We start from the raw sequence: 56170 nt of genomic DNA, 5'->3' as shown, positions 1-56170 counted from the left end.
GCTACACCGTGGAGAACGTCGACGGCAGCGATCTCGGCAACCTCAGCCCGCCCACGCTGCGCGGGGTAACCGCGGACGGCGGGAGCACCAGGGTCTCGGCGGGCATCAGCGTGGACGGCTGCGAACGTAGCACCGCGCCGCGCGAGTTCGGCAATGTTGGCGACAGCTTCGAAACCTGCACCGTCGACGGCGGGCAGGAAGGCGCAGACCTAGGAGGCGCCGCCTTTAATCAGGATGACTACCGGGAGAATCCGATTATCTGGAAGGCATAGCCTCCTTGCCGCGGCGCGCCCAGGTCTCGTCCCGGCCTGGGCGCGCCCCTATATCTCGGACCCACCTTTCAGCTTGGTCGAGCGATGGTGATGATTTCCGGGCTGGTGTCCGTATACGGCCCGCCCGACCAGTCGCCATACTGTTCCGCAATCCGTAGCCCGGCTTTGGCAAGGTGTGCGGGCAACGCTTCCGCGGACAGGAATCGCAGCGTACTGGTGCTGATCTTCGGGTTCGTCCACACGGGACTCCGGTAGGTCGTGCTGAACCGCACGAGATCGCCGCGCACCCACTCGACCTGTTGTTCCTGCCGGACCAGCTCGCCCGTTTCGGCGCGCACCTCGACCGCATTCTCCGGCGTCCACCGGGTCCATGCTCGAACGAGCGGATTGCGGGTTTCGAAAGCGAACCGGCCGTGCTCGGTCAGCGCACGGCGGATCGCGGTAAGTGCGGTGTGCAGTTCCTCGTCGGTACACCACACTTGAAACGCGTGCCCGCTCATCACTACCAGGTCGAACTCGCGCACCCAGTGGGCATCGGTGAGATCACCGTGCACCCACTCGATATCGGTACGGCGGCGCGCGCGGGCGAGCATGCCCTCGGCGGGGTCCAGCCCGCACAGCCGCCCGGTATGCCCTGCCGCCCGAGCGGCATGCAGCAGGGTTCCAGTGCCACAGCCAACATCGAGTACCGCGCGAGCGGCATGCACCATCGGCAGGTAGAAGTCGAAATCCGGCGCCCATGGGTAGGTCACGTCGTACAACGCGGCCAGTTGCGGATCGATGAACTGGTAATCAACCATCCGGCGACCATGGCACCCCACGCTTGATGCCGCCACGGAATTACCGAATACCAGTGGAGATAAGTGCACCTTGACGGGCTGGGACGAGCGGCGCACTATCGGAACATGTCTTCCGAGAAGAATCGTTCCGAAGGAGTGGGTGCGGATCCTCGAGCGTTGCGCGCGCTTGCCCATCCGGTGCGCTTGGACCTGCTCTACCTGCTCCAGCGCGAGGGCCCGCTCACCGCGACGCGAGCCGCGGAACTCCTCGACCTCACGCCCAAAGTGTGCTCATATCACCTCGGGCTCCTCGGCAAACACGGGATCATTGAGGAAACCGGCGCCGGCAGCGGACGGGCTCGACCGTGGCGAGTGGCGGAGCGCGACATCAACTATCACCACCGCCCTGACGAGGAACCGGCGATGACCCACGCGCAGGACGCCTTTGCGAGCACCATGCTGGCCAGGGACAGGCAGGTCATCGAAACCTTTATCGTGCAGCGACACCAACTGCCGAACACCTGGCGCAATGTTGCGACGATGTCCAGTAATCCGTTGCGGTTGACCCCAGAACAGCTCCGTGAACTGCGCACCGAACTGCACGCGGTACTCGAGCGGTACCAGGCCATCAGCCAGACACCGGACCCGAATGCCCAGCCGGTACACGCCGCCCTCTACGCGGTACCCGCGCTGAATTCCGGAAAGGACTGAGCCGATGCCGGAAAGCACCATCGCATCCCCGGACCTGGTGCCACTGGACCGACTGACGCCACGCGAGCACGAAGTACTGGTGTTACTCGCGAGCGGCCGATCCAACGCGAGTATCGCGGCAACGCTCGTACTCAGTCCCAGTGCGGTTGCCAAGCACATCAACAGTATCTTCGGCAAACTGGATATCCCACCGACCGAAGTAGACAACCGGCGAGTACTCGCGGCGCTGAAGTACCTGCACGCTACGGCGCAGGGGTCAGTCCACCCGGACCATTAGCTCGCGCATGCCGTTCAGCAGCAGACTCGGCACCCGCTCCGGTTCCGCGGCAGGGTCGGCCAACCGCAACCGAGGAAAGCGTTCCAGCAACGCGCCGATCGCGACCCGGCCCTCGGCACGCGCGAGCGGAGCGCCAAGGCAATGGTGAATACCGTGCCCGAAGGCCACATGCGAGCCGTGCGCCGCGGCGATGTCCAGCCGCTCGGGCAAGTCGTATCGATTCGGGTCGCGGTTGGCCGCGAGCAGCGCGGGAACCACTACCTCGCCGGCCGGAATGGTGACCGCGCCAATCCGTACCGGCGCCGCGGTGACCGAAGGCAGCGTTACCTGTACCGGGGAATCAAAACGCAGCAACTCCTCCACCGCATCCGGCAGTCGCTCGGATTCGGCCCGCAACAACGCAAGCTGATCCGGATGGGTCAGCAGCGCATACACCCCGTTCGCGATCAGGTTCACCGTGGTCTCGTGCCCCGCGGAAAGGAGCAGGAAGGCCATCGAGGTGAGCTCGTCCTCGGTCAACGCGGCTTGCCCGTCGCGTACCGCGATGAGATCGGACAGCAGATCCGTGCTCGGCGCGGCTCGCTTGTCCGCCACCAGTTCCCGGAGGAAGTCGAGCAGTTCCCGCGCGGCGCCCAGATAGACCTCGGCAGGGTAGGCAGGTCCACTGGTCACGATCACCGACCAGCGCCGGAAATCCGCCCGGCGCTCCGGCGGCACTCCCAATAGCTCGGCAATCACCGTGATCGGCAACGGGTAACCGAACCCGGCAACCAGGTCCACTGTGGATCCATCGGCGCCAGCCTCGGCAAGCTCGTCGAGCAGTTCAGCGGCAAGGGCGCCGATCCGCGAGGTCAGCTTCGCTACCCCGCCCCTGCTGAACGCGGCGGCGACCAGCTTGCGCATCCTGGTGTGATCCGGCGGATTACTGGACAGAATATGTTGGTGCATCGCAGCAGCCAGCTCGGGTGGCGTCGCCTCCCGGTGCGGGATCTGCTCGGGCGAACGTCGGATATCCGGATGCGCGAGTGCTTCGCGAACTTCGGTCTGACCGGTGATCAGCCAGACATCCACGCCAGTGAACAGCCGAACCCGATGCACCGGCCCAGCCGCGGCCAGTTCCGCTAGTACCGCGTGCCGCGCACTACCGGTTGACTGGGTAAATGGCGATTCAGTCCCTTCCGTACTCACGGGCGCCGAGTCTACGCCGGACCGACCGCGCTAGTTATCAAGTTCGATCACGGCGCCTAGTACCACTCGCCGATCAAAGTTGGCATCGGTGATCTTTACCCGAAAACGGGTCCGGAATCCGACCGGCGCCGGATATCGAACACCAGCTGCTGAGCATCACCGACACCGCGTGAGCGTAGCAATCCGGGCCCGGCAAGAAGGTCGGTTAACCGAGCCCGAACGTGATCCGAACGTCGTCCACCCCGAGATGCGCGCCCTTGATTTCCGCCGTCTGCTCGGCGCCGAGCACCCCGACCTCCGGGGTGTACGCGGCACCACCCGCTGGGCCAAGGGGCAGCGCGATACTGGCCCCACCAGGCTGATAGATGTCAAGTTCGGTTCCACCAGCCAGCAGCGTGCGGATGTTCGCGGCGACGAGCCGCGCATGCTCCCCCGCCGCTTTGGCCAGCTTGGGCTCCTGGACCGCGGTCAGGTCGCCAACGGCGAATACCCGCTCCTGTCCGGACACGCGCAGTTCCGGGGTAACCCGCAGATGCCCGTTGGCCTGCCGGACAGCGGCCAGCTCGCCAGCCAGATACGCACTGTTCGGCACTACGCCATGGCAGCGAAACCAGATATCGGCAATGATCTCTTCGCCCGAGTCGGTCACCGCGGTGAAGGTCTTGGCCTCCCCTGGCTCGGCCGGCGGCTGCTCGCGTAGTGCACTGCCAAGCACCAACCGGATTCCGCGCGCTTCGAGTTGGCTGACCAGCTCCGCGCGCAACTCGGCAGGATAGTCACCGCGCAGAATCTCGGGCGCCTGGTCCACCAGCACAATGGACTTGTCCGGCCATCGCGCATTGATCTCGCCGGCCAGTTCGAGCCCGACTGGCCCAGCACCGAGGAGCAACACGTTTCGCGCATCGGCCAACGTCTCCCGCGTGGCGTGCAGCTTGGCCTTTGCCGTGGCGCTATTGACGACATCGGATTTGGCGGGGAACGGGTAGTCCGAGCCGGTTGCCAGCACGAGATAGTCCGCGCTGAGTTGTTCGCCGGAGCCGAGCGTGACGGTCGTGCCCGCCACCCGAACGGCGCGATCCTGAATCACCCTTCCCCGATCAAGAAGTTTCGTGTAGGGCAGGAAGATCCGATCAGTCCACTCTGGATTGACAAGACCGCGCAGCGCCCCGACGTTGTACAGGAAGGCGTCTCGCGGTTCGACGAGCACCACATCGGCAACCTCGTCAAGGTTCTTGGCGATCGCAGTACCCGCGTATCCACCGCCGACGACAACCACGTTCGGACTCATCAAGCCTCCTAGTTCGTATCACGAATCATACGTAGTACGAACTAATGTAGTTCTTAGTGCGAACTATCGTCAAGTAGACTTGTGGCGGAGGTATCGCATGACGCACACCGAAGCCGTGCCAACCGAGGCAGGCACCGCCGAACCGGAGTTCGGGCTCGCCGTCGGCCTCGTCCGGCTGGCCGGCGTGGTACAGCACGTTTTCGGTGAGATCAGCAGGGAGTACGACCTCACCAGCCAGCAGACCCAGCTGCTCTGCATGCTGGTGAACGGGCCGGTGCCGATGGCCACGCTGAGCCGCCTGCTGCATCTGGAGAAGTCCAGCCTGACCGGACTGGTGGACCGGGTAGAGCGCAGGGGCCTGGTCCGCAGGCAGCGGTGCGCGCAGGACCGGCGCGTCTGGCGAGTGTCGCTGACCGACGAAGGTGAGCGGCTGGGCAATGACACACACCGGGACACCATCGACCGGCTGGAAAAACTGGCCGGCGACATCCCTGCCAATGACCGGGATCAGCTCACCGCGCTGATCGCCAGGATGGTGCGCGGAACTGGTTAATCGGCGCGTTCGTCCGCGACGGCTTCCCGGACGGCCGGTGCGATTTCCTCGGCGAACGTGGTGATCTGGTTCAGGTCATCGCCCTCGGTGCCGAAGATGAACGTGTCCATTCCGTACTCCAGGACGAGCTCGGTCAGCTGGTCCACCCATTGCCGCGTTGGCCCTTGCAGGAATCCGTGCGACTGCGCGGTGATACTGCCGAAGATGTTGTAGATCCGCTTGATTCGCGCCGGCTCCCGGCCAGCGGCGAGCGCAGCTTCATCGATTCGCGCGTGCATATCGGCAAGGCGTTCGGGCGGCACGTAGCTCGACGACGGCACCCAACCATCCGCTGAGCGACCAAGCTCGGCAAGCAGGCGAGGCCCGAGCACACCAAGCCATAGGCCGATCGGATGCGCCGGCACCGGCCCAGGACGTACCCCGGAGAGCGCGTAATGCGTGCCAGCCACCCGAACCGAGCGTTCCTCCGACCACATCGCTCGGATCACCGCGATTGCCTCGGTCAGCGCTTGCGCGGCTTCGCGCGGTGTCCGCCGCGGACCGCCCATTGCTTCGATCGCGTCCCAGAAAGCACCGGCCCCGATGGCGAGCTCCACTCGCCCGCCGGAAAGCAGATCCAGGCTGGCAGCCGCCTTGGCCAGTACCGCCGGCTGGCGTAGCGGCAGGCTGGCCACATCCGGAAACACCCGGACTCGTGCGGTGCGCGCCGCGATGGTGGCCAGCAGCGACCAGGCATCCAGGTATCGCCGCTGATACGGATGGTCCTGGACGCCGAGCAGGTCCAGGCCGCGCTCGTCGGCCACCGTAGCCACCCGCAGTAGCCGCTCGACCTGCTCGGCATCCGGCGTGGCGAATACGCCGAACTCGAGCTTGCGCCCGTAATCACCCACCATGACTGCCTCCCGGTTTCGCCACCAGTATGCGGATAAAAAACTTGGTATGCTGTACGGAGTAAACCGATGGAAAGGGTGTTGGATGTCGGATCTTGGTTCGACCCCCCTCGGGGTCGCGGTGCGCGACACGACTCGGCAGGAGATCGCGGAGTGGTTCGCCCAGTACGACGCGCTGGTCCCGACTGCCGATGTCGAGCGGATGGCCGAGCTTGCGGTTTTTCCACTGAACGAGGTGACCGACAGCGCGGACGGCACGGGCAGCGCCAACCAGACAGACCGGGCAGACTATCTACAAGTGATGCGTGCACAACTGGGTAGCGCGCCCGCGGACCTGGATATGCGGGTGACCCGCACACCGATCTTCCTGAGCGAGAACATCGTGCTGGTCGTTTCCGATGGCACGATGACCGCAGCTGGGCAGACCGTGCCGATGCACTACGCCGATGTGCTGATCAGGGTCGCAGGGCAGTGGAGGTTCCAGACCCAGATCCAGGCCGGCTGGGGTTGACCCGCCCCTCCCGCCCACCGAGCCGCGATGTTTAGGGATCCTGCGGTTCAGGGCGGGGCTGCGCCCGCATCGACTCGAGGATCTCCAGGTAGTGCGGGTTGTACATCAGCCCGAGGATATTGCCGAACGGGTCGGTGACCGATGCGGTGATGAATCCGGCCTCTCTGGTGGTCGGCGCGTCGTGCTCCCGCGCGCCCATCGCCAGCACTTTCTCGTAGGTGGTCGCGACATCGTCCACATGCCAGTAGACGATCGCCCCAGCCGGCTGATCGGTAGCCGGATGTGGTGCCCATGCCCGGGAAAGCAGGCCGAACTCGTGCTGGTAGTCCCCGATCCGGAACTCGATATAGGCGGGCGGACCGGTTTCCGGTCGCACGAAGTAGGGCTGCACACCGAACAGCTCGGCGTACCACTTCGCGGCGGCGGCCATGTCATCGGCGAAGAAGTTGGTGGTAGTGAGTCCGCGCAACATGACGGAGTTCCCTTCACTGGTTTGGCTGATGTAACCGAACCTAGGCACAAAAGTGTGCATCTCATGAGCACTTTGTTTGGCAAACTCGCGATATGCGCGCTGACCGTCTGGTTGCCACCCTGCTGCTGATGCAGACCAAGGGCCGGGTAACCGCAGCCGAGCTGGCCGCCGAGCTGGAGATCTCGGTTGCCACCGCACGCAGGGATCTCGCGGCGCTGTCCACAGCCGGCGTACCGGTCTATCCTCAGCCGGGCCGAGGCGGTGGCTGGTCGCTCGTCGGCGGCGCGCGGACGGACCTGAGCGGTCTGACGGCATCCGAAGCAACGGCGTTGTTCCTGCTCGTCGGCCCCTCGTCGACGGTGGCGCCGGAACTACGCTCAGCATTACGCAAGCTGGCAGGTGCCCTGCCCCAACCGTTTCGTTCCGAGGCGAGCGCAGCCGCGAGCGCGGTGGTGTTCGACCCAGCCCGCTGGGGCGAGTCCACACCGGACAGGCCGGCGTTCGTCGAACTGTTGCAGGACGCGGTGGTACGCCGCCGTCAGGTTGAGATCAGCTACACCGGACGTACCGGCACGCGGCTCATCGATCCATGGGGCTTGGTGGACAAGGACAACGTCTGGTATCTGATCGCCGGTACGGAGCGAGGCCAGCGCACCTTTCGGGTGGATCGGATCAGCGAGGCGCGGTGCACCGAGCAGCCCGCGCACCGGCCGGCCGATTTCGAGCTCAACCAAGCCTGGCGAGCGGTCGTCGATGAGGTGGAGCAACGGCGGTCCTCGGTTACCGCGGTCGTACTGGTTCCCGCCAACCGGCTCGACGTGCTCCGCACCCAGTTCGGCCGGTATCTCGAAGTGGACGAAGAGTTGTCCGATGACCGGCTGCGCGTACGGATATCCGCGCATCTGCCGGTGGCCGTCGCCGAGCAACTGGCCGGCTGGGGCGCCGCGATCGACGTGCTCGAACCGGAATCGGTGCGCAGCGAACTCGCCCGTATCGGCACCGAACTCGCCGAGCGCTACAGCCCACCTCGCTGACCTCAAGGAACGCGATCACACGCGCGGGCCTAGTCGACCGTCACACCGAAAACCTCCAAGGCCGAGTAGCTACCGAGCGCGATGATCGCGATGCTGCTCAGCACCAGCGCACCGGTGATCAACCAGTTGGGGCGAAACCGCTTGTCCGGTTCCTGCCCGCGCAGGTACCACACGCCGATCACCACAGCCACCAGGAAGATACCCGAGCCAATGCCACCGATCTGCACCATCAATACCGGCGACTGTACAAACAGGAAGAACGATGCCCACAACGGCGGAAAGCACCAGGTGAGAATACGAATCATCCGGCGGCGCGTCGCGACGTCACGCCAATTCAGCACCCCGAGAACGCCGAGCGTATTCGTCCACAATCGAGGGACACTGGCAGTAGATCCGATATTGGTCGAGAACAGCACCGCGATCGCACCGACCAGGAACACTACCTCAGCCCATGGGCCGAGCGTATCGGTGTACATTCTGGACAGCGTGGCGATCATGTCGTTGCCTTCGGGAACCAACGACTGCACATGCAGGACGGCGGCACCGATCACGTAGAACGACAGCGTGCAGATCGTGCACACCAGCCAGGAAACGCCTACGTCGAGACGCATTACCTTCAGCCATCCCGCAGCCCGCCGGTCCCGCTCCTTGGTGCCGTCTGGCGGACCTGTCCAGCGCGCATAGCCCTTCTCCATGCACCAGTAGGTATAGGTGGTCATCTCGTCCGCGCCGACACCGGTCGACCCGAACACGGCGACGGCAAGCCCGAGCGCGCCTGCCGGCACAGCGAACTGCATACCGCTACCGATATCCGCGGCGCCCCAGCCGAACTCGGTGAGTGGCAAGGCGAGCGCCAGGGCCAGTGTCACCATCGTGAACACCGCGACGGCGCCGACCGAGATCTTTTCCACAATGGAGTACTTGCTGCTTTGCAGCAGTGCGATCGTCACCGCGACGATGACCAACGTCCACGCGGCGGTCGACTCCCAACTCAACGGTGCGCCGACGATCGGCCACAGCACCGAGCAGGCGGCGGCCGTGCCGCCGATGATCCCGCCGCGCTGGAACATCTTGGCGAAGTCCATGCCGATCCACAGGAAATTGATCCAACTACCGCGCCGCGTACGCGGTCGCACGTCGGCGAACGCCTCGAGCGCCGGCCGGCCATACAGCACGGTGAGCCGGCCCAGCTCGAGCTGTACCCAGACCTTGACCGAGGTTGCGACGATAATCAACCACAGCAGCACGAAGCCGGCTCGTGCACCGAGTGAGGTGGTAAGGATCAGCTCCCCCGAGCCGACTACCGCCGCCGAGAGGATCATGCCCGGACCTAGGTACCGCAGCCGGCCACGAAACGTGCTGGGTGGCTCCCGGACATCCTCGGCACGCAGCGCGTAGTGGTCTTCGCCCAGCGGCTCAGCCGGTCGGGACGGGGCTTCAGCCATAATGACGCTCCATTGGGTCGCAAAACAAGCTGGCTCGATGATCGGGTCAGCGAAACTCGACCGTCTCCACGGTGTGCGCCTCGATGACATCCCAGGCATAGCGCACGCCGAGACCATGCCCGGTCGGGACCGGGACGCAACCGTCCGCGTCGATGGCGGTCAGCCCGTCCCGGTAGTCATCCGCGTACACCAGCTGACTACGGCCGATCTCCGCCGATTTCGGGTGTACGAAAGACATCTCGTAATAGTTGGTGTTCCGCAATGCGGCCATCAGCTGGCGCTGGGCGGGCCCGGGCGTGTGTAGCTCCACGTCCAATCCCATGCCCTCGGCCGCGTGCGCGATCTTTACCGCACCGGTAATCCCGCCGTCGTACTCCGCGTCCGCTCGCAGTAAGTCGGTTCCGCCGCCGATCGCGAAATCCACGTGCTGTTCCAAGCCACGTACGTGTTCGGTTTGTAGCAGTGGCGTCCGGATCAACTCGCGCAGCCTGCGATGCCCGAATACCGATATACCGGTGTCCTTGTAAGGATCTTCCAACCAGAGGAAGTTCGCCTCATCGCAAGCTCGTCCTACTTGGACAGCATGTGCGAAGGTTTCCAGCTTGCAGCCAGGGTCGAGCATCAGGTCCATATCCGGGCCTACCGCCTCGCGGACACGGCGAATGGTAGCGACCACTTCGGAGACCTCGTACTCGTCCCACACGTGCAGTTTGTATGCCCGGTAGCCGAGTTCCTGGCAAGCCACGGCGAAGTCCGCGTACGCGGCAGGACTGTCCAAGCCACCATTGCGGTCCCCTGCCGCAGTCGACGCGTAAGCGGGAAGCCTGGTACGCCAACCACCGAGTAACGTGCTGATCGCGGCACCGTGCGCCTGGCCAGCGAGGTCCCACAGTGCGATATCGACGAACCCCATGCCCATCTTGTCGAACTTCCGCAGCTGACGCTTGACATCGTTGTAGATCAACTCGCGCTGCAACGGGTTCTTCCCGATCAGGTAGTCCCCGAACATCCGCAGTTGTGCCGCCGCGATCGAGTTACCGCCCACGTAACCACCGACGAGTCCGTCATCGGTGTAGATGCGGATCGCGTAGGCGCTCGTGGGCTTTCGACTCCCCGGTTGGTAAACCAACGAGAACCCGGTCGGATGCTTGGTGAAATCGACCATATCGAACTTGGCTCTGTCCAGCCGGATGCGGTCGATCTTCATGTGGACCTCCGAGGAGTAGTCGGTTCAGTTGGCCGGGTTCCGTGGTGCTTCGCGGCGCAGCACCCGGAGCACGTCTTCGACAACCGCGACGCCCATCACTCGATTGGCTTCCTGGCTGCACGCACCAATATGCGGGGTAAGCACCACGTTCGGAGCGGCGCGCAGCGAGCTTTCGGCAAGCGGTTCAACAGCGAAAGCATCGAGTCCGGCGCCAGCCAAGTGCCCGCTGTGCACCAGATCGGCGACGGCCGCCTCGTCAACCAGGCCGCCGCGAGCGGTGTTGAGCACGATCGCTCCGCGACGCATGGCGGCGAGCCGATCGCGGTCAAGGACCGCCGGTTGCCCGGCTGTCGCTGGCAGATGCAGGCTAACCACATCCACGTCAAGGGTCGCGTCATCCAGACTCACGCCGCGGACCTGACCAAACTCGTGCCCCGGTACGATCGGATCGTACGCACAGACGTCCATCCCGAAGGCCATTCCGAGCTCGGCAACCAACCGTCCTATCCGACCAAACCCGATGATGCCGAGTCGTCGCCCGGCCAGTTCGAAACCGAACGTCTTGGGCCAGCCGCCTTCCCTGATCGCCCCATCACTCGCCGAAATACCCCGCGCGACATCGAGCAACAGACCAAAGGTGAGTTCTGCTACCGCACGGGAATTGCTTCCCGGTGCATAGACAACACGCACATCGTGTTCGGTCGCCGCGTCGAGATCGATGTTGTCGTAGCCAACCCCATGCTTCGCGACCACCTTGAGCCGCGGCGCGGCTGCTTCGAACACGGTCCGATCGATGTCGTCCAACCCGACGATAAGCGCGTCCGCGGTACCCACTCTCGTCAATAGCTCAGCCCTCGGCAGCGCGGCCTCGGTGCTCGGCTGTTCCGTTTCGATGCCAGCATCCGCCAACAGGCGCCATGGTTCGATCGCATAACGCCCAAAGGTCGGCGTGCTGATCAGCATGCGGGTCATTCGGCTCCTCGAAATGCGCTGGACGGGCTTCTAGAAAAGTGCTGTGAAGATGCTGCCGACGAGCTCATAGGTCGCCCACAGCCCGACTGCCCCGATCAGACCGAGAATCGCGGTTTCCCACCACTTGTTGACATACCCGGTGGACATCAGATCCTTCCTGCTGGTCATGACGATCAGGCCGACGATGATCGCAGGCACGGTCAGCACGTTGAACGAGTTGCCAAGTAGGGTTACCACCACAATGCCTGGCATTCCCGGCATCGAGAAGATGATCGGCACCGTCATGATCACGGTCAGGATCGTCCAGAAAATCGGATCATAGGAGAATGTCTCCTTTTCGGACAGTCCGCTGACACCCCGCCTCGCCCTGATCCGTTCCGCACGCTCCGGACGTGACTTGTAGATCGATTCCACGAACATCCGCACGAACACGCGCGGCTGAGTCACGATGTTGTTGAAGACAGTGAAGAAGATCGCGCACCACATGATAGGCGGTCCCGCCGGCCCGATGGCTTCCTCCATCATGCGGGCAAGGCCAGCTTCCGAGTCCACACCCTGACCCGAACCGTGTAGCGTTTCCGCCGCTACGACCCATACCGCGAGCACCAGCCCGAACATCACCAGCGTGCCGAACTGCAGATCGGCACGCTGAAGTTTGCGATACTCCTTCCCGCGCCAGCCCTTCTCGTGCATCAGGTACGGGTAGAGCAGGTTCGCCGCGGAACCACCAACCGCGCCAATCAGCCCGACCGCGGTGCTGATCGCGGTGATGTAGCCGGCCTCACCAGGAGGCAGGTCAAAAGCGAGCCCGCCGAGTAGTTTGCTGAAGTCCAGCCCAGTACCGATGAGCGCGGTGAGGAAGCAGAGCACCAACACCGCCATGGTGATCTGCGCGACGATCTCCAGTCCGCGAAAGTGACCTCTTCGGCGCGAGGCAAGCCAGAATGCCGCCACGATAGTGACCACTGCCCAGAACGGGATCCCCCAGCCACCCAGGGAAATGACGTTGCGGAACAGCTGATCCAGCGCGGTTCCCGCGGCCAGCAGCAGGAACGAGACGTAGACGAACCCAAGGACACAGGTGGTGATCCCGAGATACATCGGGAAGCCTTTCCAAACCCGCCCGTATCCGTCCAGGATCGTCTCGTCGCCGACCGCGTTGCAGAGCTGGTACTTCGACATCGCGGAGACAATGAAGTATCGGGAGAAGACCGCGATCAGCAACGTCCAAAGCAGCGCGTAGCCGAAGGTCGAACCAGATACCGAAGCGCTGATGAAGTCACCGGTGCCCAGCCAGGACATCACGACGACGATTCCCGGCCCCATGCTCTTGATGTATCCGGCCAGGTTGTTCGGTGGGCCACTGGACGCCCCGGAACCAACTACCGGTGCGCCCTTTTCCTCTGGTGTGTTATGCATGCCAGCTCCAATGCGATGGCGATGATTACCAGCCAGCCCAATCCGGGAGAACGCGGACGTACTTGATGGCGCGCCGGAAGTAGGTGTAGGCGATATGCAGCGCGCCGTCCGCGCCCTGCGTGATCGAAGGGTAGGAAAGCTCGCGGTTCAATCCATCTCGCGAGTTGTTCGTGAGGCAGTACCCGTCCCCGGTCTCGAGGTTGCGACGGGGATACCAACTCTGCCCATGGTCCGCGGACAGCGCGAGCGTGATTGGTGCGCGTGGCGCACCCCAGAAGGCGGTTCCCGGCGGCTGCTCGACAGCCTCCGAACGATCGACCAGTCCTTCGTCGCTTATCTCGTCGTAAAGGGACGTCCGCCGCGCCGTGGCGTCTCGCGCGCTGCTGGCGTTGTAGACGAGCGCCAGCCTGCCGTCCCGAAGCACTGTCGCCTGGATCGACGAGTTGTTGTTCGGCAACTCGGTCGGTCTCGGCTCGCTCCATCGCACGCCGTCCGCGGACCAGCTCGCATGGATGGAGTCGGCCTGACGGCGCCGGAACAGTGCGAGCAGGGTGCTGTCGGCGAGCGCCAGGATGTTCATATGCACGCACCCGGTGCTGCTCGGTACTTCGTGGTGCTGCCAGGTGCTACCCCGGTCATCGGAGACGAGTACCGCGCTGGTGTCGTGGTCGCCGCGCCAGCTACCGGAACTCGGGCGTACACAGCGAAACACCGGCAACACCCAGCGACCGGTACCCAGCACTACCGGCGGCTGCCGGACGAAGACGCCACCGGTATCAGCGGCAGGCACCAGAGTGCGCGGCGCATCCCAGCTGTACCCGTTATCGATGGATACCCGTAGCCGCACTTGCGCGGTGTCCTGGTTACCCGCGTGTTGCGCGGTGTACAGCAACCACAGCTCGCCCGCTGGTGTGCGGAACAAGATCGGATTCTGTTCAGAGCGCGCTGGATCGGCCGACAAGGCCACCGGCTTGGACCAGGCACCCGCCGAACCGAGCCGAGCGAACCAGACGTTGATATCCGATAGCCCCTCCTGGGTACCGCCGAACCAGACACAGCCGAGATCGCCGCCGGGTAGCGACATCAGGTTCGCCGCATGTGCCTGATCCGTCGGCGCGGCGAGGAAGGCCTCCTGGCGCTGAGGGTCCCCTGGTGCGGCACGAAGCACTCCATCGGCGGCGATACCGTTCACGACGTAGCGTCCTTCAGGTGCGCCGTCGCGGTTTGCTCCAGATGCACGAGGTCCGAGGCGACCGTGGCGAACGTGTAGCCCTCGGCCAGCCGGCGAGCGGCGAGCTCACCGCTCGGATTGTGAATACCGGCGGCGATTCCCGCTTCGTCCGCCGCTTCACGGACGGTACGCACCGCTTCCTCGAAGCGCTCGGCGACCGCCGGGTCCCCCGGATACGCGCCGCCGATCGCCAGGCACAGGTCAGATGGTCCAACGTAGACACCATCGAGCCCTTCGGTCGCGCAGATCTCGCGCACGTTCGCCAGGCCCTGTGGCGTCTCGATCATCGCGATCACCACGGTCTGGTCGTCAGCCTCGGCTGGCCGGGGACCGATCCGCAGACCGGAACGCATTGGACCGTACGAGCGGCGTCCCATAGGTGGATAGCGCGTCGCGGATACCGCTGCTGCCGCGTCCGTGGCGGTGTCGATCAACGGCACGATCACACCCGTGGCACCGGCGTCCAGCGCCCGGCCAATCGCGCTAGCCTCGTTCGCTTCCACCCGGACGAGGCCCGCCGAGGTTCCCCCCGCGTCGATGGCCAGCATCGCGCCCAACATCCCGGAGTAGCCGAGCAGACCGTGCTGAACATCCACCGCGACGTAGTCGTAGCCGACCCGCGCGATGCGCTCGGTGGCGATCGGCGCATCCAGTACCACCCAATAGCCGACGAGCTTTTCTCGATCACGCAGTTTCCTTGCGAACTCGGCGCTGGCCACGGTGACTCCTTCGCCTCGATGTTGTTCAGCGGTTGTACGCGGGCATCGGCCCCCGCAAAGAATCGCCAACCGCATCGCAGGCCGTCACCACATCGACCGGCAGTGGCCCGGCGGCGAGGGCGGCGATGTTCGTCGACAGCTGCTCGATTCGCGAACCGCCAAGCAGGATCGCGCTCGTCGACTTGCGACTGAGCAGCCAGCGAAGCGACAGCTCCGCCAGTGGAATTCCCGCACCAGCTGCGATCTCGGTGAGCTCATCCACCGCCGCGAACAACCGCTCGTCCCAGTACCGCTTGCGATACATCTCGGCCACCCTGGAATCGGCGAACCGGCCCGACTCCGGTGTGCGCTGATAGCTGTGCCGACCGGTAAGCAACCCGCCGGCAAGCGGGTTGTAGACCATGGTCAACAGGCCGGTAGTCGTCGCGAACTCGCTGTACTCGTCCTCGATTCGGCGTGCGAGCAGATTGTGCAGCTGTTGTGCCACGACCGGGCGAGGCGCACCGGTTTCCCCGGCGATCCTGTTGATATCCGCGATCTGCCATGCGGCGAAGTTGGACACCCCGAGCGCGCCGATCTTTCCTTCGGTTACCAGCTCGGCAATCGTCCCAAGCGTCTCCGCAAGCGGTGTCGTTCGATCCGGCTGGTGCAGATAGAACAGATCGATCCGGTCCACGCCGAGACGCCGCAGGCTGCCAGTCACGCTGGCCCGTAAGCCTGGCGCGGAAAGCGGCGCGTGCTCGCCCGCGTCTGGATGCGGAATGCCTGCCTTGCTCGCGAGCACCATGCGGTCGCGGCGGCTGGGGAGCAGCGAACCAAGCATCTCCTCCGCGGCACCCCCGGCATAACCGTTCGCGGTGTCCACCGCGGTGATCCCGGCATCCAGCGCGGTATCGAGCATCTGGGCCGCGCCTTCGGCCGAAACCGTGTCACCGAAGGTCATCGTGCCGAGCACGAGGGGCGAAAGGCGATTGCCCACTCCGGGTAGCTCGTGTTCCGCGAGATTGGCCATGGTGACTCCTTCGACACGGGGCAGCGACGCTGACGTGAACGCCGGGACTTCGGCACAGGGGCTGCGACACGAGGGAGCTCCAGCGGCCGACCCAGCGCACGTTCGACAGCCACCCTGGCACTATTGCGCGTTTCGCGCAATAGCTATAGCGTGATTCGCGCAGTCAGTGGTTTCCAGAAAGGATCGTGTGTGCGCACCCAGTGTCCTACCGGGATCTTCGCGCTTGCCGATGATCTTTCTGGTGCGGCGGAAACAGCTGCCGCTCTGCTGCCGGCAGCGGACAGCTCGGACAGCGCACGGATTGACCTCGACTGGCGGTCCGGATACGACACTGCGCACAGCGCGCACAGCGTGCGAGTGGTAGATCTGAACTCACGCCACCTGTCGAGTACCGAAGCCGCCAACCGGACCAGTCGCGTGTTAGCAGCTGAGGCCGGCCGCTACGCCGCGGTATTCCTCAAGATCGATTCGCTCCTGCGTGGAAACATCGCGGCTATCGTGGACGCAGCTCGCGACCGGCCCACCATCCTGGCGCCAACGCTGCCAGTTGCCGGACGCACCGTTCGTACTGGCGTCCCCCTCGTCCATGGTGTGCCGCTGCACCAGACGGATTCCTGGCGTGCCGAAGCAAGCGCACCGCCAGCGACGATCACCGGGGTACTTGACGAGTTGCCGGTGACCGGAGTGCAACTGGAAACGATCCGGTCGGCCGGGCTGACCGGAGTACTCGCCGAACTCACCGGATCCGGCAGGATCGCGGTCTGCGACGGTGTGACCGATACCGATCTGGACCTGATCGCACGAGCAGCACGAGAGCTATCCGAGGTACGGCTGATCGGCTCGGGTGGCCTCGCGGCCGCGCTCGGCCGCGCGCTGCGCCGATCCAGTCGGGCCGGCGAACACCTGGCGAGTCCCAATCATCAGCTGCTCATCGTGGTCGGTACCGCCGATCCGGGCGCGGCCAAGCAAGTACGCGCGCTTGTCGCTACCGGAGTGCAACCGATCGCCTGCGCCGCGACGACCCTCATCACCGGGGAGTCCAGGACGCACGACGCCGACCGGATCCGCGCGGCACTGCTAGCCGGCCCGACGGTGCTGACGATTGACGCGCCCGGTCCGATCGATCCGTCGACGGCGAACGCGCTGGTACGCGGGCTTGCCACGACGGTCGCCACGGCCGTTCGCAGCGCCAGCCAACCGGTGGATCTCGTGCTGACCGGCGGCGAGACGGCCCGCCAGGTGTTGGACAGCCTGACGATCCGCAGTCTCACACCCATCACCCAGGTCCACCACGGGGCAGTACACAGCCGGGCACCGGACGGCACCTCCGTGATCACTCGCCCCGGCAGTTTCGGCGACGCCAACAGCCTGGTCCAGATCGTCGCGCACCTGAGGCCCACACCGAAGCAGACGGAAGGTTGACATAGTGAGCAGCACGCCCACCCCCCTGATCGCCCTGACAATGGGCGATGGCGCGGGCATTGGCCCCGAAGTCATCATCGGCGCGCTTGCCGATGAGGCGACGACGTCGCGGTGCCGGCCGATCGTGGTCGGCGACGCCGTCCGGCTGCGGCAGGCGGCGGAAATTCTCGGCGTGCACCCGAAGATCGAACCCATAGCTTCGGTTGAAGACGCCACATTCCTGCCGGACCGGATCAATGTGCTGGATCTGGACCTGCTGCCGGCGGATCTACCGTGGGGAGCGGTTTCCACGGTCGCAGGCGAGGCCGCGTACCAGTACGTGCGCACAGCCAGCGAACTCGCCAGCAGTGGAAGAGTGCACGGGATCTGCACCGCACCGCTGAACAAGGAAGCGTTGCATGCGGCAGGGCACACCTTTCCTGGGCACACCGAGCTGCTTGCACATCTCACCGGCACCGAAGAGGTGTCGATGATGCTGTCCACGCCAACGGTCAATGTCATCCACGTGACAACCCACATTGGACTGTTAGACGCGGTCGCCATGATCGAGCCCGGTCTCGTCGAGCGCACGGTGCGCCGTGGTGAACAGACCATCCGGGATTCGGGTATCGCGCGACCACGGATCGGCGTCTGCGGGATCAACCCGCACGCGGGGGAGAACGGCTTGTTCGGCTACGGCGAGGAGGACGAGAAGATCGTGCCGGCGGTGCGGAAGCTGTGCGCCGACGGGATTGACGCGCGGGGGCCACTACCTGCCGACACCGCGTTCTACCTGGCTAACCGGGGCGAGTACGACCTGATCGTGGCGATGTACCACGACCAGGGCCATGGACCGGTAAAGATGCTTGGCATCGAAACCGGTGTGAACGTCACCGTGGGCCTACCGGTCATCCGTACTTCAGTTGACCACGGCACGGCGTTCGATATCGCGGGTACCGGGCGCGCCACGGCGGCTAGCATGGTCGAGGCCATCCGCCAAGCGGCCAAGCTTTCGACTAACGCCTGACCAGCCGGAGGAGACGATGCCCCGTCCAGCGCGGGACCGCCGCGCCGACATCCTGCGGCTGGCCAATACATCCGGGCTAACCAGCGTGACGGAGCTGTCCCGCGCGTTCGGCGTCACCGCATCCACGATCCGCCGTGACCTCGCCCAGCTCGAATCGACCGGGCAACTGGCGCGCACCTACGGTGGCGCGATGGCTGTTGACGCACAGCAGGAGGCCTCGCTGCGGCAACGCAGCACCGAAGCCTTCGCGGCGAAGCGCGCGATCGGCGTATGGGCAGCAGCGCAGATCGGCGCGCGGGAGACGGTCCTGCTGGACGCCGGCACCACCACGGGCGCGGTCGCGCGTGAACTGGCTGGCCGGCGCGAACTGCGCGTCGTGACGACGGGGCTGACCGTCCTGCATGAGCTGGCCAACGCCTCCGAGGTACGAGTGGAATGCCTTGGCGGCACCCTGCGGCAGCTCAGCCAAGGCTTCGTCGGACCACTCACCGAGGCGGCGCTGGAGCGGATGACCTTCGATCGCGTGTTCCTCGGCGCGGACGGGGTAACCGCCGAACACGGCATCTGCGAGGCGGACTCGCAGCAGACCAGGCTCAAGGAACTCATGGCCAGCCGCGCCGACCAGGTTTACGTGCTGGTGCATGCGGCGAAACTAGGGCAACGCCCGTTTCACGCGCACGCGCCGTTCGGTCCGGGATGGAAGCTGGTGACAGACGCCGACGCCGATCCGGCGAGCACGGCTGACTTTCGGGATCGCGGTATCGAAGTGATCGTCGTCAATACGAATGGACACGCACAGTAACCGCAAGATCTCTCAACAACGCGGTTGCGGGGTTCAGCGACCGGCGGCGCGGCGGAGGGTGGCGATCAGCTGCTCCCTGGTGAACGGCTCAGGGCTGAGCAAGGACTGCAGCTGGAGACCGTCGGCCGCGGCGGTCAGCGCATCCGCTGTCGTGGCGTCCATGTGCTGGCGTAGCGAACTCCGCAGATGCCCGACCCAGGCCGTGCTCCGCGCGCGGTACTCCGGCCGGCGCAGGCCGAGCATGTACAGCTCGTAGGCCATAACGCTGCGCGCCCGCCCGCTGGTGGTCTGCTCGACGATCAGCTCGGCCAGTTGCTCGATCAGCGCCTCGGTGTCGGGTAAGGCTTCGTCCCACCCGCTGAATCTTTGCAAACTGTCCTCGGCTGCCTGGTCCACGACGGCCGCGATCAGATCATCGATCTGTGGGAAGTAGTACGTGGCCGAGCCAAGCGGGACCTCGGCTTCAGCTGCCACCGTGCGGTAACTGAGGCCGTCGAAGCCATCCCTGCTCAGCACGGCAAGCGCCGCACGTACCAGGCGGCTCCGCCGCCCAGGATCGGCCGGCCCGCGTTTCCTGCGTTCGGTCACTGTGGACTGCTGCTTCTCCGGTTCAACACGATGACCCCGAAGGTTACCAGCGCGATCCCGAACAAAGCCGGAATCGTGAGCTGCTGCGCGAAAAAGACCGCGGCCAAGATGACCACGAGCGCCGAGCCGGCCCCCGTCCAGACCGTGTACGCGACGCTGGTTGGCAACACGACGAGCACCCTGGCCAGCAACACCACCGCGGACAGGTAAGCCACCAGCGCGCCAACCGATGGCCAGAGCTGGCGGAGACCATCCGAGAACTTCAGCAGCAGGGTGCCCGCGACCTCAGCGACGACGGTGTAGCTGAGCAGCAACCACGCCCGCCTCCTGGACCGCTCGGTTACCCGGGGACTACTCATAGCCCGCCCCCGAAGTTGATCAGCGTGATCCCGGCGACGACAAGTCCAACACCTACGCCATGCCGCCAACCCAGCCGCTCGCCGAAGAACAACCGGTCCACCACGAGCAGCACGATCGCGGCGATCCCAGTCCACACCGCGTAAACCACACCGACCGGCAGCATCTCAACCAGGCGCGCCAACAGGACCGTCGCCCCCGCATAGGCGATGAGCGAACCCACCGAAGGCCACCACCGACGAAAGCCCGCGGACAGCTTGACCAGCAGGGTGCCACTCACCCCACAGCCAACCGCCGCGGCAAGCAAGAGAACCGACACCCCAGAATAATAGAACGACTGTACACATATTTCCAGAGCCAAAGACCGCGCCCCGTAACCGCGATCCCGAGGGATCCTGCGGTCACGGGGCGCGGCCAGTTCAGTGCATTAGCGCTGTTCGACGACCTCGAAGGTCAAGGTGTCGGTGTAGCTACGGCCATGCGAGTCGGTGGCGGTCACCTCCGCCTCGTGCTCACCGACCTCGAGGTCGGCCGGCAGCTGGTAACGCCACAGGTGCATGGCCCGGTCGGCGAGACTGCCGCCGTGCACCAACTGCTGCGAAACGGCATACGGGTCCGACCACTCGGCGCCCACCCGCTGGGCTTCGCCCTGCATCTGCTGCGTACGGGTCGCTTCCCTCGGTTCGCCGCCATCGATGCTTACCTCGACCGTCGATCCGGTCGCTCCCATCCAGAAGTTGGTGGTGAGCCAGGTTTCGTCGGCCAGGTCAGCACGATCCACCACCAGTGGCTGGTCCAGCTCGGGCGCATCGCCGCTCGGGCTCTCGTTCCATTCCTGCCGCTCGTTGTACCACGCCCGGTAGGTGGGGCTGTTCACGCCAAGCTGCGTCTGCACATTCTCATCGCCGCCGGTAACCGTGTAACGCTCCTGGAAGGAGTTTCCGTTCACGTCCAATGTGACCAGTCCGGGCCGGCCGCCGTCCCTGCCGATCGCGGTCGGGTAGCCGTTCTCGGTCACTTCACCGGAGTACCAGTCACCCGAGATCGCACCGGCCGTGATGTGCGGGAAGGGCAGCTTCTCGATACCGAAGAGTTCCTGCCAGCCGGCCGAGCTGTCCCCGGTCTTCATGTTCTCGATGGAGTGGCTGTGCCCGGACACCGCTACCGCCTTGCGGCCCTTCAACAGTTCGTGCACCTCACGCACCTGGTCGACCTGGTGCACCGGGCTGCTCTCGTCGGCGTAGTTCAACAGTCCAATGTGGCTAGCCACAACCACGAGCTTGTCCCTGTCGACGTTGTCCAGATCCCGCTTCAACCAGGCGAGTTGCTTGTCATCCAGCCGACCGTTGTAGCTCGGGTCGCCCTCGGGATCGTCACATTGCGAACCGAGCCCAGGCGCGTTGTCGTCTTCCTTGGTACACGGATACTGCACCGTGTTCAGCGCGACCACATGCACGTTTCCGACATCGTACGAGTAGTACGACGGCGCGAGCTCCGCCCGGAAGGTGTCGAACGAGTGCTCCGGCTTCGTGGCATCGAAGTCGAGATCGTGGTTGCCCGGCAGGAACCGCGCGGGTCCGTTGGTCATCGCGGTGAGGTCTTTCACGTCCGAGAACAGCGAAAGGTCATCGCCGACCACGTCACCGACGAAAAGCGTGCCGCAGCCCTGATAGTCGTTCCGGTTCGCGAGGTCGTTGATCGCGCCCTTACGCGCGTACTCCACCTCGGTGCGATCGTAGGTCTGCAGATCGCCGGCCATCACGCAGCTCTGCTCGGCACCCGCGGTCTGCTCGCTTTCCACCAGCGGGAAGTTGACGGCGGATGGCAACGGCCCGGTCGGCTCGATACCGCCGTACCGCAGTTCGGGCGAACCCTTCGGCAGGTGGTTGTAGTGGAACTGGGGGATATTGTGCTCGTCCATCGGGACCTGGTAACCGGCCGGCTGCGTGATGAACACCGTCATATTGTCGAATGCCGGCAACCGGTACCGGCCCTCGCTGTCGGTGGTGACGACGTCCCGCCCGTTCGACACCACGACACCCGGTACACCGCGTTCGCCATCGCTGGCGCTGTCCCGATTGTCGTCCTGGAAGACCCTGCCGGTCAGCACGTTCGCCTTGGTGGGGCCTGCCGGGGTGCGGACAACCTCAACCTCGCCCCGGTATGCGTCGTCGGTTGCTGGTTCCTGTTCCGCGGTCGCCGTCGGCGTGCTGACCGCGGCGGTGGTCATGGCAACCGCCGCCGCCGCGCACACCGCGAGCGCGGCGCGCAAGGTACTGCGTTCGCGTAATGCGGACCTCAACATACGTTTGTTCTCCGATGAGTCGGGGACCGTGCCCGGCCGCAACGGCCGGCGGTTAGCCAGCCTTCCGGACAAAGCTGAACAATCACCTGATCACTGGAGAACAGTGAAGAAACGACAAACGACCTTGGTACCGGAAACCCGTCAGGTCGGCTGCTCGCCAAGCCCGCGCAGGATTCCGGCGAGCAACGCGGTACGCGACGGAATGTGTTCGGTGCGTACATGCTCGTGCCTGGCGTGCGCGCCCGCGCCCACGGCACCGAGGCCGTCCAACACCGGACGCCCGAGTGCGGCGACAAAGTTGCCGTCGCTGGCGCCACCGACGGCCGCGTGTTCCAGTTGCCAGCCGTACTCCTTGGCGATCCGCTGTGCCATGGCGAGCAACGAATCGGACCCAGGATTCGGCACCATCGGCGGTCGGTTCCAGCCACCTCGTACGGTGACCTCAGCACTCGGATTGACCGGTCGCAGCCCGGCGAGAACTTCGTCAATGCGGCGCATCTCGGCCGGATCGGAGATCCGGATGTCGATACCACAGCGCGCATGCTTGGCGACCACGTTGCGTCCGGTCCCACCCTCGATGGTGCCAACGTTCACCGTGGTTCCCTTACTCCGATCGGTCATGCCAACCAGCGCGGGCACCATGCTGGCGAGCTCGTGGATCGCGCTCACGCCGGCGTCCGGGTCGAGCCCCGCATGCGACTCCAGCCCCCGCACGGCTACCTCGAACAGTCCGACGCCCTTGCGTTCGGTTTTCAACGCGCCATCAACGGATGCCTCGCATACCAGTGTGGCGAGCACGCCCTCGCTGAGCCGCTCGATATGTTCACGGGCGAACGGGCTACCGATCTCCTCGTCACCATTGAGTAGGAAACGCACGCTCGGCGCGGGAATATCCAGTGATCGCAGGCAACGCAATGCCCAGACCGCTTGCACCAGGCCGAGTTTCATATCGAAAGCACCCGGTCCGGTTGCTTTCCCCTCGCTGACCCGAAACGGCCAGTCGGCGAGTGTCCCAGCCGGCCAGACGGTGTCGTAGTGACACAGCACCAGCACGGTTCCCGGTGCGTCGCCGGGATAGTTGAGCTCGAGTGCGTCGCCATACTCGCCGCCGGGGTAACGACGTGCTTGCGCGGCCGCACCAAGGCGCTCGGTCAACCAATCGTGGATGCGCGCGAGGCCCGTGTCCAGAAGGCCCTTGTCATAGCTTGGTGTTTCCAGCTCGACAAGCCGCCGCAGGTCATCGGTCATTTCCGGCAGGGCGTGCGCCGTCCATTCCGGAATCGTGTCAGCAGTCATACCGTGCAGTCTCCTCCGCGGCTCAACGAACCGGTGCGCCAGGTCCGAGTGGGATGCCGAGTGCCCACCAGGCAAGGAATATCGCCGTCCAGCTGACGAGTACGGTGATCGAGACCGGCAGGGTCAACGACATCAACGTGCCGATACCCGCCTGCTTGCGGTACCGCTGCAGGAAACCAAGCGCCATCGCGAAGTACGGGCTCATCGGGCTGATCAGGTTCGTGGCCGAGTCGGCGATCCGGAATACCGCGAGCGTTGTCTCCGCCGGTACCTGCAGCAACAGGAACATCGGAACGAAAACGGGCGCGATCAAGGTCCACTGTGCCGACCCGCTGGTGATGAACAGGTTCATCACCGTGGCCACCAGAATCATGCCAAGGAACAGCAGCACCGAGTGCACGCCAAGGGATTCCAGTAGCTCGGCGCCCCGAATCGCCAGTACTTCGCCCATCTTGCTCCAGCCGAAGTAGGCGATGAACTGGCTCGCGGCGAGGAACAACACGATCACCGGCGCCAGGTCACGTACCCCGGATGCCATCGCGGCGGGAACCTCGCCTGCCTTGGTGATCGTGCCGACTGTGCGGCCATAGACGAAGCCGAGCAGTAGGAACAGGCCACCGAGCACGACCGCCATCCCGGAGATGATCGCGGAGTCCAGGATGCCACCGTCTTCACCGCGAAACGGTGATGCCGGCGGAAGTAGCACTCCGATGATCACCGCGACGGCAGCCAGCAGCGCGATCCCCGCGTTGCGCAAGCCCTTGCGCTCCGCCGCGGACAGTCGTATATCGCCGAGATCCTGGTCGCTCGCATCGCCGTCCACCGTCATATGGGCGGCACGTTTACTGAGCAGCAGCTCCACGACCAGCGTGATCATCAAAGCCAGGATCGCCGCCGATGCCGCGGTGAAGAAGTAGTTGGCCAGTGGGTTGACCACGTAGTCCGGATCGATCACCTGCGCGGCCGAGGTGGTGATCCCGGCGAAGAGGACATCCCCCGGCGTGGGAAACACCGAAGCGTCGTAGCCGGCAGAGACCGACCCGAAGGCGACCGCCAGGCCGAGGATCGGGCTACGTCCGACCGCCTTGAACACCAGTGCGCCAAGCGGCAGCAGCACCACGTAGGCGGCGTCAGAGATCACGCTGGCCGAAACACCGGTGAAGGCCAGCGCGAACGTCAGGTACTTCGGTGAGACACGGGTGACCGTGCGGCGCAACAGCGCCGCGAGCATCCCGCTCTGCTCGGCGACCGCCACCCCCATCATGACCGCCACGATCAGCGCGAGCGGCGGGAAGCTCGCGAAGTTCTCCACCGCGTCACCCAGCATCATATGGATGCCATCGGAGCTGATCAGGCTGCTGATCTCGACCCGCTCACCGTCCACTGGAGACACCGCGAAGGCGCCGAGCGCGTCGAGTAGCACGCTGAGCGCGACGACGACCCCCGCCATGAACACGAACAGCCAGAACGGGTGCGGCAGCCGGTTACCGATCCGCTCCACACCAGCGAGCACGCGCAGCGTGAACCTGATCAACCGCGAGTTCGACTCGACATCCGTGCTGGCGGCCATCCAACACTCCTTCCGTTCGTGGCCGACCGATTAGAACGGGCTCCGCGAAGTACAGTCAAGACGACGCGCGAATACCGCGATCACCATGGACGACCGGAAGGACAGGGGCGATGTCGACGGAATTCGAGTACCGGGTGCAGACCTACAAGCTGGGCTGGAAAGGTTTCGACTTCGGCCAGATCGAAACCGATCTCAACGAACTCGGTCGGCAAGGCTGGGACGCGGTCAGCACCGTCGCCCCGAGCGTGGGAAGCGGACACACGGGCGAGTTCGGGATCATCCTCAAGCGGCCTCGCGGCTGATCCAGTTCAGCGGCGGCAACCGCAAGATCCCTAAAGATTGTGGACGCCGCTAGTCACCCATCCGAGACTCGAGGAAGTACCGCGGGAAGGGCGAAACTATGACCGAATCTGATCAGTGGCGGATCAACGATCTCGACTTGGACGCCTACCTGGCGAGGCTGGGCCTGCCGGCCGAAGCGCCCACCCGCGACTACCTCGATTCGCTACACGAAGCGCACCTGCACGCGTTTACCTTCGATAACCTCGATGTGCTGCTCAACCAGCATCCCGGGGTCGCGCTGAAGTCCGTGCAGGAGAAGTTCGTCGGTCGCGGGCGCGGCGGCTACTGCTTCGAGCACAGCGTCCTGTTCGGCGCCGCACTGCAACGGCTCGGCTACAACGTGGTACGGCGGTTGGGCAGAGTGGGCGATCCGACGCAGACGGCCCGCACCCATCTGGTCATCGAGGTCTCGCTCGACGGCCAACGACTGCTTGCCGACCCGGGCTTCGGCTTCAGCATCCGGCGCCCGATCCCGCTCGTCGACGAAGCGCAGGACACTTACCGTGGCGCGACCCACCGCGTGCGAAGGAGCGCCGAGGCTGGGCAGATCCACTGGGAGTTACAGCGGCTCCGGGAATCCGGCTGGGAACGCATGCACACCACCGACGAACTCACCGTCTACCCTGCCGACGTCGACAGCGGACACCACTACACCAGTACACACCCCGAGTCGGTATTCCAGAATCAACTCGTCGTCGCCCGATATCTGGCCGACGATCGACATGTCACGCTCACCCAACACGCGATCACTATCCGCAAGCCCGAGCAGGGCACCGCACACCGCGAACTGACCGAGCAGGAACTCGACGATTGGTTGGCTCGGCTGGATGTCCGCCTGACTGCCGATGAACTCGATCGGCTGCACCGCAGGATCGCCGCACTGCCCAGTTAAAAGCGGGTTTCCGCGCTGTCACGGTTGCTCGCGACCGGAACCGCTCCCTGGCTTTTGCCATGCTGGTATGCCATCCTCAACGATTGGTCACAGTTCGCGCACTTGAAGATAGTGAGCGAGGCGATGATGGCAGTGCAGCTCCGGTCCCTCGATGCCCCCGATTCCCCCAATAATCCCAACTCGCCAACCGGTGCCACTGAATTGCGTGGCCTACCATCGGTTTTGGACGTGCTCGAACTGCCATCCGTTCGCCGCGGGCTGCCTGACATCGTTGCTGGCGCACAATCACTCACCGCGCAGGTGCACTGGATACACGTGTGCGAACAGCCAGATATGGAGAACTTCCTGAATGGCGGCGAACTGGTGCTCACCGGCGGCACCGGCCTTGAGCCCGCGCCCGAGGCCTGGGTTCCGTTGATCGACGCGGTCTGCGATTCCGGTTCGGTCGGCTTCATCATCGAGCTCGGTCGCTATCACGAGTCCGTACCCGATGCCGGTCTTGCCAGGGCACGTGAGCGCGAGCTGCCGCTGATTACCCTGCAGCGCGCTATCCGTTTCGTCGACGTGACGCATTCCGTGCACAAGCTCATCAGGGACCGGCATGCGGAGGAGCTGCGGCAACGGATCGCCGTACACGAAACCTTCACCCAGCTGACCGTTTCCGGCGCTGATGCCGAAGCGATCGTGCAGCAGGTCGGCAAGATGTTGGAATGCCCTGTGGTGCTGGAAAATCTCGCGCACCAGGTACTCGCCTGCCATAACCACGATCGGCCCATACTGGACCTGCTCGATGGCTGGGAACAACGATCCCGCGATGTGCAGACCGAACCACGCACCGCCTACGATCCGAGCGAACACTGGCTGTTGACCAAAGTGGGCGCGCACGACGAGCCATGGGGCCGCCTGATTATCCTTCCTGGCACGGACCCACCCGACCGGGCGGCGAGTGACCATGCACTCGCCCGCACTATCGCCGAAAGGGCGGCGGATGCCCTCGCATTGCGCCGACTGATCGAACGCGACCGGGAAACCCTTGAGCATCAATCCCAGCGAACCCTGTTGAACGCCATACTCGATCCGGGCTTGACCGATACCGACGAGCTGACCGCGAAGGCGCGCGCGCTTGGTGTGGAACTCATCGGTCGGCAGTTGATCGGTGGCTGTGTGCGGATCCGCACCGACAGCCAACCACGCGCCACCCCACAGCCGGCGGAAGCGCGGCAACGCGAGTACATCGCGGCGATCGAGCGCGCGACTGCCGCTTGCCCGCGCGTTGGCACGTTAATCGCCAGCTCCGAACCAGACCGGCTACTGCTGGTTGCCTCGCTGCCCGCGGAGCAGCCGGATACCGAGTTCCTGGACAGCTTCGCCAGCGAGATTCATCGGCAACTCGGTGAACTACCCTGGTCCTGCGGTGCGATCGTCGGATTCGGGACGACCACGCGAGTATTGCCGGACGTCGCTCGCTCCTGCGCCGAGGCCAAGCACGCCGCAACGGCAGCGGACGGTTGGGACCGCCGACAACCGTACTACCGACTTGCCGATTTCGGCGTGCACGGCCTACTGCACCTACTACGGGACGACACGCGAGTCCAGGCCTTCGTTGAGCATGAGCTCGGCGAACTGCTCAACTACGACCAGCGAAACGGCACCGATCTGGTTACGGTACTGCGGGTCTATCTCGCCAACGGTCTGAACAAATCGACCACCGCGAAGGAACTCTTTCTGAGCCGCCCTTCCCTCTACGACCGGCTGAGCCGGATCGAGCAGGTACTGCGAATGGACGTAACCGCCAGTGATGCGGCGCTATCGCTACACGTCGCGTTGCGCGCGTTGGACTGTATGCGGGGCGAGACGTCGAGGCCACGTGGCGCGGCCGACACTGTGTAAAGCGATCCGCGGTACCCCTACATGGCTGCACCTGGTGTGCCGGCGTGCGGTGGCGCAAGGTTGAGATGCGTCAATCCTCGAGTGATGGGGTGCACAGATCATGGCGATTCAGTCCGTAATTGGTCCAGTTGAACCAGCCGAACTCGGTTTCACGCTCCCGCATGAACACTTACTTTCGAACCTCACCAAGGAGTACCGCGGTGACGGGTTGCTCAATGATGTTGACCTGATGGTCGCCGAGCTAGCCGAGTACCGGGAAGCCGGCGGCGGCTCACTTGTGGACTGCACGACGATCGGGCTGGGCAGGGATCCTGTTCGGATCAAGGAGATCGCCAGCCGCTCAGGCGTGAACGTCATCATGGGCACCGGTTTCTATCGCGAGCCGTACCTGGAACCCGACTGGATCGACCGTCGCGATGTGGCGTCCATCGCCGGGCAGCTTGTCGAGGAGATCGAGACCGGCGTTGCGGACACCGGGATCCGGGCAGGGCTGATTGGCGAAGTCGGCGCGGACAAATGGTACATCTCGGCCGTCGAGGAGCGCTCCCTACGCGCCGCGGCAAGGGCGCAACGGAGCACCGGTGTCGCGATCACCACGCATGCCGCGCGATGGCCAGTCGGCCTGGCACAATTGGACATCTTCGCCGAAGAAGGCGTCGATCCACGCAAGGTGATCATCGGGCACTGCGATACGGTGCCGGATCCTGGCTACCACCTGGCGCTTGCCAAGCGCGGCTGCTACGTGCAATTCGACACCATCGGCCTGCACCGCAGTGAGTACGACCTGCGTCGCAGGGTCGAATGGGTACGTAATCTGATCGATCACGGCTTCGGCGCACAGATCCTGATCTCCCACGACATCTGCCTGCGGACCGCGTTGCGCGCCACCGGCGGAGCCGGATTCGCCTTTATTACCAACACGTTTCTCCCGTTGCTTGGCGAGTCAGGACTCGCCAAGGAGCAGCTCGACGGCATCACCGTGCGCAATGTGGCCACGGCACTCGATCCGGCCTGAGCCAGCAGCGCGCCCAGCCGAACCGCAATATCGCTGAACATCGCGGTCCAGATCTCGGAGGAAGGTTCGTTGAGCACCGTGCAGACTTTCGGAAATGGCACCATCGAATTCGACATCGACGCCGATATTGCCTCGATAACACTGAACCGACCCAAGTCGCTGAACGCCGTGGTGCCCGAACTAGTGGATGGGCTCTGCCGCGCGATCGACGAAGCTATCCGCCTCGGCGCCGGCGCACTGGTACTCGGCGGGCACGGGCGGGCATTCTGCGCGGGCCACGATCTCAAGCAGGAGGAACCCACCGATCCGATGCGGTTACATGCCACTGTGGCCCGCATCCAGGACGTCACAAGGGCGGTTCGGCGGGCTCCATTCCCGGTGATCGCGATGGTTCATGGCTACGCGCTCGGCGCCGGCTGTGAGTTCGCTCTGTGCAGCGACCTGGTGGTGGCCGCGCGTTCCGCGGAGTTCGGCTTCCCCGAGGTTGGCGTCGGATTGAGCGTCACCGGCGGCATCTCCCAGTTACTGCCACTGACCGTCGGCCTTGCCAAGGCGAAGGAACTGGTACTGCTCGGCGAACGGTTCTCCGCCGAGCGCGCTGCCCAGCTCGGCTTGATCAATAGCGTGGTCCCGGACGATCAGTTGCGCGAGTCCACATGGGACTGGGCTCGTCGGTTGGCCGACCGGCCCCGGTTGGCGACGACGCTTGCCAAGCACGCACTGGACAACGGTTCGCCAGGCGACATCGCCGCCGCCTTCGAGATCGAACTCGGCCATGCCGTGGTTACCCAACGGTCCCGGGAATCCCAGCTCGCGCAGGCGAAGTTCGCGGCGCGGGGAGGTAACCGATGAGCCGCTCGCCGCTGGATTCGACCTGGCCCGCCGACCTACGCACGCTGACCGCGCGAGCAGCCGAACGCTGGCCGGACAGGACCGCATTGGTCTTCGATGGCCGGGACGATACGCTCAGCTTCGCCGATATCGAGCTAAGGGCCAATGCGATCGCGGCGCATCTGGCCGATCGAGGCATCGGTCCGGGTGATCGGGTATCGGTGATGCTGACCAACCGCGCCGAGTTCGTGCTTTCCTGGCTGGCGATCACGAGACTCGGTGCCGCGCTCGTACCGATCAACGTCTACTACAAGCCATTCGAGCTCGCACACCTCATCCACGATTCCGGCGCACGAATGCTGATCACCGAGAAGGCGCTGCTGCCGTCGGTAGAGCAGGCCGCCGACCTCGACGTGGTGCACTCCGGACTATTGCTCTGCGACGACGAAGCTGGGCAAGAAATCTTCCATGGCAAGGTTTCTTGGCCTCTCGAGTCAGTTCCCGCCGAGCGCACAGCCAACATCCAGTACACCTCGGGAACCACCGGGCGCCCCAAGGGTTGCGTGCTTTCTCATCGGTACTGGCTGCGTATCGCGCGCCATCTCGTTGCCGGTGAACCCCGGATCGGCGAGAACGACACGATGCTGACCGCCCAACCGTTCTATTACATGGATCCTATGTGGAACGTCGCGACCGCGCTACTTGGTGGCGCGACGCTGGTTGTACTGGAACGTTTCCGCCCCTCGATGTTCTGGGAAAAGGTTCACCAGCACGACGTCAGCTTCTTCTACTGCCTCGGCGCGATGCCAACGATGCTGTTGAACACGCCACCGGAGCAGCGCGATCGCCAGCATCGGGTACGCGCGGTCTACTGCTCGGCGATCCCGACTCCACTGCACGCCGAGCTCGAGCAGCGGTGGGGAGCGCCGTGGACGGAGATGTTCGGGATGACCGAAACCGGCCTGGACGTCCGGATGCCTGCCGATGAGCAATCGAAACTGGTCGGCACCGGTTGCATCGGCCGCGCGGTGGACGACAGGGAAGCCCGGGTACTCGATCCGGACGATAATCCGGTAGCACGCGGCGATATTGGTGAGCTGGTACTGCGCGGTGTTGGCATGATGGATGGCTACTACCGCAACCCGGATGCCACCTCCGAAGCTTTCCGGGGTGGCTGGTTGCGCACCGGTGATCTGGTCCGGATGGACGATTCCGGACGGATCTTCTACGTCGGGCGCAGCAAAGAGATGATCCGCCGCAGTGGGGAGAACATCTCGGCAACCGAACTGGAAGAAGTCCTCTGCCAGCATCCCGCGGTACAGGTGGCGGCCTGCGTTCCGGTTCCCGACCCTATCCGGCAAGAGGAAGTAAAGGCGTATCTCGTGTTGAATCCGGAATATACCGCCGAAACAGCACACCCTTCCGAGCTGAGTGAGTTCTGCGCGCAACGGTTGGCCTACTTCAAGGTGCCACGATACTGGGCTTATCGCGAGCAGCTTCCGCGCACACCGTCGGAGCGAATCGCGAAGGCGGTGCTGCGCGCCGAGCAAGACGACCTGCGCTCCGGCGCATACGACAGGGTGACCGAGGCATGGTTAACATAGCGCGTACCGGCGCGATCGCGGCGACCCTGACGCTGGCGCTGGCCGCGGGCTGCACGGATGCGTCCAGCGCTGACGACGCGACCGTCGATCTGCGACTGGGTCTGATCTACGCTCCGGAAGTCCCCGCGGTGGAATGCGGCGCTCAGCCGCTCGCCGAGGACCCCGAACTGAAGCGCCTTGGGTTGAACGTGCTGATCTACCCTTCGGCGCAGCTTGGCGGGGAAAACGAGATGGTGCAGCAGGTTTCCACCGGTCAGCTGGAAGCCACCATCGGCACCGCCTCGATCCTTGCCAACGACTTCAACTTCCCCGAGCTGACCTTTCTCGAGGCTTATTACCTTACGGACAGCATCGAGCAGGCCTTCACCGTCCATCGCAGCAAGATTGCCACCGAGCTGTTCGAACAGCTACCGGAGCGAGCGAACCTGCAGCGGGTGGGCGATCCTTGGTTGTACGGCCCACGGCATGTCTTCGGCGTTCGGCCGGTACGCCAGCTTTCGGATTTCGACGGGCTGAAGTTCCGCGTTCCGCAGGTTGATGTGTCCATCAAGGGCGCGGAGGCCCTTGGCGCTAATCCCACTCCCACGGCATACTCCGAACTCTACCTTGCCATGCAGCAGGGCATTGTGGACGCTGGGGAAGCTCCTGCTTCGGTGATCGCCGCGGAGTCTTTTGATGAGGCGGCAAGCTATGTCAGCCTCACCCGGCATCAGATCTCGGCCAGTCCGATGGTCGTGAACTCCGACTGGTGGCAGGAACTGTCCAGTGAGCAGCAGGCGGGACTGCGCTCTGCCACCAACGCCGCCGCGCGTGCGGTCGCCGAATGCGCACGGGTCGCGGACGCAAAGGCGATTGCCGACTGGCGCGCGGGCGACGCGGTGCGTGTTGTCGATGATGTGCGGCGAGATGAACTCGCCACCAGGGCCCGCGAGTACTTTTCGCACGGATTCCCGTTCAGCGAGGCGTACCGGCAAGCTCGGCAGCTACTCGAACGGGGCGCGGGACAATGAGTACCACAACCGAAACCCAGCCACCGGCAGACCAGCCTCCACTGCTCCGCCGGATCATCGCGGTAGAGCGCGCGGTGGCTGCTGCCTTGCTTGTGATCATGCTGGCGCTGATCATCATGCAGACAGCTGGCCGGTACGTGTTCGGCTATTCCTTCTTCTGGACCGAAGAGCTGGCCAGGTACTGCTACGTCTGGATGTCGTTCATCGCGGCCGTTCTGGTGGCCGCCGAACGCTCGCATATCAACATCGAGCTGTTTGATCGGACACTGGGCCGCAAGGGACGCTTGGTGCTCAATGCGCTGGCCATCCTGCTGTTGATCGTTACCTGCGTGGTGCTGCTGTTCGGCGCATTCGACTACGTGCTCGCGAACTTCCACATCTACTCGCCGGCACTACCGATTCCGATGGTGTGCCTTTACGGCGTCGTATATCTCGCGTTCGCGGGCATCGCCGGGCATGCGGTTGTCAACCTGATCCGGTTGTTCCGCGAGCACACCGTGACCCCGGCGGGGCAATCATGACACTTACCTTGCTGTTACTGGCGATCGTCCTGCTGCTACTCGTCCGGGTTCCGGTGGCGGCCGCCCTGCTGTTGCCCTGTTTTGGCTATATCCTGCTTGCCGACGGGATCACGATGGGCATCGCGCTGCAGAAGGTGGCCTCACTACTGAACTCCTTCGCGCTACTCGCGGTACCGCTGTTCATCCTGGTCGGGTTCATCGCGAACGCGGCAGGTATGGCGGATCGGATGGTGCATGCCTTGCACGCGGTGTTCGGTGGCGTCCGGGGCAGCCTTGGCTATGTGAATGTGGCCGGTAGTTTGATGTTCTCCTGGATGAGCGGATCGTCCACCGCGGATGCCGCCGCGATGGGTAGCGTGATGGTGCCGTCGATGCGGAAGAACGGCTACCCTGCCGGTTTCGCCGCCGGACTTACCGGGGCTGCCTCGATGATCGGCCCGGTAATGCCGCCGAGTGTCGGCGCCGTGGTCTATGCGGTGCTTTCCGGTTCTTCGGTCGGCGGGGTGCTGCTGGCCGGCGTGCTACCGGCGGTGGTACTTGCCGCCGGGCTGTGCCTGTACGTCTTCCTGTACACCCGGAAGCGGCCGGAGCTGGTTACCGAGCCGCTGCCGCGTGGTCAGCGACTGCCCGCCGTCGCCGGCGCGCTGCCGGTGCTCGCCGCCCCGGTCATCCTGCTTGGCGGGATTCTGGGCGGGGTGTTCACCCCCACCGAGGCAGCGGGTGTCGCCGCCCTGTACCTGATCCTGCTTTCCGTTGGCGCCCGGTGGCTCAGCTGGCGCGGGCTGTACCAAGCGCTGGTTGGCACCGCGAGCACCACCGGCCGAGTCATGTTCATCGCCGCTGCCGGCGGTCTTTTCTCGTATGTGCTTGTTCGAGAGGGAGCGCCGGCCCAGGCGGCCGAAGCGATCCTGGCGATCACCGACAGCCAGGTCATCTTCCTGCTGTTGATGAACCTGCTGCTGCTGGTGATCGGCATGGTGCTCGAACCGGCCTCCGCGCTACTGGTCACCGTGCCGGTGATCCTGCCGATCGCGCTGGAGTTCGGCGTGGATCCGTTGCAGCTCGGTGTGATCATGGTGTTGAACCTGACCATCGGCCTGCTGACCCCGCCGGTTGGCCTGGTGCTCTACGTGCTCACCTCGGTCGGGCAACTGAGCTTCCGGGATGTTGTGCGTGGAACCTCACCGCTGCTCATCCCGCTGATCTTCGTACTGCTGACCATCACCTATATCCCGGAACTCAGCACGATCATTCCGGAACTTGCTGGCCTGTGACCACGTGCTACCAACAGAAAGGCGGAACCCAGATGACCACCCTGCGGTTGGGCATGATTCAGATGAACAGCAAGGTCACCGATCGAGACCGTAACGTGGCCACCGCGTGCAAGTACATCGATGAGGCCGCCGGCAACGACGCCGAGCTGATCGTCCTTCCCGAGTTCTTCAACACCGAGTACTTCGCGCAGTACTGGGATTACGCCTATATCGACTACGCGGAACCCGAGGATGGTTACACGCTCAGCATGGTCCGGGACAAGGCCATCGAGCACAGTCGGTACATCTGCGCCACCATCTACGAACGGCAGGCGCCGGGCTTGTACTTCGACACGGCTTTCCTGATCGATCCGCTCGGCGCGATCGTGGGTAGGTATCGCAAGACCCACCCGGCGGCGATGCGCAGTGTGGAGAAGATCTACTACCGGGGCGGTACCCGGTTTCCGGTGTGGCAGGTCAACGGGTTCCGCGTTGGCGCGATCATCTGCTACGACCACATGTTTCCCGAGGCCGCTAGAAGCGCGGCGGTCAACGGTGTCGAGGTACTGCTTGGCCCGTTCGCGGCACCACAGTTGCCGACCTGGGACCAGGTCATGATCACCCGGGCGTTCGAGAACGGCGTGTATCTGGCGCCTTGCAACAAGGTTGGCACCGAGGACACCTGGACCTTCGGGGGCGGTTCGATGGTTGTCGACCCGTACGGCACCATCTTGCACAAGGCGAGCACCACCGACGACGAGGTGTTCGTGGTCGAACTGGATCAGCGTCAGCTCGTACAGGCACGCATCCAGCACCCGTTCCTGCGTGACCGGAGCCCGGCGATCTATTCGGCGCTGGTCAGCACCGACGAGCAGACCCGAGCCCTGCCCTCCTGAGCACCGGACCTCACCACCAATCGTCGAGCTCGGCGAGAAAATCCAGCAGTATCCGGTTAAATGTCTCCGGATTGTCCTGATTGGTCTGATGACCGGCGTCAGGGACGAGCTCATAACGCGCGTGCGGATCGCGGTGAGTCCAGTGCGGCGCCGTGCGCGCGGTGAGTTTGCCTGCCCCACTGCCGTCTCGCGCACCTCTGGCGATGAGCACGGGTTGGTCAATCCGGTAACCGGGCAGTCGCCGGCCGGCCCGCAGCGAGATATCCACCAGCCAGCGGAACTGCCGCTTGGTTACCCGCGCGGTCACGGCGCGGACGTATCCCTGAACGGTCGGGTCAACAGCCGTGCCCTCGACGAGCTGGCGACGAATCACGGATTCCGGCAGCAGTCCGGTTACCGCGCCAGAGACCCGCCAGAGCACCGCCATCATTAAGTTCAGCCGGCGACTGGCCAGCGTCACGCATGGCGCGCCAATCACGACGAGCCCGCTGACCCGCTCCGGGGCGGTCAGCAGCACGTGCTGCGCGACGATTCCGCCAAGCGACTGCCCGACCAAACAAACCCGGCCGGGCGGCTTCAGCGTGTCGATTATCGAGAGCAAGTCCTTGGCCAGGTCCACCGCGGACGGGTCACGGTTGGCCGGCTCGGTGCTGCCGTGCCCAGGCACATCCCAGGTGAGGACCTGGTATCCGGAGTCGATGAGCGGGCCGAGCTGCGCGTCGAACATGCGGTTGTCCATGAACCCGCCATGGGTGCACGCCACCAGAGGGGCGTCTACCGGCCCGTAACGCCAGGCGTGCAACTTCGTGCCCGCTCGGTGAACCGCTATCGGCTCGCCCTGACTATCCGACACTCGCGCCACCTGTCCGTTGTTTAGTTGGTTCCCGCGTTCGCACCGCTGTTCACCAGGATTCGATGATCGGCGGACCGTGCTCCTGCCGGCGCCATTGCTCGGTGATCCGCCCGAGTCGGTCCGGCGACGCCATTCCTCGCACGGCCGCGATCTTGTCGCCGCGTACCTCGAGCATCACCACACCGAGCACACGCTCACCCTGTTCCTGATCGCTCAGCACCGCGATGATCGCGGGAGAACCGTTGACTACACCGGCGTGGATCGACGGGGAACCGCCGGCCAGTTTCCGTTTCGCTGGCGTGGGTTTGAAGCCCGCCCGCAGCATTGTGGCGATCCGCTCCGGAACCGAGTACCGCAGTAGTTTCGCCGCCATCCCCGCACCATCGGTGACCGCGGTCGCGTCCTCGGTCAACAGCGCTACCAGACGTTCCGTTCGGCCGGAGGAAGCCGCGTCGACGAACGCCTCAACGATCCGACGCGCGCTTGTCTGATCGGTCCAGCTGGCACCGTGCGCGGAGCCGACCTTGCCTTTGGCGCGGTGAATATGCTGCTGGCTCGCGGATTCGGTGATATCGAGGATCTCGGCGATCTCGGCATGGCTGTGCGAGAAGGCCTCGCGCAGGACATAGACGGCCCGCTCTACCGGGTTAAGCCGCTCAAGCAAGGTCAGCACGGCCATGGTTACCGACTCGCGCTGCTCGGCGGTTTCCGCCGGCCCCAACATCGAATCGCCGTCCAGCAACGGTTCCGGAAACCAGTCGCCAACCGCGCGCTCGTGCCGCATCTTCGCCGAGCGGAGCCGGTCGAGCGCCAAGTTGGTGACCACTTTGGTCAGCCACGCCTCGGGAACCTGGATATGTTCCTGGTCAGCCTGCTGCCAGCGCAGAAACGCATCCTGCACGATGTCCTCGGCATCGGCGGCCGAACCGAGCAGCCGATACGCGAGCGAGGCCAACCGCGACCGGTTGGCCTCGAAACGCTGGACCGTAGGGGCGTCCACGTAGTCGACTTTAGGCGTTTACCGCCTCATTGTCCCGCTCCGCCGCACTCGAGCGCCGATACTTCCGCGCTGGCAACCCGTACGTCGGATTGCGCTGGTTCCAGACGGTGCCGCGCAGCACGCCTGCCTTGATCCGCGCGGCCAGCCACCCGCGCACCGCCCAGGACTTCGACCGCGCCTCGCCGTCCACAATCTGCAACAGCCCGTCCCGTTGGCCAAGACTGATGCAGTTACCCGGGTACACCAGCGCGGTCTTCGCCGCCTTGCGTCCGGTCAGTTCCCCGATGATCGCCGAGGTCGCCTGCCGTCCGGTGAAACCAGCCGTGGCGCAGGTCATCGGGAGCGGCAGGCCGTTCGTGCCGATGGCATAAGCGCTGTCGCCGGCCGCGTACACGTCTGGATGCGAGACCGACCGCATCATCCGGTCAACGGTGATCTGGCCGTTGTCCTCGACGGCAAGCCCGCTGGCCGCGGCGATCGGGTGAGTGGCGAACCCGGCTGCCCATACGGTCGCGTCGGCAGCGAAGGTCGTACCGTCCGCGGCGATAGCACCGGTGGCCGTGACGCGCTTGATGCTGGTGTGCTCATGGACCGCGATCCCCAACCGGTCGAAGGCCCGGTACAGATGCGCGCGGGCCTTTGGACCAAGCCAGCCACCGAGCTCGCCGTCGGTAGCGAGAGTTACCCGCAGTCCCGGTCGCCTGTCGGCGATCTCGGTGGCGCCCTCGATCGCGGTCAGATTGCCGCCGACGACCAGCACGCTGCCCTGATCACCAAGCTCATCCAGCCGGTGCCGCAGCCGCAGTGCCGAGGACTGCCCAGCGATATGCATGGCGTGCTCGGGCACGCCGGCAACGTCGTGCTCGGCGATGGTGCTGCCGAGCGTGTAGAGCAGGGTGTCGTACTCGAGCTGTGTGGCCTGACGCCCTTCGGTCATGGTGATGACCTTGCGTTCCAGGTCGATCGCGGTGACCGCGCCGATACGCAGCGCGATCCCGGTGTCCGCGAAGATATCCGCCAGTTCGTGGCGGCGCAGGTCCTTGCCCGCGGCGAGCTGGTGCAGGCGTAGCCGCTCGACGAAATCGGGCTCCGCGTTGACGACGGTGATCTCGAAGTCGTCGCGGTGCAGGTGGCGGGCGAGGTATCCGGCCGAGGAAGTCCCCGCGTATCCGGCCCCGAGGACGACGATGTGGTGCCGCATGATCTGCTCCTGTCTGTTCGCTCGCCACCTGAACGAGGCGGCTGCGCGATTCCTGACAAGATCCAGCTGTGTCCTGGGTCACTGCGGTCGACGAAGCGTCGCCCCAGAAACCGCAGGATCTCTGAAGCTTGCGATTTGGTCTGTGCCGCTACGGCGAAATCGCCGGTTCATCCCGCGATGGTGACGCCGATCGCGGTACCGATCAAATAGGTCGCTCCGGCCGCAACCGCGCCGAGCAAGAGTTGTCGTAGTCCACTCTGCCACCAGCCTCGATGGGTGAACGGCGCGGTCAGCACGCCGGCGACGAACAGCCCCAGTCCGGCTACGCCGAGCCCGACGATAAGCGAGGGACTCCCTACCAAGAACGGGATCAGCGGGATCAGCCCGCCGATCGTGAAACTCGAGAACGACGAGATTCCGGCCAGCCAGGCCGATGGCCGCCGGTCGAGGACGATGCCCAGTTCCTGCGCGAGGTGCACTTGCAGCGCCACATCGGGATTTGCGTGCACCTCGCGGGCGACCAGTCGCGCAGTGTGCTCGCTGAGCCCGAGCTTGGCGTACGCGACGGCGAGTTCGGTTTCCTCCGCGCCGGGATCGCGGACGTGCTGAGCTCGTTCTGCCTCGGCCTCGACAACCGTGGCGTGGTTTTGCGTGCTGACCGAAGCGTACTCACCAAGTGCCATAGACAGTGCTCGGGCGACGAGGCTGGCGAGTCCCGCGAGCACGATCACGCCGCGGTCCGCTCCCCCACCACCAACTCCGGCCACTAGCGAAATATTGGTGACCAGGCCGTCCATCGCGCCGAACACCGTGGGTCGTAACCAGCGCCCAGAACTACCACCGTCAGCGAGACCCTGCCGCCCACCCCGTGGTGCCGACCTCGCGGTGCCAGTCATGGTTGTTTCCCGCCTCGGTTATTTCTCGTGACCCGCACCATCATCGGGTCGGGGCCATACTCGGAAATCGAGGCATTCTGCCTTTTGCTCGGGGACCTTCGACCTCCTCTTCCTCCGGCGCCCGGTAACTGCTCCAGAAAACACAAGATCCCGACGGAAATGCGATTCCGGCTAGCGTTGTTGATCGATCCGCGTGAAGTCACGCATGCGCAGCTCGGCCTCAAAGGTTGGGCGATCGGACGTGTAGACGTGGAAGACACCAAGTAGCGCCTTCTGCAGCTGCTCGATCTCTTCGTTCTGGTCCCGTGGCGCGATCAGCCGGTGGAAAGCGAAACCGTCACCGACCGCGAAGAACGACCTGGCCGCTTCATCCGGGTCCGCAATCCCAAGGGACCGCAGCAGCGGTACCGCGACGGCGTCCAGGGAACGAGCCGCTTCACTGACGACCTCTCGCAAAGCCGCGTCGCGGGAGGCTTCAACGTAGAACTCATAGCGGACCTTCATCACGTCCGAAGGGATGGCCACCAAACCTTCGGCCACATTGCGGCTGAGCTCAACCGGATCACTGGCGGCTGCGGCCGCGCGCTGCAGCACTTCGCGCACCGCCTCGATCCGCTCGGCAATGTTGTGCCGCAGCGTCTCCGCTCGCAGATCCCATTGGGTGCGGAAGTAGTACCCAGCGGCCGCGGGCGGCAGCCCGGCGCGGGCGGAGACGGCGCGGTGCGTGAGCGCCCTAGTGCCACCTTCGGTCACCAGCTCACTCGCGGCGCGCAGCAGTCGCTCGCGTTTTTCTCTGCTACGCGCCTGTGTACTGCCCCGGCCACCCGTACGGGTTGTGGCCATTGACACACTCCCCTCGACTGTTTAATACTCTCGTATCAAATCGAATTAATACGCACGTATCACTTTACCTCGATCCCGTCCCGCTTCGGCAGGGCGTCAGCCAATACAAACAGGAGTGCGTCGATGAGATTCACAACTGCCCGTCGTGCGGCGGCGATGACCGCAGCCGCACTAGGGGTGATCGCCATGATGACCGTGACCGGGGCGGCATCCGCTCAACCGGCGCCCGCGGCCAAGGCCGACTCGAAAGCGGCCGCGGTTTCGTCAGGCGGCGGGTACAACAACTGGAACTGCAAGCCGACTAAAGAACGTCCCAATCCGACGATCGTGATGCACGGTGGCGGCGGAAACCCCCACGGACATATGGGCACGCTTGGTGCAAGCCTTGCGGCACGGGGCTTCTGCACGTTCTTGCCGCTGTATGGCGAGATCGTCAACGACGTGCCGCTTGGCGCCTGGGTCGACCTGGAGAGCCAGGCCGATGAACTCACCGACTACATCGACAAGGTGTTGGCGGCCACCGGTGCCGAGAAAGTCAATCTGGTCGGCGACTCGACCGGCGCGTTCCAGTCACTCTACATCCCGAAGGTGCGGGGTTACGCGGACAAGGTAGCCAAGGTCGTCGCCATCTCCCCGCCGACCAGAGGCCTGAGCGAGAGTTCGCTGATGAAGCTGGCCAATCAGCTCGGAATCACCTCGGCAGTCAAGGAGATCCTGGACGGCATCGGCTGGGAAAACGCTGTTGACCTTGCCTACGGCGCCGAAGCTATCGAGAAGTTGAACGATGGTCCGATCGCGCAACCTGGCGTTGACTACACGATCATCGCGTCGAAAACCGACGAGATCGTCAACCCGATCGAGACATCCTTCGTTCGGGAGTCCGGCGTGGACAATATCGTCACTCAGGATGGCTGCCCGATCAACATCGACGGACACATCGCCATCGTGTACAACCCGCGTACCTGGGCACTTGTCGGTAATGCACTGGACACGAACAAACAAACGATCGTCCCCTGCATTGTGGGCTTCCCCGTCTGAGTAAAGGTCGCGCTCAGGGAACCGGCTAGCTAGCCGAGATTGTCGGCGAAGCGGCCTTCTCCGCGCACGGCGTCTCCCCCCGCGGTACGCGAGCATGCCGCGTACCGCGGGCTTCAGATCATCGACGCCACCTGCCCTCTGGTGTCCAAAGTGCACGCCGAGGCGCGGCACTACACCCGCGACGGCTACACCATCGCCTAGATCGGGCACGCCGACCACGTGGAGATCGACTGGACACGGAGCCACTCGCCGGAGCACACCGTGATCGTCGACCCGGACGACCCCGGTCCGGGTATCGAGGCACTGCCCGCGGACCGTCGGATCTTGCTGACCCGCCAAGCGACGATATCTGCTACGCCTCCACCAACCGGCAGGCCGCCGTGCAGGCCATCGCCGCGCGCTGTGACCTGGTCCTCGTGGTCGGATCGAGCAGTTCCTCCAACTCCCGGCGGCTGGTCGAGGTCGCGCACGCGGCGGGCGCCGCGCACGCCTTCCTCATCGACGACGCGGATGGTGTGGACGCCGGATGGTTGGCCGGCGTCCACACCGTGGGCCTGAGCGCGGGTGCCTCGACCCCGGAAACCCTCGTCGACGAGGTGTTGAGCAGCCTGGCTGACCACGGCTACGCCGACGTTGTACTGGCAACCGTGACCATCGAGGACGTCCGGTTCGAGCTGCCGCGCGAATTGCGGGCATGAGCTATGCGCGCGGTAACTACGCGACCCTGCGCAGGGTTATCGGCGGCAGCTCCGTTGCCTGGCTGTTGACGTTTGTGCGGTAGTCCAGCAGTAGGTCCTCGGTGCCGTTAGTCGTGAGGATGAGTTCGTCCCGGAACGGTGCGGAAAGGTAGTCGATATCGATCCTGAGCTCGGTCCCGGAGGGCCGCTTGGCGGTGGCGCTGGTCAACGCCCGCTCTGCACGATACGAGTGATGAAGTTCGGCCATTGGCATTGGCCCATATGATTCGGCGGCCTCCTCGATACCGGCCAGGAATTCGAACTCGCCGAGTGGACTATGCCCGTGCACTCGTAGCGCTTGGTGCTCGCCCGCCGGGCCGATCCGACGGACCGTCACCGAGCTGGTTCCGTCTGGTGCCTCGAATGAACCGAGGAACTCGTCCCAGGAGTCAGCCTCCGACAGCGTCAGGTCCCTAGACATCTCTGCAGGGGATTCCACGGCTTGCCCGAAGTCAAGGACAGTCGCCAGGTCCGTCACAAACGATTGGCTGTGTTCTCGTGGCAGGGCCGCGTTCACCGCTACCACCGTGCCGGTATCCGGGCTAACGACGCAGAACTGTCCGAACATGCCGGAGGCGTAGTAGCAGTCTTGCCTGACCCACAACTGATATCCGTAGCTCTCGGTTGCATCGCCTGCCGCGTCCTTCGAATACCCGGTTCCGTTCCATGAGGAGTGGCTCGCGTCGACGAGCGGGGTGCTACTCTCGCGAACCCACTGCTGATCAAGCAGCCGAGCGCCGTTCCAGATACCTTCCTGCAGATACAGTACGCCCCACTTCAACAGGTCGATGTTGCGAATCGTCAGCCCATTGCCGCCGCTGCTGTAGCCTTCCGGATCCGCGGACCATGCGTGATTCCGAAACCCAAGGGGCGTGAACAGGCGCGGCTCAAGAAACTCCAGCACACTCTGGCCCGTGGCGTTGTGCAGGCATACCGACAACATATGCGAGGTCCCGCTGGAGTAGATGAACTCCTCCCCCGGGGTCCCCGGTTGCGGTTCACCGAGGTACTCGTCAACCCACGAGGTGCGCAGACCGCGCCACACCACACCAGAGCTTCCCGTCTCGTGCCCAGTGCGCATGGTGAGCAGATCACGGATCCTGAGTCGCTGCGCCCTGAGCGCCTGTTGCTGGGTCAACTCGCGATGAAGGTGCTCGGCCAGCGTGTCATCCAGGCTGAGCCTCCCCTCGCGCACGGCCATCCCGATCGCCGTCGCCACAAAGGACTTCGTCGCGGAGTGCAACATGTGCGGTAGGTTTCGGCGCCTACCTGGCGCGTACCACTCGCCAACCAGCTTTCCCCGTTGAAACACGGTCAAGCAGTGCAGGCCGGTACGGCGTCCCGAGTAGGCCGTGATGAGGTCGTGGAAGTTCATCAAACTTCGTTCTTCTCCTACGATCAACTGGATTCGAGTCGGTCTGCCCAACGTGCGCCCAGATAGGACACTGTCGTATTGATCACGACAAAAAGGACTCCGGCCGCTAGATACGCCTGGATGAAGTTGCCGGTGAACTCGGAGACAACCCGTGCGTTGTTCAGCAGTTCGGCTACGCCCACGATGTAGCCAAGACTCGACTCCTTGATCACCCGCACCGCCTGGCTCATCAGCGCCGGCGTCGTGTTCCGCACCGCTTGGGGGAACACCACCGAGGTGAACACATGACGGCTTGGCAACCCGGTGGCAAGCCCGGCCTCGCGTTGGCCACGCGGAATGGCCAGGATCCCGGCACGGAAGACCTCGGCGAACATCGCTCCCGCATTGACCGTGATGGCGACGACCAGCTGCCAGTAGGCGGGCATCGAAACCCCAACACTGGGCAGGCCGAACATCACCGCGAACACGATGAGCAGAAACGGCATTGCCCGAAAGAACTCGATCACCCCGATCGCCGGGATCCGAAACACCGCCACCGACGACAAGCGGCCCAAGGCAAGCAGGATGCCGAACAGCGCCGAGGTCACCAGCGACACCGCGCATACCTGGAGTGTTACCCAGAGCCCCGCCAGCAGAAACCTGATGAAATCGAGGTCGTAGAAGACCAGCCATTTTTCCGAGACGAACTGGGCTTCGTAGTAGAGCTTCTCGGCCACGACCAGACCGACGAGAACCAGCGCCACAAGCGAAACCGTCGTCGCGATCCTGACCCTGCGCTGCTGCCGGGGCCCGGCAATATCGAAGATCCGCGATGTACTCATTGGTTGAACCTCAGCAGTCGCTCGCTCTTGGCACTTGCCCAGCCAATAAGCAGATTGATCAACAGATATCCCGCAGCAGCGATTCCAAAAGCGACAAACGGCTGGGCCGCGACCAGGTTGTACACCCTCGTAGCACCGGTCAGCTCGGTAACGCCGACAGCGGCGGCAAGCGCGCTGGAAAGCACAGTGGTGATGAACACCGTCGCCAGCGGCGGAATCATCGTCCGCAGGGCGACCGGCAGCAGGACTTCGCTGATGACGTGGCGCGTGGTCAGGCCACTAGCGCGGGCAGCCTCCACCATGCCCACATCGACGCCGTTGATCCCGGACCGGACCGCCTCGCAAACGAATGTTCCCGAGTAGAGGCCAAGTCCGATGATGACGGCCAATTCCAGTGGCAGCAGGATCCCGACATCGGGCAGACCGAAAACCAACAGCAGTAGGATCAGCAGCAGCGGGCTGTTCCGGACACCTTCGACGTACAACGTCCCCAGTACTTCCAGGGAGCGCACCCGGCTGACCCGGAAGATAGCCATCATCGAACCGAGCACCATCGCGAGCAAGAAGGCCGGAATGCTCAGGTACAGGGTGACGCCCAGCCCCTCGAGTAGCCCGGGCAGAGCTTTCAGGAGATCGTCCATTGTTGTCACCTGCCCATCGGGATCGCTGGTGGTTCTGGATTGGTCGTGCGGTCCACCAAGCCGGCCGTCTCATCCCAGAGCTTCTGCCAGGTGCCGTCCTCGGCGATGGTGTTGATGAACTCGGTTGCCACCGTCTTGTAGGTGTCGTCTCCCTTGGGGAGCCCGATCCCAAAAGGACTCTCGCCGAAGCGGATATCGGTCACCGTGGTTCTGGAGTCAGTTCCCGCCCGCGAGGTGATGATGGCGGTGTTTGCCACCCATGCTTCGACGCGTTGCTGCTGCAGGGCGGCAAAACACTGCGAGGACTCCTCGAACCGAACCGGAACGGCATTGGGCACTTCCCTGAGCAAGGCTTCCTCCGCAGCGCCTGGCTGAACCGCCACTTCCCGTCCGGCGAGATCGGCCGAGCTCGCGATGCCCGTCTCCCCGAGCTGGACCGCAACGCCCGAGGTGACGGTAAGGTAAGGGCCCGCGAAGTTCACGATGCGTTCGCGGTTCTCGGTGATCGTATAGGTGCTGATCGTGGCATCCACGGTACGGTTCTGCAGAAAGGCTTCGCGCGTATCCGCACCGGACTTGACGAAGTTGACCGCGGGCTTGCCGAGCAGGTACTTCGCGAACAGCTCGGCCATCCCCGCATCGAAGCCGGCGAGCTTTCCGGTAACCGGGTTCGTCTGGGAAAAGCCCGGTAGCGTGTCGGTACCGCTACATCGCAGGAAGCCACGGCCCCGTACTTCATCCAGGATGGGACTGCTCGGCAGGTTCTTCCCGATCGGCCCCTGCGCCACCACGCCCGACTGGTCGACGTTGGCGAAACCGTCGGCCTGGCCGCCCAACCGCTCGGGATTGATCCCCCGGCATCCGGCCAGCACGAACGCGGCAGCCGCGGTCGAGGAGGTCACGAAGAATTTGCGTCGTGAGTAATTCATCAGACACTCCGTTAATGGTTGAGAATCTTCCCGAGAAACTCCTGGGCACGTTCGGTCCGCGGGTTGGTGAAGAAGCTCTCCGGGTCGCTTTCCTCGATAATTCGACCCTCGTCCATGAAGACGATCCGATCAGCGGATTCTCTCGCGAAGCCAATCTCATGGGTCACTACGGCCATCGTCATGCCGTCAGCGGAAAGTCGTTTCATAACATGAACGACTTCCTGAATCATCTCCGGATCAAGAGCGCTGGTCGGTTCGTCAAAAAGAATCACCTCGGGGTCCATCGCCATAGCCCGCGCGATGGCCACCCGTTGCTGCTGGCCGCCGGAAAGAGCACCCGGTCGTTTATTGGCGTGCTCGCTCAAGTTGACGTCCGCGAGTAGCCGCAACGCGCGCGCACGGGCCTCCTCCGGTTTCTGCTTCCCACGTTTGACCGGGGCAAGCGTGATGTTCTGCACCGCCGTCTTGTGTGGGTACAGGTTGAACTGCTGGAAGACCATGCCCACTTCAGCGCGGTATGCGGCCAGCTCGCGCCCTTCCCGTGGAATGGGTTTTCCGTGGTACCAGATCTCGCCCGAGTCAATCGGTTCCAACCGGTTCGTCGTACGGAGCAACGTTGACTTTCCAGAACCGGATGGTCCGAGAATGACGACCGTTTCACCTTTTGCGATGGAAAGATTAACTCCGGTGAGAACCTTCGTCGCGCCGAACGATTTTTCTACGTCCTTGAGCTCAATCACGGCGCCTTGGCTCGGCGAGCGCTCGGACATATTCGTCATCATCGACACCTCATCGCGGTAAGGTCATGGCTCGGACTAAGCGATGCGGCTCATACTAGGCGTAGTAGCGACTACTACAGAGGACGAGTAAGGTACGGTTATGCAAACGTTATCCGAGCGGGTCGACGCGCATTGGGCCGAACTACGTCAATCGGAACGCACCGTCGCACAGTTCCTTGCGCAGAACCGCTCGTCGATCCTGTTCAGCAGCGCGAGCCAGCTTGCCGAAGAGGTCGGTTCCAGCGATGCGACCGTGGTCCGGACCGCACGCGCGCTTGGCTACTCGGGACTGCCAGATCTCAAACGGCAGGTCGGTATCGAACTCACTCACGGCGTCGCGCCCACTGAGCGCCTCGAGGAGACGATCTCCCGGTCGGCCAACCGCCCCGAAGGTCCCGTCGTATCTGTTATCGAAGACGCCGAGGAGTCACACGCACAGCTCAAGGCGGCGATCGACCTTGCGGCGATCGCCGCGGCTACCGAGCTCCTGCTCGCCTCGCCCCGGGTGCTGACCTGGGGACTTGGCGCCTCCGGCGCCGCGGCCAGATATGCGGGCGACCGGCTGAGCAGGGTCGGGCTTTCGGCCAGTCATCTGGATCGGAACGGCTTTCAGCTCGCCAATGAACTCGTGGGGCTACGGGAGAACACCTGCCTGCTGCTGTTCGTGCCAGGGCGCCGGCATCCGGATCTGAAACTTCTGCTCCATGCCGCCATAACGGCCGGCGCGCAATCCGTGCTGGTAACGAACTCGCACGGCCCGGATATTCGGAAGCAGGCCAGCCACGTGATCGACCTGCCACACTCCACGACCGGACTCACTTCTGAAGTGCTCACCGAGGTTCTGCTTGTGGACATCCTGGCTACCACATTGCTGTCCCGCACACCGGATGCCGCACGCGAATCGCGCCGGCGACTCACCGAGTACCGGCAGTTCCTGGACGAATCCAAGGGGTTGTGATCAGCCCGGCGATGGATGCTCGGCCGAAGAATGTGCGGACTCCATCAACGCGCGCTGTTCCGCGGACGGGCCGCTACCCGTGAGACTGACCGCGATCGTCGCCGCGAATGACACTGGGATTCCGATCAGGATCTCCGTCGAATCGGGCAGCTCGAAGAAGAAGTACGCCACCGCGAAACTGAGCACACCGCCGAGCAGACCGGCTGCCGCGCCACGTGATGTGCAACGACGCCACCAGATACCGAGGATCATCGGCGCGAAGAACGCCGAAGCCAGGAATCCAACGGCCGCGACATAAAGCACGACAAGGAAGTCCGGCGGGTTCAGGGCAAGCAGGATGGCGACGACACCGACCAGCCACGTCGACAACGTCGCGACGCGCACTACTTGGCTCGAGCTGGCACCAGGACGCAACAGCCGCGCGTACAGATCATTGCTGATCGCTGAGTTGCAGGCCATCAGCAGTCCCGCCGTTGTGGACATAACGGCGGCCAGCACCGCGGCGGCCAGCAGTCCCTGCAGGAACGGGGGCAGGATATTGCCGGAGAGTGCGAAGAAGATGGCGTCCGGCTTCAGTTCCTCTACATTGGACAGGGTGGTGGCGACCGGCGCGAGCACCAGTGCCGTGGACAGCACGATAACGCCGTAGAGAATCATGGCGTAGTTGAGCGACAGTCTGGCTGACCGGGTGTTGCGGGCCGAGTACACGCGCATGATGACGTGCGGAAGTACGCATATCGTGGCCGCCGACGTGACGAAGCCGCCTATATACGACCAGAAGGGCAAGCCGCCGCCCATCATGCCGTAGGAAGGGTACTGCTCGGCCGCTCGGCTGAAGGTGTCCGCGAAGTTGACGACCGAGAACACCGCGATCACACCGAACGCGACGGTCATGACCACCATGAGAATGCCCTGTAGCACGTCATTCCAGGTGACCGACAGGAAGCCGCCCAGCGAGGTGTACAGGACGAAGATGACGCCGGTGATTATCACTCCGGTCTCGTGGCTCCACCCCAGCAGTACCGTGGCGATGATGCCGGATCCGGTTAGCTGGGCAACCATGTAGACGGTGCTGGCGATCAGGATGACGATCGGTGAAGCCCAACGAATGACCGGGTTGGCAAATCGCACATTGAAGAAGTCGGGCACGGTGTACTGGCCGACCCTGCGCATTGGCCGAGCGACAAGGATCGACGCGATCGCGAAGCCGACGGGTGCACCCGCCGCCAGGCTGACCGTGTACGGCAGGCCAAGGAACAGGGTCATCCCTACCGATGCCATGATGGTGCCGCCACTGGCCATCGTAGCCAGGAACGCCCAGGAGTTCGCGAAGGTACCGACGCTCCTGCCGGCGATGAAGTACTCGTCGGTTGACCGGCGCACCCTTCGCCGAGCTATCCAGCCAATCAGGACGGTGACCGCGAAGTAAGCCAACACCATCGTCAGCGTCATCGACACTCCTTGCATCAAGCAGCGCGTAGCGCACTACTGGATCCGACCTTGGAAGGGAAAGCCACACCCAGAAAGCGCAAACCGACGCCTCCGGGCGGGGAAACTGGCGACTCAGTCGACCTCGTTCCCGGTGACCAGGATCGTGGCAACGGGTACAACGATCATGAGGATGACGAGTATCCACGCGGTCAGACTCACTCCGGCCAGCTGCACCGCGCCGACAACGGGCAGGAAGGCAATCGCCGCGGTGCCGATTGCGGCGAGCAAAACGAACGCTTGCCGGCGGGCGAGCGGATAGCAGGACGATCTCATCGGGTTCCTCCGCGGATCAGGGCGGCGGGTAGCCAGTTCGACTACCCGCCCCTTGATTTATTTACTTATTAGTCAAGTTCGGCGACAGCCGCGAACCGGTCGAGCGGGAGTGTCACCGGAACCGCGGCCGGTACTCGGGCTTACCCCGCTCGCCGGCGTACACGTCGTGCACGGCGAACGAAGCCGGGTTGCCGAGAAACAGCGTGTGGTTGGTGACGAGCACCCGGTCCCCGTTGAAGGCCACGCTTGCCGGATCGTCCATAGGCACATCCAGCAGCAGGTTCTCCACCGCATTGGCCGGATTGCGGCCTATCTCCTTGCCTTCCGGCGAGACCACGGTGACGGCGTTGGCGAGTGCGAGCGCGACGTAGATGTTGCCTGATTCGGCGATCGCGAACCCGTCAATCCCGTCGGCGGGTTTGCTCTGCCAGAAGGTTTCCAGCTCGCCGGCGCTCCCGTCCTCCTGCAGGTCGATCGTGTACAGCCGGCTGGCATCCGGACGTGGCGGCACACCGTCGAGTGGCCCGTTCAGGGTCTGCGCGAACATGAGCGTGTCCTCGTCCACGAAACCGATCCCGTTGGCGCCGAAGATGCTCTCAATCCTCGGATCCGTGAACCACACCTCGGCTTTCCCGCCACCGGGCGGAACTCGCCAGATCAGGCCCTGGCCAACGTCGGTGACATACAGCGCGTCATCCGGCCCGAAGGCAAGCCCGTCGGGTACGACGCACTGCGTCGCCAGCACCAGCGCGGGTAGCCCAATGCAGAGGTCTTTCACCTGTTCGAAGGACGCATAGTCCCACTGCTCGCCCGTTTTCGGATCCAATGCGATGACCCGCTGCGGATACCGATCGAGGGCGTAGATCACGCCGTCACCGTCCTGCGCCAGCCCGACGATACCGGCACCGTGATCGGGATCCTGTCCTTCGATCACGTACTCGTCGATCAGCGCGCCCTCGGGGCTGTAAGCGAAGATCTTCGACGGCCCGTTACGCGGCTCGGTAATGTGCTGCTGGGTACCCACATAGGTCGTACCGTCCTCGGCAACCGTGATGCCTTCCGGATGACCCGGCTCCGGCACTTCCGCGAATACCTGGATATCAAGCCATTCCCGCTCGGCGCCCGGTGCTGCCGTCGCGGCCAGTCCGCCCATACTTACCGCGGATACCGCCGCGATAACCACTAGTCGACGCATCTTGTCGCGCGCATACCACTTCATTGTGTCGCGGTCCCACCTTCCGACTAGGCACCAAATTTTACTAACTAGTTAAGTAGATAATTATCTACTGATGGTGCACACGTCAAGCCGGGAGCACGGGAAGCACTCGGGTCGGCAGGATGCCACTCGGCCGTCACTCAGAGTGCGGCGTGGATTCGCCCCACGGTTTCGCGCACCGCCGCGCCGAAGGTTTCGAACACCTCGGGAGTCATCCGGGTACTTGGGCCGGACACCGACACGGACCCGATCGGCTCGCCCCGCGCGTTGACGATCGCCGCACCAATGGCGGTAATACCGTCGGTGAGACCTTCCTCGTTCACCGAATATCCGCGCAACCGAACCGTTTCGATGGTTTCCCGCAGGACATCCGGGTCGGTGATGGTCCGATCGGTCTGCGCAGCGAGCCGACCGGCAAGGTAGTCCGAAATGAACTCAGGACTGCTCGAGGCCAGAAAGGCGAGTCCGGTAGCCGAGGCATGCAACGGGATTCGCGAGCCGAGCGGCAGAAACGCCCGTAGCCGGTGCGCGGTGTCCAACCGTTCGATGATCACCAGTTCCTGGCCGTCCGCCGCCGCGAGATGGATGGTCTCCGTCGTGGTCAGCTGCAGCTCATTGAGGAATGGCAAGGCTGTTTCACGAAAGAGCTGGTGATCGCGGGCCTGGGTACCGACCGAGAACGCGCGATAGGTGAGACTCCACCGCGTCGGCTGCGAACCGGACGGTCGTAACCAACCAATCTCGTGCAGGGTGAGCAGGACACGCTGAACGCTGGACTTCGGCAAGCCGGCCGCACGGCTGAGCTCGGAAAGGCCAACCGGCTGCATCTTGGCTACGCATTCGAGTACCCGAAAAGCGTTCACCACGCTGTTGGTGGCAGACACCAGACCTCCCGTTATCACGAACCTTGACGTGGGGTAGCCGGCGAGCTAACTTACTCGCCTCCGGTTCGCACTGTAGACCAGTGTGCCGCACAGTGGACCGAATGGGAAGAGTTGGCGAATGGCAGTCGAGATCGCAGCGTTGCTGATCTTCGTAGGTGTCTTTGTCGTATCGGCATTCCGCAACGCTCACCTTGGCGTGCTGATGTTCGCCGGAGCAGCTGGCGTCGGTCTATGGCTCGCGCAGCTTCCCCTCGAGGAAGTCATCGCGGGCTTTCCGATCGACATCATGGTGTTGCTGGTTGGCGTCACCTACTTCTTCGGAATAGCCCATGCCAATGGCACGGTCGACCGGATCATCGAGGCCGCCCTCGGCAGAGTCGGCGACCGGTTGGCACTCCTGCCGATCGTGTTCTTCCTACTGACAGCCGGAATCGCCGCGATGGGCTCCCCGCTTGGCGGGCTGGTGATGGCGCCGATCGGCATGATGGTCGCCAACAAGCGCGAGATAGACCCGATGCTGATGGCGCTATCGCTCGGCACCGGTCTCAGCGCCGGGGCATTCGCGCCGACCAGCCTGTTCGGCATCATCACCTACGGCACCGCACAGCGCGCTGGTATCGACTTGAGCCCGCTGGTGCTGCTCCTGGTTACCGTGGCGATCAACCTGTTGCTGCTGGCAGTCGCCTATGCCCTCTTTGGTGGGTCACAGTTGTTGCGCCGCAACGGTGGTACCGCGACGTCGACCCCGTCGCTGAGCAGTACCGAGCGAAAGCCGTTCACCCGCAACCAGATAGCCACCGTGCTCGCCATGCTCGGACTCATCGGCACGGTCATCGTGCTGTCCGTAACCGAGCGCGAACCGGATATCGGCGTACTGGCCTTCGCCTTCGGCGCGGTACTGACGCTACTCGACCCGGACTCAGCAAAGCAGGCCATTCCGCGAATTGACTGGTCCACGGTTCTGCTGGTGGGCGGCATCATCACCTTCGTCGGCGTGCTTGAGCACATGGGTGCGATCGATATGTTCGGCGAGCTCGCCAGTCGCATCGGGGTGCCATTGCTTGCTGCCCTGTTCATCTGCCTCATCGCCGGGCTTATCTCGGCCTTCGCCTCCACTACCGGCATGCTCGCCGCACTCGTGCCGCTGGCCATACCGTTGGTCGCCTCGGGCTCGATCCCCGGCTGGGCATTGATCTGCGCGATCGGCGTCTGCGCCTCCATCGTCGACGTTTCCCCGTTCTCCACCGTCGGCGCCACGCTGGTGGCGACCACGGTGGAGGAAACACAGCGGCCACGGATGACCAGGCTGCTGATGCGGTGGGGCTTGTCGATGGTGGTGATCGGACCCATCCTGCTGGTCGGCACGCTGGTCATACCCGCCATGGCGCTGTGAGAGCTCGTCAGTCGGTGCGGGTTGGCTGCTTTCCGTGGTCCGGTTCATCGACCGCGTGTTGCGGGGCGACAAGGACGCACGCCGCACTGAGCACACACATTCCGACCAGCAAGGCGATAACCGGCCAGATGCTGCCGGTCGCCTGGAACAGGAGTGTGGAGACCAGCGGGGACAGTCCACCGAAGATCGCGCCAGCCAGCTGGTAGGAAAGCGAGATACTGGTGTACCGGGCCTGCGGGCGGAACATCTGGGACAGGAATGTCGCGATTGGACCATAGATGGATGTCATTGCCAGCCGCATCACGATGAACGCAAGGATGATGAGCGCGGCGTCCTTGGTGGCGAACACCAGGAACTGTGGCGCCGCGAGCACCGCAACACCGGCCAGGCCAAGCACGATGACCCGCACCCTGCCAACCCGGTCACCGAGCCAGGCTGCGGCAAAGGTGGTAGCCAGCTCGACGAACGCGGCGATGCTCAGCGCGTTGAGCACGAGTGATTCGGAGACGCCAACCGAAGGATCGGTGGCGTAGGCCGTCGCGAAGGTGGTGACCAGGTAGTAACCGCCGACGGCCACCGGGAGAACGCCGATACCGAGCAGGATCGTCTTCCAGTTCGTCCGAAGGGCATGCAGGATGGGCACTTCGCTGTGCTTGTCCGGAGTCTCGGGTTCCTCTTGGAATACTGGTGATTCCTCGACGGTAAGCCGCACGACCAGCCCGACGACGATCAGCAGGGCCGAGGCGATGAAGGGGATTCGCCAACCCCATTCGGTGAGAAAGTCGGTACCGCCCATGCTCAGCAGGCTGAAGAAACCGGTGGCCAGCAGCGCACCAGCGGGGTTTCCGGCCTGGGCAAAGCTGCCATAGAACGTCTTCTTGTGCTCGGGCGCATGCTCAACTGCCATCAGTACGGCGCCGCCCCATTCGCCGCCAACCGCGAGTCCTTGGATAAACCGCAGTAACACCAACAAGATTGGCGCCCATACGCCGACCTGGGCATAGGTGGGGAGGAAGCCGATCAGAAACGTTGCCGCGCCCATCATCAGGAGCGTCACCACGAGCGCGGTCTTGCGACCCACGCGGTCGCCCACGTGTCCGAACACGATGCCGCCGAGCGGTCGGGCGAAGAACCCGACCGCATAGGTCGCGAACGCGGCCGCGATACCGGTCAGCCGATCACCTGTCTCGGGAAAGAAGACCGTCCCGAAGACGAGACTCGCCGCGGTGGCGTAGATGTAGAAGTCGTACCACTCGATCGTTGTGCCGACGAAGGCGGCGATACCCGCCTTGCGCGCTTTCCGGAGCGACTGATCCGAGTGTGTCATCGTGGGAACTCCATGACTGCCGGGATTTCAGGGCCTAGGACTGGTGCTGGACCTTGCCGCCAACCCACGTACGCAGCACGTCGATACTCGCGATGCGGTCGGGGTTCGTGGTGCGCGGGTCGGCACCAAGCAGGACGAGATCGGCTCGTTTGCCAGGGGTGATCGATCCGAAGTCGCGTTCCCTGCCGAGCACTCGCGCGCCGGCGATGGTGTGTGCCGCGATGGCCGAACGAACGTCGATGCGCAGGTCGTTGCCACCGAGCCGGTGGCCCCGTTTGGTCAGCCTGGTCACGGCGGTCTGGATAGCCTCGAGCGGGTTGGGCTCCGCGACGGGAGCATCCGAGCTCAGCGTGACGGGTACCCCGGCGGCCTGGAACTCACCGAGCGGATTGAACCGCTCACCAGGTGTGCCTACCGCATCGGTGACGCCCTCGCCCCAGTTGTAGTAGTGCTGAGGCTGGTTGACCGGATAGATCCCGAGCATGGCCATCCGCTCGATCTGCTCTGGCGTTGGTAGTCCACAGTGCTCAATCCGGTGCCGAGCGTCGCGCCGCGGATGCTGCCGCGCCGCGCTCGCGACGGCGTCGATCACCATCGCGATCGCATCCGGCGACTGCGCGTGCGTCGCGGTCTGCAGCCCGGCCGCATGCGCCTTGGCGATCAGCGCGGCGTACTCGGCTGGCTCGTGATAGAGCTGGCCGGTGCGGCACGGGTCGCCCACGTAGCCGTCGGGGAAGTACGCCGTCCAGCCGCCGAGCGTGCCGTCCGCGTAGAACTTGATACCCGCGAAGGAAAGGTACGAGTTCCCGAACGCGCCGTGCAGCCCCATCTCGAGTGCTTGGTCGAGCAGATGCGAGAGCAGGTACATGTGTACCCGGGTACGTAGCGCGCCAGTCTCGGCCAGCCGCAGGTACATATCGAACTCCCGGCGGGTGACCTGAGCGTCGCCGATCGAGGTGACCCCCGCAGCCAGGAAGCGATCCTGTGCGGCGGCCAGCTGGCGCAGATGTTCGTCTGGTTCGTCGGCAAGGTGAAAGTTCGGACCATGGTGGCCGACTTTCACTCCGGACACACCGGTGAGGATGTTGCAGGCGGCGTCGGAAAGCTCGCCGGTGAGCTCCCCGTGCTCGTCCCGGAAGAACTCCCCGCCGGCCGGGTTCGGGGTGTCGCGGGTGATGCCGTTCCGCGCCAACGTGTAGCTGTTGACCACACCACCGTGCCCGCTCGCGTTCATCAGGTAGACATCCCGATCGCTCGCGACCACGTCGAGTTCACTCTTGTGCGGGTGGCGTTTCTCCGCCAGGTTGCGGTGTTCGTAGCCGTAACCTCGCACGGGTTTACCCGCTGGCGCTTGCTCCACCGCGGCACGTAGCAAGGCGATGATCTCCGGAATACTCGATGCCTTGCTGGGTCCACAGTCCACCCAGGTCATCATCTGCCCGTACATCAGTGGATGCGCGTGCGGGTCGACGAAACCGGGCAGGAGTGTCCCCTGTAGCCGCTCGACCGAAGGCTGCGGCTGGCCAAGTGACCCCGCCGCACGCTGGCAGTCCTCGGCCGAGCCGACGGCGGCGATCCGGTCGCCAAGGATGAGGACCGCCGCCGCACCCTCGGGAGCGCCGTCGACCGTCACCAGCGCGTCCGGAACCAGGATCGACGCGCCGGCGTCGAGTGTGGACGGTTCGAGGTCGGGCAACCTGCGCATCGGGTGGACTCCTGGCATTTCCGCGGTGAACACGAGCTGTTGTGGCGGTGAAGCTAATGAACACCGAGCCCGAAGGCAACCAGATCACGCACGTGACAGCACAGCTGACAGTTGATTCGTCGGAGTTACTATGCATAAAGTTGCATACACGCATCAATCTGCCCAATATTACGCACGATATGACCACACTCTTGCACAGAAACTCCGGAGAGAAAATTGAGTGTCGACGA

Annotated in this window: 58 protein-coding genes and 1 pseudogene (2 of these 59 cut by a window edge); 25 read left to right on the top strand and 34 right to left on the bottom strand. The window is 64.2% G+C overall.

Annotated features, from left to right (window positions below; all coding sequences use genetic code 11):
• A protein-coding gene (locus tag EV191_RS23145; protein WP_132879350.1) for a hypothetical protein crosses the window boundary here: on the top strand, positions 1-272 show its final stretch. 337 nt of this gene lie to the left of the window's left edge; only the last 272 of its 609 coding nucleotides appear in the window; its start codon lies off the left edge, out of view; the stop codon is at positions 270-272.
• A 68-nt stretch (positions 273-340) separates the two neighbouring features.
• Here the strand turns inward: EV191_RS23145 and EV191_RS23140 are convergent, their stop codons facing one another.
• Entirely contained in the window at positions 341-1072 is a 732-nt protein-coding gene (locus EV191_RS23140; protein ID WP_132879348.1) for a class I SAM-dependent methyltransferase, read from the bottom strand.
• A gap of 105 nt (positions 1073-1177) precedes the next feature.
• Here EV191_RS23140 and EV191_RS23135 point away from each other — a divergent pair, with 105 nt between their 5' ends.
• Together EV191_RS23135 and EV191_RS23130 are read left to right on the top strand one after the other, a co-directional pair.
• On the top strand, positions 1178-1762 hold the full coding sequence (locus tag EV191_RS23135) for an ArsR/SmtB family transcription factor (protein WP_132879346.1): 585 nt from the start codon (positions 1178-1180) through the stop codon (positions 1760-1762).
• A gap of 43 nt (positions 1763-1805) precedes the next feature.
• Positions 1806-2039, top strand: a pseudogene (locus EV191_RS23130) (response regulator transcription factor); the annotation flags it as partial.
• Here the strand turns inward: EV191_RS23130 and EV191_RS23125 are convergent.
• Together EV191_RS23125 and EV191_RS23120 are read right to left on the bottom strand one after the other, a co-directional pair.
• Positions 2019-3227 carry a cytochrome P450 family protein gene (locus EV191_RS23125; protein WP_132879343.1) on the bottom strand — a complete coding sequence of 403 codons (1209 nt, stop codon included), beginning with the start codon at positions 3225-3227 and terminating at the stop codon, positions 2019-2021. The pseudogene EV191_RS23130 and the gene EV191_RS23125 sit on opposite strands and share 21 nt — an antisense overlap.
• 205 nt (positions 3228-3432) lie before the next feature.
• Positions 3433-4515, bottom strand: a complete 1083-nt coding sequence (locus tag EV191_RS23120) for an NAD(P)/FAD-dependent oxidoreductase (protein WP_132879341.1) — start codon at positions 4513-4515, stop codon at positions 3433-3435.
• A gap of 97 nt (positions 4516-4612) precedes the next feature.
• Between EV191_RS23120 and EV191_RS23115 the strand changes: the two genes are divergently transcribed.
• A complete protein-coding gene (locus tag EV191_RS23115) occupies positions 4613-5068 on the top strand; it encodes a MarR family winged helix-turn-helix transcriptional regulator (RefSeq protein WP_132879340.1) in 456 nt (151 codons plus the stop codon).
• Here the strand turns inward: EV191_RS23115 and EV191_RS23110 are convergent.
• On the bottom strand, positions 5065-5961 hold the full coding sequence (locus tag EV191_RS23110) for an LLM class flavin-dependent oxidoreductase (protein WP_243659166.1): 897 nt from the start codon (positions 5959-5961) through the stop codon (positions 5065-5067). The two genes, EV191_RS23115 and EV191_RS23110, sit on opposite strands and share 4 nt — an antisense overlap.
• An 82-nt stretch (positions 5962-6043) precedes the next feature.
• Here EV191_RS23110 and EV191_RS23105 point away from each other — a divergent pair, with 82 nt between their 5' ends.
• The gene (locus tag EV191_RS23105) at positions 6044-6469 is read left to right on the top strand and encodes a nuclear transport factor 2 family protein (protein ID WP_132879338.1); all 426 of its coding nucleotides are present in this window, start codon (positions 6044-6046) and stop codon (positions 6467-6469) included.
• A 31-nt stretch (positions 6470-6500) separates the two neighbouring features.
• Here EV191_RS23105 and EV191_RS23100 read toward each other — a convergent pair whose 3' ends face one another.
• Positions 6501-6941: a VOC family protein gene (locus EV191_RS23100; RefSeq protein WP_132879336.1), complete on the bottom strand. Its 441-nt coding sequence runs from the start codon at positions 6939-6941 to the stop codon at positions 6501-6503.
• Between the two features lie 92 nt (positions 6942-7033).
• On the opposite strand from EV191_RS23100, the gene EV191_RS23095 reads away from it, so the two are divergent.
• Complete coding sequence (locus EV191_RS23095; protein WP_132879335.1) at positions 7034-7975, top strand: helix-turn-helix transcriptional regulator; 942 nt, start codon at positions 7034-7036, stop codon at positions 7973-7975.
• Positions 7976-8004: 29 nt separating this feature from the next.
• On the opposite strand, the gene EV191_RS23090 is transcribed toward EV191_RS23095, so the two are convergent.
• From EV191_RS23090 to EV191_RS23060, 7 genes are read right to left on the bottom strand one after another with little or no spacing between them, the layout of a single operon-like run.
• A complete protein-coding gene (locus EV191_RS23090; protein ID WP_132879333.1) occupies positions 8005-9420 on the bottom strand; it encodes an Nramp family divalent metal transporter in 1416 nt (471 codons plus the stop codon).
• A gap of 46 nt (positions 9421-9466) precedes the next feature.
• A complete protein-coding gene (locus tag EV191_RS23085) occupies positions 9467-10627 on the bottom strand; it encodes an enolase C-terminal domain-like protein (RefSeq protein WP_132879332.1) in 1161 nt (386 codons plus the stop codon).
• Positions 10628-10651: 24 nt separating this feature from the next.
• Complete coding sequence (locus EV191_RS23080; protein ID WP_132879330.1) at positions 10652-11599, bottom strand: phosphoglycerate dehydrogenase; 948 nt, start codon at positions 11597-11599, stop codon at positions 10652-10654.
• 30 nt (positions 11600-11629) lie between these two features.
• Entirely contained in the window at positions 11630-13018 is a 1389-nt protein-coding gene (locus EV191_RS23075; RefSeq protein WP_243659165.1) for an Nramp family divalent metal transporter, read from the bottom strand.
• 25 nt (positions 13019-13043) lie between these two features.
• Positions 13044-14210, bottom strand: coding sequence for a sialidase family protein (locus EV191_RS23070; RefSeq protein ID WP_207894627.1), 1167 nt, complete (start codon positions 14208-14210; stop codon positions 13044-13046).
• Positions 14207-14968 carry an HpcH/HpaI aldolase family protein gene (locus EV191_RS23065; RefSeq protein ID WP_132879329.1) on the bottom strand — a complete coding sequence of 254 codons (762 nt, stop codon included), beginning with the start codon at positions 14966-14968 and terminating at the stop codon, positions 14207-14209. The genes EV191_RS23070 and EV191_RS23065 overlap by 4 nt, the downstream gene beginning before the upstream one ends.
• Positions 14969-14993: 25 nt before the next feature.
• Entirely contained in the window at positions 14994-15980 is a 987-nt protein-coding gene (locus EV191_RS23060; protein WP_132879327.1) for an aldo/keto reductase, read from the bottom strand.
• Positions 15981-16169: 189 nt separating this feature from the next.
• Between EV191_RS23060 and EV191_RS23055 the strand changes: the two genes are divergently transcribed.
• Genes EV191_RS23055 through EV191_RS23045 form a run of 3 tightly spaced genes read left to right on the top strand, consistent with a single transcriptional unit; the run spans position 16170 to position 19210 of the window.
• A complete protein-coding gene (locus tag EV191_RS23055; RefSeq protein WP_165913066.1) occupies positions 16170-17402 on the top strand; it encodes a four-carbon acid sugar kinase family protein in 1233 nt (410 codons plus the stop codon).
• Positions 17403-17406: 4 nt separating this feature from the next.
• Entirely contained in the window at positions 17407-18408 is a 1002-nt protein-coding gene (pdxA, locus tag EV191_RS23050; protein WP_243659164.1) for a 4-hydroxythreonine-4-phosphate dehydrogenase PdxA, read from the top strand.
• Between the two features lie 16 nt (positions 18409-18424).
• A complete protein-coding gene (locus EV191_RS23045) occupies positions 18425-19210 on the top strand; it encodes a DeoR/GlpR family DNA-binding transcription regulator (protein WP_132879323.1) in 786 nt (261 codons plus the stop codon).
• Positions 19211-19243: 33 nt separating this feature from the next.
• Here EV191_RS23045 and EV191_RS23040 read toward each other — a convergent pair whose 3' ends face one another.
• The 6 genes from EV191_RS23040 to EV191_RS23015 form a co-directional block, all read right to left on the bottom strand.
• Positions 19244-19798: a TetR/AcrR family transcriptional regulator gene (locus tag EV191_RS23040; protein ID WP_165913065.1), complete on the bottom strand. Its 555-nt coding sequence runs from the start codon at positions 19796-19798 to the stop codon at positions 19244-19246.
• Entirely contained in the window at positions 19795-20157 is a 363-nt protein-coding gene (locus EV191_RS23035; RefSeq protein ID WP_132879320.1) for a DMT family transporter, read from the bottom strand. Before EV191_RS23035 ends, EV191_RS23040 begins: the two co-directional genes overlap by 4 nt.
• The gene (locus tag EV191_RS23030) at positions 20154-20474 is read right to left on the bottom strand and encodes a DMT family transporter (RefSeq protein ID WP_165913064.1); all 321 of its coding nucleotides are present in this window, start codon (positions 20472-20474) and stop codon (positions 20154-20156) included. Before EV191_RS23030 ends, EV191_RS23035 begins: the two co-directional genes overlap by 4 nt.
• Positions 20475-20582: 108 nt before the next feature.
• Positions 20583-22460, bottom strand: coding sequence for a calcineurin-like phosphoesterase C-terminal domain-containing protein (locus EV191_RS23025; protein ID WP_207894626.1), 1878 nt, complete (start codon positions 22458-22460; stop codon positions 20583-20585).
• 141 nt (positions 22461-22601) lie between these two features.
• On the bottom strand, positions 22602-23756 hold the full coding sequence (locus EV191_RS23020; protein WP_132879316.1) for a M20 family metallopeptidase: 1155 nt from the start codon (positions 23754-23756) through the stop codon (positions 22602-22604).
• 22 nt (positions 23757-23778) lie between these two features.
• Positions 23779-25326, bottom strand: coding sequence for an AbgT family transporter (locus EV191_RS23015; protein ID WP_132879315.1), 1548 nt, complete (start codon positions 25324-25326; stop codon positions 23779-23781).
• A gap of 110 nt (positions 25327-25436) precedes the next feature.
• Between EV191_RS23015 and EV191_RS23010 the strand changes: the two genes are divergently transcribed.
• From EV191_RS23010 to EV191_RS22965, 10 genes are all read left to right on the top strand, one after another.
• Positions 25437-25628 (top strand): DUF4177 domain-containing protein, encoded by a 192-nt coding sequence (locus EV191_RS23010; RefSeq protein ID WP_132879313.1) that lies wholly within the window; start codon positions 25437-25439, stop codon positions 25626-25628.
• A gap of 98 nt (positions 25629-25726) precedes the next feature.
• Positions 25727-26560, top strand: a complete 834-nt coding sequence (locus tag EV191_RS23005) for an arylamine N-acetyltransferase family protein (RefSeq protein WP_132879311.1) — start codon at positions 25727-25729, stop codon at positions 26558-26560.
• Positions 26561-26788: 228 nt separating this feature from the next.
• Positions 26789-28450: a PucR family transcriptional regulator gene (locus EV191_RS23000; RefSeq protein WP_165913063.1), complete on the top strand. Its 1662-nt coding sequence runs from the start codon at positions 26789-26791 to the stop codon at positions 28448-28450.
• 100 nt (positions 28451-28550) lie between these two features.
• Positions 28551-29465 carry a phosphotriesterase family protein gene (locus EV191_RS22995; RefSeq protein ID WP_132879308.1) on the top strand — a complete coding sequence of 305 codons (915 nt, stop codon included), beginning with the start codon at positions 28551-28553 and terminating at the stop codon, positions 29463-29465.
• Positions 29466-29543: 78 nt separating this feature from the next.
• Complete coding sequence (locus tag EV191_RS22990; protein ID WP_341539637.1) at positions 29544-30317, top strand: enoyl-CoA hydratase/isomerase family protein; 774 nt, start codon at positions 29544-29546, stop codon at positions 30315-30317.
• On the top strand, positions 30314-31900 hold the full coding sequence (locus tag EV191_RS22985) for an AMP-binding protein (protein ID WP_132879306.1): 1587 nt from the start codon (positions 30314-30316) through the stop codon (positions 31898-31900). Before EV191_RS22990 ends, EV191_RS22985 begins: the two co-directional genes overlap by 4 nt.
• Complete coding sequence (locus EV191_RS22980; protein ID WP_132879304.1) at positions 31888-32910, top strand: TRAP transporter substrate-binding protein; 1023 nt, start codon at positions 31888-31890, stop codon at positions 32908-32910. The genes EV191_RS22985 and EV191_RS22980 overlap by 13 nt, the downstream gene beginning before the upstream one ends.
• Positions 32907-33431 carry a TRAP transporter small permease gene (locus tag EV191_RS22975; protein WP_132879303.1) on the top strand — a complete coding sequence of 175 codons (525 nt, stop codon included), beginning with the start codon at positions 32907-32909 and terminating at the stop codon, positions 33429-33431. Before EV191_RS22980 ends, EV191_RS22975 begins: the two co-directional genes overlap by 4 nt.
• Positions 33428-34705: a TRAP transporter large permease gene (locus tag EV191_RS22970; RefSeq protein ID WP_132879301.1), complete on the top strand. Its 1278-nt coding sequence runs from the start codon at positions 33428-33430 to the stop codon at positions 34703-34705. The genes EV191_RS22975 and EV191_RS22970 overlap by 4 nt, the downstream gene beginning before the upstream one ends.
• 32 nt (positions 34706-34737) lie before the next feature.
• A complete protein-coding gene (locus tag EV191_RS22965; RefSeq protein WP_132879299.1) occupies positions 34738-35580 on the top strand; it encodes a carbon-nitrogen hydrolase family protein in 843 nt (280 codons plus the stop codon).
• A gap of 10 nt (positions 35581-35590) precedes the next feature.
• On the opposite strand, the gene EV191_RS22960 is transcribed toward EV191_RS22965, so the two are convergent.
• From EV191_RS22960 to EV191_RS22940, 5 genes are all read right to left on the bottom strand, one after another.
• Positions 35591-36343, bottom strand: coding sequence for an alpha/beta fold hydrolase (locus EV191_RS22960; protein WP_279388450.1), 753 nt, complete (start codon positions 36341-36343; stop codon positions 35591-35593).
• 139 nt (positions 36344-36482) lie between these two features.
• A complete protein-coding gene (locus EV191_RS22955) occupies positions 36483-37433 on the bottom strand; it encodes a sigma-70 family RNA polymerase sigma factor (protein WP_132879296.1) in 951 nt (316 codons plus the stop codon).
• A gap of 10 nt (positions 37434-37443) precedes the next feature.
• Entirely contained in the window at positions 37444-38634 is a 1191-nt protein-coding gene (locus tag EV191_RS22950; protein ID WP_132879295.1) for an NAD(P)/FAD-dependent oxidoreductase, read from the bottom strand.
• A 167-nt stretch (positions 38635-38801) separates the two neighbouring features.
• Positions 38802-39530, bottom strand: coding sequence for a VIT1/CCC1 transporter family protein (locus EV191_RS22945; RefSeq protein WP_132879293.1), 729 nt, complete (start codon positions 39528-39530; stop codon positions 38802-38804).
• Positions 39531-39701: 171 nt separating this feature from the next.
• Positions 39702-40373, bottom strand: coding sequence for a TetR/AcrR family transcriptional regulator (locus EV191_RS22940; protein ID WP_132879292.1), 672 nt, complete (start codon positions 40371-40373; stop codon positions 39702-39704).
• Between the two features lie 123 nt (positions 40374-40496).
• Between EV191_RS22940 and EV191_RS22935 the strand changes: the two genes are divergently transcribed.
• Genes EV191_RS22935 through EV191_RS30920 form a run of 3 tightly spaced genes read left to right on the top strand, consistent with a single transcriptional unit; the run spans position 40497 to position 42109 of the window.
• Complete coding sequence (locus tag EV191_RS22935; RefSeq protein ID WP_132879290.1) at positions 40497-41411, top strand: alpha/beta fold hydrolase; 915 nt, start codon at positions 40497-40499, stop codon at positions 41409-41411.
• A gap of 39 nt (positions 41412-41450) precedes the next feature.
• The gene (locus tag EV191_RS31000) at positions 41451-41612 is read left to right on the top strand and encodes a hypothetical protein (RefSeq protein ID WP_207894625.1); all 162 of its coding nucleotides are present in this window, start codon (positions 41451-41453) and stop codon (positions 41610-41612) included.
• A complete protein-coding gene (locus EV191_RS30920) occupies positions 41543-42109 on the top strand; it encodes a hypothetical protein (protein ID WP_207894630.1) in 567 nt (188 codons plus the stop codon). Before EV191_RS31000 ends, EV191_RS30920 begins: the two co-directional genes overlap by 70 nt.
• 16 nt (positions 42110-42125) lie before the next feature.
• On the opposite strand, the gene EV191_RS22925 is transcribed toward EV191_RS30920, so the two are convergent.
• The 5 genes from EV191_RS22925 to EV191_RS22905 are packed head-to-tail and all read right to left on the bottom strand — an operon-like array spanning position 42126 to position 46684.
• On the bottom strand, positions 42126-43523 hold the full coding sequence (locus EV191_RS22925) for a serine hydrolase domain-containing protein (RefSeq protein WP_132879288.1): 1398 nt from the start codon (positions 43521-43523) through the stop codon (positions 42126-42128).
• Between the two features lie 23 nt (positions 43524-43546).
• Positions 43547-44344, bottom strand: coding sequence for an amino acid ABC transporter permease (locus EV191_RS22920; protein ID WP_132879287.1), 798 nt, complete (start codon positions 44342-44344; stop codon positions 43547-43549).
• Complete coding sequence (locus tag EV191_RS22915; protein ID WP_132879286.1) at positions 44341-44985, bottom strand: amino acid ABC transporter permease; 645 nt, start codon at positions 44983-44985, stop codon at positions 44341-44343. Before EV191_RS22915 ends, EV191_RS22920 begins: the two co-directional genes overlap by 4 nt.
• A 5-nt stretch (positions 44986-44990) precedes the next feature.
• Positions 44991-45914, bottom strand: a complete 924-nt coding sequence (locus EV191_RS22910) for a transporter substrate-binding domain-containing protein (RefSeq protein WP_132879285.1) — start codon at positions 45912-45914, stop codon at positions 44991-44993.
• Positions 45915-45925: 11 nt separating this feature from the next.
• Positions 45926-46684: an amino acid ABC transporter ATP-binding protein gene (locus tag EV191_RS22905; protein WP_279388451.1), complete on the bottom strand. Its 759-nt coding sequence runs from the start codon at positions 46682-46684 to the stop codon at positions 45926-45928.
• Positions 46685-46793: 109 nt separating this feature from the next.
• Between EV191_RS22905 and EV191_RS22900 the strand changes: the two genes are divergently transcribed.
• Positions 46794-47651: a MurR/RpiR family transcriptional regulator gene (locus EV191_RS22900; RefSeq protein WP_132879284.1), complete on the top strand. Its 858-nt coding sequence runs from the start codon at positions 46794-46796 to the stop codon at positions 47649-47651.
• Here EV191_RS22900 and EV191_RS22895 read toward each other — a convergent pair whose 3' ends face one another.
• The 4 genes from EV191_RS22895 to EV191_RS22880 all read right to left on the bottom strand — a co-directional run bounded on the left by EV191_RS22895 (position 47652) and on the right by EV191_RS22880 (position 51515).
• Positions 47652-49103 carry a sodium:solute symporter family protein gene (locus EV191_RS22895; RefSeq protein ID WP_165913062.1) on the bottom strand — a complete coding sequence of 484 codons (1452 nt, stop codon included), beginning with the start codon at positions 49101-49103 and terminating at the stop codon, positions 47652-47654.
• A gap of 111 nt (positions 49104-49214) precedes the next feature.
• Positions 49215-49415 (bottom strand): hypothetical protein, encoded by a 201-nt coding sequence (locus EV191_RS22890; protein WP_132879281.1) that lies wholly within the window; start codon positions 49413-49415, stop codon positions 49215-49217.
• A 112-nt stretch (positions 49416-49527) separates the two neighbouring features.
• Positions 49528-50634 (bottom strand): SMP-30/gluconolactonase/LRE family protein, encoded by a 1107-nt coding sequence (locus tag EV191_RS22885; RefSeq protein WP_132879280.1) that lies wholly within the window; start codon positions 50632-50634, stop codon positions 49528-49530.
• A 137-nt stretch (positions 50635-50771) separates the two neighbouring features.
• A complete protein-coding gene (locus EV191_RS22880; protein WP_132879278.1) occupies positions 50772-51515 on the bottom strand; it encodes an IclR family transcriptional regulator in 744 nt (247 codons plus the stop codon).
• A gap of 118 nt (positions 51516-51633) precedes the next feature.
• On the opposite strand from EV191_RS22880, the gene EV191_RS22875 reads away from it, so the two are divergent.
• Positions 51634-52908, top strand: coding sequence for an SLC13 family permease (locus tag EV191_RS22875; protein WP_132879277.1), 1275 nt, complete (start codon positions 51634-51636; stop codon positions 52906-52908).
• A 7-nt stretch (positions 52909-52915) separates the two neighbouring features.
• Here the strand turns inward: EV191_RS22875 and EV191_RS22870 are convergent, their stop codons facing one another.
• Positions 52916-54235, bottom strand: a complete 1320-nt coding sequence (locus EV191_RS22870; protein WP_132879275.1) for an MFS transporter — start codon at positions 54233-54235, stop codon at positions 52916-52918.
• 34 nt (positions 54236-54269) lie between these two features.
• Complete coding sequence (locus tag EV191_RS22865; RefSeq protein ID WP_132879274.1) at positions 54270-55940, bottom strand: amidohydrolase; 1671 nt, start codon at positions 55938-55940, stop codon at positions 54270-54272.
• 216 nt (positions 55941-56156) lie between these two features.
• Between EV191_RS22865 and EV191_RS22860 the strand changes: the two genes are divergently transcribed.
• Positions 56157-56170, top strand: partial view of an Lrp/AsnC family transcriptional regulator gene (locus EV191_RS22860; protein WP_243659161.1) — the start only. Its footprint extends 901 nt past the window's final position; 14 of the gene's 915 nt are visible here — the first part of the coding sequence; the start codon lies at positions 56157-56159; its stop codon lies beyond the right edge, outside the window.

Source organism: Tamaricihabitans halophyticus (assembly GCF_004340875.1).
GTDB classification, from domain to species: Bacteria; Actinomycetota; Actinomycetes; order Mycobacteriales; family Pseudonocardiaceae; genus Tamaricihabitans; species Tamaricihabitans halophyticus.
The sequence above is the reverse complement of the archived record's forward strand: the minus strand, read 5'-3'. Positions and strand labels throughout refer to the sequence as shown.

Bases quoted from the DNA above. Each gene is read 5' to 3' on its own strand.
- EV191_RS23095 (WP_132879335.1), top strand. From the start codon at position 7,034: ATGCGCGCTGACCGTCTGGTTGCCACCCTGCTGCTGATGCAGACCAAG.
- EV191_RS23120 (WP_132879341.1), bottom strand. From the start codon at position 4,515: ATGAGTCCGAACGTGGTTGTCGTCGGCGGTGGATACGCGGGTACTGCG.
- EV191_RS22870 (WP_132879275.1), bottom strand. From the start codon at position 54,235: ATGACACACTCGGATCAGTCGCTCCGGAAAGCGCGCAAGGCGGGTATC.
- EV191_RS23010 (WP_132879313.1), top strand. From the start codon at position 25,437: ATGTCGACGGAATTCGAGTACCGGGTGCAGACCTACAAGCTGGGCTGG.
- EV191_RS22975 (WP_132879303.1), top strand. From the start codon at position 32,907: ATGAGTACCACAACCGAAACCCAGCCACCGGCAGACCAGCCTCCACTG.
- EV191_RS23080 (WP_132879330.1), bottom strand. From the start codon at position 11,599: ATGACCCGCATGCTGATCAGCACGCCGACCTTTGGGCGTTATGCGATC.
- EV191_RS22865 (WP_132879274.1), bottom strand. From the start codon at position 55,940: ATGCGCAGGTTGCCCGACCTCGAACCGTCCACACTCGACGCCGGCGCG.
- EV191_RS23020 (WP_132879316.1), bottom strand. From the start codon at position 23,756: ATGACTGCTGACACGATTCCGGAATGGACGGCGCACGCCCTGCCGGAA.
- EV191_RS23005 (WP_132879311.1), top strand. From the start codon at position 25,727: ATGACCGAATCTGATCAGTGGCGGATCAACGATCTCGACTTGGACGCC.
- EV191_RS22980 (WP_132879304.1), top strand. From the start codon at position 31,888: ATGGTTAACATAGCGCGTACCGGCGCGATCGCGGCGACCCTGACGCTG.
- EV191_RS22905 (WP_279388451.1), bottom strand. From the start codon at position 46,684: ATGTCCGAGCGCTCGCCGAGCCAAGGCGCCGTGATTGAGCTCAAGGAC.
- EV191_RS23110 (WP_243659166.1), bottom strand. From the start codon at position 5,961: ATGGTGGGTGATTACGGGCGCAAGCTCGAGTTCGGCGTATTCGCCACG.
- EV191_RS23060 (WP_132879327.1), bottom strand. From the start codon at position 15,980: ATGGCCAATCTCGCGGAACACGAGCTACCCGGAGTGGGCAATCGCCTT.
- EV191_RS22925 (WP_132879288.1), bottom strand. From the start codon at position 43,523: ATGAACTTCCACGACCTCATCACGGCCTACTCGGGACGCCGTACCGGC.
- EV191_RS23140 (WP_132879348.1), bottom strand. From the start codon at position 1,072: ATGGTTGATTACCAGTTCATCGATCCGCAACTGGCCGCGTTGTACGAC.
- EV191_RS22970 (WP_132879301.1), top strand. From the start codon at position 33,428: ATGACACTTACCTTGCTGTTACTGGCGATCGTCCTGCTGCTACTCGTC.
- EV191_RS22900 (WP_132879284.1), top strand. From the start codon at position 46,794: ATGCAAACGTTATCCGAGCGGGTCGACGCGCATTGGGCCGAACTACGT.
- EV191_RS23135 (WP_132879346.1), top strand. From the start codon at position 1,178: ATGTCTTCCGAGAAGAATCGTTCCGAAGGAGTGGGTGCGGATCCTCGA.
- EV191_RS22940 (WP_132879292.1), bottom strand. From the start codon at position 40,373: ATGGCCACAACCCGTACGGGTGGCCGGGGCAGTACACAGGCGCGTAGC.
- EV191_RS22965 (WP_132879299.1), top strand. From the start codon at position 34,738: ATGACCACCCTGCGGTTGGGCATGATTCAGATGAACAGCAAGGTCACC.
- EV191_RS22945 (WP_132879293.1), bottom strand. From the start codon at position 39,530: ATGACTGGCACCGCGAGGTCGGCACCACGGGGTGGGCGGCAGGGTCTC.
- EV191_RS23045 (WP_132879323.1), top strand. From the start codon at position 18,425: ATGCCCCGTCCAGCGCGGGACCGCCGCGCCGACATCCTGCGGCTGGCC.
- EV191_RS23090 (WP_132879333.1), bottom strand. From the start codon at position 9,420: ATGGCTGAAGCCCCGTCCCGACCGGCTGAGCCGCTGGGCGAAGACCAC.
- EV191_RS23035 (WP_132879320.1), bottom strand. From the start codon at position 20,157: ATGAGTAGTCCCCGGGTAACCGAGCGGTCCAGGAGGCGGGCGTGGTTG.
- EV191_RS23025 (WP_207894626.1), bottom strand. From the start codon at position 22,460: ATGTTGAGGTCCGCATTACGCGAACGCAGTACCTTGCGCGCCGCGCTC.
- EV191_RS23105 (WP_132879338.1), top strand. From the start codon at position 6,044: ATGTCGGATCTTGGTTCGACCCCCCTCGGGGTCGCGGTGCGCGACACG.
- EV191_RS23075 (WP_243659165.1), bottom strand. From the start codon at position 13,018: ATGCATAACACACCAGAGGAAAAGGGCGCACCGGTAGTTGGTTCCGGG.
- EV191_RS22885 (WP_132879280.1), bottom strand. From the start codon at position 50,634: ATGAAGTGGTATGCGCGCGACAAGATGCGTCGACTAGTGGTTATCGCG.
- EV191_RS22920 (WP_132879287.1), bottom strand. From the start codon at position 44,344: ATGAGTACATCGCGGATCTTCGATATTGCCGGGCCCCGGCAGCAGCGC.
- EV191_RS22895 (WP_165913062.1), bottom strand. From the start codon at position 49,103: ATGACGCTGACGATGGTGTTGGCTTACTTCGCGGTCACCGTCCTGATT.
- EV191_RS22935 (WP_132879290.1), top strand. From the start codon at position 40,497: ATGAGATTCACAACTGCCCGTCGTGCGGCGGCGATGACCGCAGCCGCA.
- EV191_RS22875 (WP_132879277.1), top strand. From the start codon at position 51,634: ATGGCAGTCGAGATCGCAGCGTTGCTGATCTTCGTAGGTGTCTTTGTC.
- EV191_RS22910 (WP_132879285.1), bottom strand. From the start codon at position 45,914: ATGAATTACTCACGACGCAAATTCTTCGTGACCTCCTCGACCGCGGCT.
- EV191_RS22995 (WP_132879308.1), top strand. From the start codon at position 28,551: ATGGCGATTCAGTCCGTAATTGGTCCAGTTGAACCAGCCGAACTCGGT.
- EV191_RS22915 (WP_132879286.1), bottom strand. From the start codon at position 44,985: ATGGACGATCTCCTGAAAGCTCTGCCCGGGCTACTCGAGGGGCTGGGC.
- EV191_RS23015 (WP_132879315.1), bottom strand. From the start codon at position 25,326: ATGGCCGCCAGCACGGATGTCGAGTCGAACTCGCGGTTGATCAGGTTC.
- EV191_RS22890 (WP_132879281.1), bottom strand. From the start codon at position 49,415: ATGAGATCGTCCTGCTATCCGCTCGCCCGCCGGCAAGCGTTCGTTTTG.
- EV191_RS23115 (WP_132879340.1), top strand. From the start codon at position 4,613: ATGACGCACACCGAAGCCGTGCCAACCGAGGCAGGCACCGCCGAACCG.
- EV191_RS23085 (WP_132879332.1), bottom strand. From the start codon at position 10,627: ATGAAGATCGACCGCATCCGGCTGGACAGAGCCAAGTTCGATATGGTC.
- EV191_RS23100 (WP_132879336.1), bottom strand. From the start codon at position 6,941: ATGTTGCGCGGACTCACTACCACCAACTTCTTCGCCGATGACATGGCC.
- EV191_RS22985 (WP_132879306.1), top strand. From the start codon at position 30,314: ATGAGCCGCTCGCCGCTGGATTCGACCTGGCCCGCCGACCTACGCACG.
- EV191_RS22950 (WP_132879295.1), bottom strand. From the start codon at position 38,634: ATGCGGCACCACATCGTCGTCCTCGGGGCCGGATACGCGGGGACTTCC.